The 41,029-nt window shown below is 75.3% G+C and carries 37 protein-coding genes, 1 pseudogene and 1 riboswitch (1 of these 39 cut by a window edge); of the genes and pseudogenes, 9 read left to right on the forward strand and 29 right to left on the reverse strand.

From position 1 onward, the window contains the following. Both LG396_RS34515 and LG396_RS34520 read right to left on the reverse strand, forming a co-directional pair. Positions 1 to 216: the 5' portion of an acyl-CoA dehydrogenase family protein gene (locus tag LG396_RS34515; protein WP_225797756.1), read on the reverse strand. 963 nt of this gene lie to the left of the window's left edge; the window shows 216 of its 1,179 coding nt (coding positions 1-216); its start codon is at positions 214 to 216; its stop codon lies beyond the left edge, outside the window. 227 nt (positions 217 to 443) lie between these two features. Next, a complete protein-coding gene (locus tag LG396_RS34520) occupies positions 444 to 1,097 on the reverse strand; it encodes a TetR/AcrR family transcriptional regulator (RefSeq protein WP_037744643.1) in 654 nt (217 codons plus the stop codon). Positions 1,098 to 1,228: 131 nt separating this feature from the next. Here LG396_RS34520 and LG396_RS34525 point away from each other — a divergent pair, with 131 nt between their 5' ends. Continuing rightward, positions 1,229 to 1,969: an SDR family NAD(P)-dependent oxidoreductase gene (locus tag LG396_RS34525; RefSeq protein WP_225797757.1), complete on the forward strand. Its 741-nt coding sequence runs from the start codon at positions 1,229 to 1,231 to the stop codon at positions 1,967 to 1,969. 76 nt (positions 1,970 to 2,045) lie between these two features. After that, on the forward strand, positions 2,046 to 2,363 hold the full coding sequence (locus LG396_RS34530) for a DMT family transporter (RefSeq protein ID WP_037744639.1): 318 nt from the start codon (positions 2,046 to 2,048) through the stop codon (positions 2,361 to 2,363). Positions 2,364 to 2,530: 167 nt separating this feature from the next. Here the strand turns inward: LG396_RS34530 and LG396_RS34535 are convergent, their stop codons facing one another. After that, positions 2,531 to 3,913, reverse strand: a complete 1,383-nt coding sequence (locus tag LG396_RS34535) for a C39 family peptidase (RefSeq protein ID WP_225797758.1) — start codon at positions 3,911 to 3,913, stop codon at positions 2,531 to 2,533. Between the two features lie 176 nt (positions 3,914 to 4,089). Here LG396_RS34535 and LG396_RS34540 point away from each other — a divergent pair, with 176 nt between their 5' ends. Together LG396_RS34540 and LG396_RS34545 are read left to right on the forward strand one after the other, a co-directional pair. Further along, positions 4,090 to 4,698, forward strand: a complete 609-nt coding sequence (locus LG396_RS34540; RefSeq protein ID WP_225797759.1) for a uridine kinase family protein — start codon at positions 4,090 to 4,092, stop codon at positions 4,696 to 4,698. Between the two features lie 424 nt (positions 4,699 to 5,122). Next, complete coding sequence (locus LG396_RS34545) at positions 5,123 to 6,988, forward strand: AAA family ATPase (RefSeq protein ID WP_225797760.1); 1,866 nt, start codon at positions 5,123 to 5,125, stop codon at positions 6,986 to 6,988. 16 nt (positions 6,989 to 7,004) lie between these two features. Here the strand turns inward: LG396_RS34545 and LG396_RS34550 are convergent, their stop codons facing one another. From LG396_RS34550 to ribD, 10 genes are all read right to left on the reverse strand, one after another. Then, positions 7,005 to 8,117, reverse strand: coding sequence for a CNNM domain-containing protein (locus LG396_RS34550; RefSeq protein WP_225797761.1), 1,113 nt, complete (start codon positions 8,115 to 8,117; stop codon positions 7,005 to 7,007). Further along, positions 8,114 to 9,508, reverse strand: coding sequence for a hemolysin family protein (locus LG396_RS34555; RefSeq protein WP_225797762.1), 1,395 nt, complete (start codon positions 9,506 to 9,508; stop codon positions 8,114 to 8,116). The genes LG396_RS34550 and LG396_RS34555 overlap by 4 nt, the downstream gene beginning before the upstream one ends. A 169-nt stretch (positions 9,509 to 9,677) precedes the next feature. After that, positions 9,678 to 10,118: a PH domain-containing protein gene (locus LG396_RS34560; protein ID WP_100302057.1), complete on the reverse strand. Its 441-nt coding sequence runs from the start codon at positions 10,116 to 10,118 to the stop codon at positions 9,678 to 9,680. Next, entirely contained in the window at positions 10,115 to 10,963 is an 849-nt protein-coding gene (gene hisG, locus LG396_RS34565) for an ATP phosphoribosyltransferase (protein WP_018835467.1), read from the reverse strand. The genes LG396_RS34560 and hisG overlap by 4 nt, the downstream gene beginning before the upstream one ends. 55 nt (positions 10,964 to 11,018) lie before the next feature. After that, positions 11,019 to 11,291, reverse strand: coding sequence for a phosphoribosyl-ATP diphosphatase (locus LG396_RS34570; RefSeq protein ID WP_018835466.1), 273 nt, complete (start codon positions 11,289 to 11,291; stop codon positions 11,019 to 11,021). A 34-nt stretch (positions 11,292 to 11,325) separates the two neighbouring features. Then, positions 11,326 to 11,811: a 6,7-dimethyl-8-ribityllumazine synthase gene (ribH, locus tag LG396_RS34575; RefSeq protein ID WP_018835465.1), complete on the reverse strand. Its 486-nt coding sequence runs from the start codon at positions 11,809 to 11,811 to the stop codon at positions 11,326 to 11,328. A 70-nt stretch (positions 11,812 to 11,881) separates the two neighbouring features. Then, positions 11,882 to 13,279, reverse strand: a complete 1,398-nt coding sequence (gene ribA, locus LG396_RS34580; RefSeq protein ID WP_225797763.1) for a GTP cyclohydrolase II — start codon at positions 13,277 to 13,279, stop codon at positions 11,882 to 11,884. Next, positions 13,276 to 13,938, reverse strand: coding sequence for a nicotinamide mononucleotide transporter family protein (locus LG396_RS34585; RefSeq protein WP_100302055.1), 663 nt, complete (start codon positions 13,936 to 13,938; stop codon positions 13,276 to 13,278). Before LG396_RS34585 ends, ribA begins: the two co-directional genes overlap by 4 nt. Continuing rightward, positions 13,935 to 14,552 (reverse strand): riboflavin synthase, encoded by a 618-nt coding sequence (locus tag LG396_RS34590; protein WP_037744617.1) that lies wholly within the window; start codon positions 14,550 to 14,552, stop codon positions 13,935 to 13,937. The genes LG396_RS34585 and LG396_RS34590 overlap by 4 nt, the downstream gene beginning before the upstream one ends. 2 nt (positions 14,553 to 14,554) lie before the next feature. After that, a complete protein-coding gene (gene ribD / locus LG396_RS34595; protein WP_263979963.1) occupies positions 14,555 to 15,697 on the reverse strand; it encodes a bifunctional diaminohydroxyphosphoribosylaminopyrimidine deaminase/5-amino-6-(5-phosphoribosylamino)uracil reductase RibD in 1,143 nt (380 codons plus the stop codon). 175 nt (positions 15,698 to 15,872) lie between these two features. Continuing rightward, positions 15,873 to 16,003: riboswitch (FMN riboswitch) on the reverse strand. Positions 16,004 to 16,195: 192 nt separating this feature from the next. On the opposite strand from ribD, the gene LG396_RS34600 reads away from it, so the two are divergent. Beyond that, a complete protein-coding gene (locus tag LG396_RS34600) occupies positions 16,196 to 16,900 on the forward strand; it encodes a DUF5995 family protein (protein ID WP_225797765.1) in 705 nt (234 codons plus the stop codon). Positions 16,901 to 16,910: 10 nt separating this feature from the next. On the opposite strand, the gene LG396_RS34605 is transcribed toward LG396_RS34600, so the two are convergent. The 4 genes and pseudogenes from LG396_RS34605 to LG396_RS34620 all read right to left on the reverse strand — a co-directional run. Then, positions 16,911 to 18,614, reverse strand: a complete 1,704-nt coding sequence (locus LG396_RS34605; RefSeq protein ID WP_037744612.1) for a flavin monoamine oxidase family protein — start codon at positions 18,612 to 18,614, stop codon at positions 16,911 to 16,913. Positions 18,615 to 18,736: 122 nt separating this feature from the next. After that, a complete protein-coding gene (locus LG396_RS34610) occupies positions 18,737 to 19,525 on the reverse strand; it encodes a carbon-nitrogen hydrolase family protein (protein ID WP_130454953.1) in 789 nt (262 codons plus the stop codon). Positions 19,526 to 19,680: 155 nt separating this feature from the next. Further along, positions 19,681 to 20,136 (reverse strand): Lrp/AsnC family transcriptional regulator, encoded by a 456-nt coding sequence (locus tag LG396_RS34615; RefSeq protein WP_018835457.1) that lies wholly within the window; start codon positions 20,134 to 20,136, stop codon positions 19,681 to 19,683. Between the two features lie 15 nt (positions 20,137 to 20,151). Continuing rightward, a pseudogene (locus LG396_RS34620) lies at positions 20,152 to 21,570 on the reverse strand (GuaB1 family IMP dehydrogenase-related protein); the annotation flags it as partial. Between the two features lie 157 nt (positions 21,571 to 21,727). Between LG396_RS34620 and LG396_RS34625 the strand changes: the two are divergent. Together LG396_RS34625 and LG396_RS34630 are read left to right on the forward strand one after the other, a co-directional pair. After that, positions 21,728 to 22,105 (forward strand): DUF6479 family protein, encoded by a 378-nt coding sequence (locus LG396_RS34625; RefSeq protein WP_018835455.1) that lies wholly within the window; start codon positions 21,728 to 21,730, stop codon positions 22,103 to 22,105. A 361-nt stretch (positions 22,106 to 22,466) separates the two neighbouring features. Beyond that, complete coding sequence (locus LG396_RS34630; RefSeq protein ID WP_037744601.1) at positions 22,467 to 22,862, forward strand: four-helix bundle copper-binding protein; 396 nt, start codon at positions 22,467 to 22,469, stop codon at positions 22,860 to 22,862. Positions 22,863 to 22,884: 22 nt separating this feature from the next. On the opposite strand, the gene LG396_RS34635 is transcribed toward LG396_RS34630, so the two are convergent. Next, on the reverse strand, positions 22,885 to 23,589 hold the full coding sequence (locus LG396_RS34635) for an LmeA family phospholipid-binding protein (RefSeq protein ID WP_037744598.1): 705 nt from the start codon (positions 23,587 to 23,589) through the stop codon (positions 22,885 to 22,887). Between the two features lie 191 nt (positions 23,590 to 23,780). Between LG396_RS34635 and LG396_RS34640 the strand changes: the two genes are divergently transcribed. Beyond that, positions 23,781 to 26,006 carry an NADP-dependent isocitrate dehydrogenase gene (locus LG396_RS34640; RefSeq protein WP_145901608.1) on the forward strand — a complete coding sequence of 742 codons (2,226 nt, stop codon included), beginning with the start codon at positions 23,781 to 23,783 and terminating at the stop codon, positions 26,004 to 26,006. An 82-nt stretch (positions 26,007 to 26,088) separates the two neighbouring features. Here LG396_RS34640 and LG396_RS34645 read toward each other — a convergent pair whose 3' ends face one another. The 11 genes from LG396_RS34645 to LG396_RS34695 all read right to left on the reverse strand — a co-directional run bounded on the left by LG396_RS34645 (position 26,089) and on the right by LG396_RS34695 (position 38,991). Continuing rightward, the gene (locus LG396_RS34645) at positions 26,089 to 27,195 is read right to left on the reverse strand and encodes an HpcH/HpaI aldolase/citrate lyase family protein (protein ID WP_225797766.1); all 1,107 of its coding nucleotides are present in this window, start codon (positions 27,193 to 27,195) and stop codon (positions 26,089 to 26,091) included. Next, complete coding sequence (locus LG396_RS34650) at positions 27,192 to 28,436, reverse strand: CaiB/BaiF CoA transferase family protein (RefSeq protein ID WP_145901606.1); 1,245 nt, start codon at positions 28,434 to 28,436, stop codon at positions 27,192 to 27,194. The genes LG396_RS34645 and LG396_RS34650 overlap by 4 nt, the downstream gene beginning before the upstream one ends. Positions 28,437 to 28,521: 85 nt before the next feature. Next, positions 28,522 to 29,436, reverse strand: a complete 915-nt coding sequence (locus LG396_RS34655) for a ribokinase (RefSeq protein WP_225797767.1) — start codon at positions 29,434 to 29,436, stop codon at positions 28,522 to 28,524. After that, on the reverse strand, positions 29,433 to 30,938 hold the full coding sequence (locus tag LG396_RS34660) for an ADP-ribosylglycohydrolase family protein (protein ID WP_225797768.1): 1,506 nt from the start codon (positions 30,936 to 30,938) through the stop codon (positions 29,433 to 29,435). Before LG396_RS34660 ends, LG396_RS34655 begins: the two co-directional genes overlap by 4 nt. After that, positions 30,935 to 32,131, reverse strand: coding sequence for an ADP-ribosylglycohydrolase family protein (locus LG396_RS34665; RefSeq protein ID WP_225797769.1), 1,197 nt, complete (start codon positions 32,129 to 32,131; stop codon positions 30,935 to 30,937). Before LG396_RS34665 ends, LG396_RS34660 begins: the two co-directional genes overlap by 4 nt. Further along, positions 32,128 to 33,531 (reverse strand): ADP-ribosylglycohydrolase family protein, encoded by a 1,404-nt coding sequence (locus tag LG396_RS34670; RefSeq protein WP_225797770.1) that lies wholly within the window; start codon positions 33,529 to 33,531, stop codon positions 32,128 to 32,130. The genes LG396_RS34665 and LG396_RS34670 overlap by 4 nt, the downstream gene beginning before the upstream one ends. Continuing rightward, the gene (locus LG396_RS34675) at positions 33,528 to 34,673 is read right to left on the reverse strand and encodes an ADP-ribosylglycohydrolase family protein (protein ID WP_225797771.1); all 1,146 of its coding nucleotides are present in this window, start codon (positions 34,671 to 34,673) and stop codon (positions 33,528 to 33,530) included. Before LG396_RS34675 ends, LG396_RS34670 begins: the two co-directional genes overlap by 4 nt. A gap of 97 nt (positions 34,674 to 34,770) precedes the next feature. Continuing rightward, on the reverse strand, positions 34,771 to 36,123 hold the full coding sequence (locus tag LG396_RS34680) for an ABC transporter substrate-binding protein (RefSeq protein WP_225797772.1): 1,353 nt from the start codon (positions 36,121 to 36,123) through the stop codon (positions 34,771 to 34,773). Next, positions 36,120 to 36,974 (reverse strand): carbohydrate ABC transporter permease, encoded by an 855-nt coding sequence (locus LG396_RS34685; protein WP_037744577.1) that lies wholly within the window; start codon positions 36,972 to 36,974, stop codon positions 36,120 to 36,122. Before LG396_RS34685 ends, LG396_RS34680 begins: the two co-directional genes overlap by 4 nt. Further along, positions 36,974 to 37,930, reverse strand: coding sequence for a carbohydrate ABC transporter permease (locus LG396_RS34690; RefSeq protein WP_018835442.1), 957 nt, complete (start codon positions 37,928 to 37,930; stop codon positions 36,974 to 36,976). The genes LG396_RS34685 and LG396_RS34690 overlap by 1 nt, the downstream gene beginning before the upstream one ends. Further along, complete coding sequence (locus LG396_RS34695) at positions 37,927 to 38,991, reverse strand: LacI family DNA-binding transcriptional regulator (protein ID WP_018842542.1); 1,065 nt, start codon at positions 38,989 to 38,991, stop codon at positions 37,927 to 37,929. The genes LG396_RS34690 and LG396_RS34695 overlap by 4 nt, the downstream gene beginning before the upstream one ends. 377 nt (positions 38,992 to 39,368) lie before the next feature. Here LG396_RS34695 and LG396_RS34700 point away from each other — a divergent pair, with 377 nt between their 5' ends. Next, a complete protein-coding gene (locus tag LG396_RS34700) occupies positions 39,369 to 40,934 on the forward strand; it encodes an aminotransferase class V-fold PLP-dependent enzyme (RefSeq protein ID WP_027767442.1) in 1,566 nt (521 codons plus the stop codon). The last annotated feature ends 95 nt before the right edge of the window (positions 40,935 to 41,029 follow it).

The following is a 41,029-nucleotide window of genomic DNA, read 5'->3' on the forward strand; positions in this document are numbered from 1 at the left end:
TTCCCCGCCGCCGTACTCGGCCGCGTAGGGCAGGGCGAGCAGTCCCGACTCCGACAGGGTGGTGAACAACTCGCGGGGGAAGCGGCCCGCTTCCTCTTCTTCGGCCGCGCGGGGAGCGATCTCCCGCCGGACCAGCTCGCGGACGAGGGCCAGCAGATCGCGGGACTCCTCGGTGGGCAGCTCGCGTTCCACGGGCAGCGGACCACGTACGGCCATGCGGTGCACTCCTCTTCGCCGGGCGCGCGTACGGCGCTGTCGACGGCGGCTCCGGCCGGGATATGGCGGCTCCGCCCGTTGTGTTGCTGCAGCCCGATGCTGCCCCGCCGGATTGCGGCGAGCCGGCATGTACGGCTGCGGTGAAGGGGAGTATGCCCGATCGGCGGTACGGCGAGACAGACGGGGTGCGTAGCGAACCGGCCAGTTCGAGGGGCGGGTTCCGGGCATCAGGGAGCGGCGGAACCGCCGCCGGGCGCCAGCCCCGCGAGCAGGTCGTCGTAGCCGGCCTTCACGCGGTCCACGCTCATCCCGCCGGCGCGGCGCTGGTAGCCGTAGAGGTTGGCGGCCAGCGGGGCGAGCAGGGCGTCGGCGAGCCAGCGCACGTCGGCCGCGGGCCGGATCCGGCCGAGGAGCAGCGCGAGGTGCTGCCGGTACAGCTCGTACGAGCCCTCGGTGAACCGGGCGTCGGCGGAGTCCATCTCGGCGACCAGCAGCAGGCCCAGCTGGTCCTCGGTGCGGTCGACGAGGGCGTGCAGGAAGGCGCGGACGCGCTCGGCCGCGCCGGCGCCGGGCCCGAGCGGCGGCGGGCCACTCAGGAACGCGGCCTGGAACTGCACCTCGCGGTCGTCGATGACGGCGTAAGCCAGCCCCGCGCGGTCGCCGAAGCGGCGGTAGACGGTGCCGACGCCGACGCCCGCGGCCTTGGCCACCTCGTCCATGGAGAGCGCGTCGGGGCCGCGCTCGGCGACCATCGCGGCGGCGGCGGCGAGGATCCTGCGGCGGTTCTGCGCGGCGTCCGCGCGCTCCGCCGGCGGGCCGCCGACCACGGGCAGCTCGGCGCCGGGCGGGCGCCGCCGACCGGTCGTGTCGTCCTGTGTCACCTGCGCTCCTTCCTGTCCGGAGGATAGCGAAGAGGAGACTTCTCCGGTTCCGGCTCGACATCCGGAGAACTCTCCGGTTACGCTTCCAGGGTGCCAACCGGAGAACTCTCCGGATAGCGAAGGGAACGAACATGACGCAGCTTGCGGGCCGGACGGCCCTGGTCACGGGCGGCAGCCGGGGCATCGGTGCCGCGATCGCGCGGCGGCTGGCCGAGGAGGGCGCCGACGTGGCGCTGACGTACCACCGCTCGGCGGAACGGGCCGCGGAGGTCGTACGCGACGTGGAGAGGTCCGGGCGGCGGGGCCTGGCCATCCAGGCCGACGCCGCCGACCCCGACGCCGTCGTCGCCGCCGTGGACCGCACCGCAGCCGAGCTGGGCCGGCTGGACATCCTGGTGAACAACGCCGGCATCGCGCCCTACGGGCCGGTGACCGAGGTCAGCCGGCAGGACGTGGACACGGTGCTCGCCATCCACGTGCGCGCGGTCTTCCTCGCCTCCCAGGCCGCGATCCGGCACCTGGGGCCCGGCGGCCGGATCATCAGCATCGGCAGCAGCTTCGTCGAGCGGGTGCCGATACCGGGCTGGACGCTCTACGCCGCCAGCAAGTCCGCGCTGACGGGCTTCACCCGCGGCCTGGCCCGCGACCTGGGCCCGCAGGGCATCTCCGTCACCGTCGTCCACCCCGGCGACACCGACACCGACATGAACCCCGCCGACTCCCCCGACGCCGACGCCGCCCGCGCCATCAGCGCGCTGGGCCGCTACGGGCGCCCCGAGGACGTCGCCGCCACCGTGGCGCACCTCGCCGGCCCCGGCGGCGCGCAGATCACCGGTGCGGCGATCGCCGTGGACGGCGGCTTCGCCGCCTAGGCCCGTCCGGGGCGGGGCCGCCCGCGGTTCCGCGCGCCACCCACCTACCACCGCAACGACAGAACCCGGAGGCACCGTGCCCTGGATATTCCTGCTCATCGCCGCCGGCCTCGAACTCGTCTGGGCCACGGCCCTGAAGCACTCCGACGGCCTCACCCGCCTCTGGCCCTCGTCGCTCGGGCTGGTGATGGCCATGGTGAGCGTCATCGTGCTGACGATGGCCCTGCGCAGCCTGCCCGTCGGCACGGCCTACGCCGTCTGGGTCGGGCTCGGCTCGCTGGGGGTGGCCGCGGTGGGCATCCTCGCGATGGGCGAGAGCGCGTCGCCGGCCCGGCTGGCGTGCCTGGGGCTGATCCTCGCGGGCGTCATCGGGCTGAAGTTCGTCGAGGGCTGAGCGCGGAACCCCGCGGGCGCACCGCGAGTCGTCGCGGTGCGGGTGACGACGCGCCGGCGGCGGTTCCGGCAGGAGACCTGCCGACTCCCCGTGCACCCCTGCACGTGCGCCGCGGACCCACCCCCTGTGCGGCGGGCGGATCCCCGGCGTATGTGGGCGCGGTGGTGTCAGCGGATGCCTACGGCGGCCAGTGCGGCCTTCTGGGCATCGGTGATCTCGCTGCCCCACAGCACGTAGCAGATGCCGCCGGTGCCGGAGCGGACCGCCCCGCTGGCGTCGTAGCGCTTCGTGCGCAGCCAGATATTCTCCCACTGGCGGCGCTTGTAGACGTGCCGCACCGCCGGGTTGTCGGGAGACGCCGGGTCGTTGGCGACGACGTCGCCGTCCTTGGTGAAGCCGACGACGGTCATCAGGTGGCCCGCGGTGCCGTAGCCCGCGCCGTCCAGCTCCTCCTCGATGAAGGACTGGGAAGTTATCAGCGGGATGCCGGCGGCGACGAGCAGCTCGGCGTCGGCCAGCGAGCCGAGGCGGGTGACGACGCCGTTCATGTCGCGGTACGAGCTCGCGTACGCCGTGTTGAACGGCCAGTTGCCGCAGCCCTCGTACTGGTAGTCGAAGGTGAAGCGGGCGGCGTGGCAGACCTGCGGGTCGTCGAAGTCGGGGTTGACCCACTCCAGGTCCGCGGCAGTGGGCTTGCGGCCCCAGTACTCGATGATCATCTGCGACGAGGTGGGGCTGCACCAGGCCTCGCCGCCGTTGTCGTACTCCGGGTAGCGGCCGGCGTGGATGTTCTGCGAGTAGCGCGGGACGACAAGCTCGCGGGAGAGCCGCGGCGTGCTCGCTGGCACCTCGAAGCGGTCCGGTACGTCGGAGCCCATCGCGCCGACCCGCCAGACCCGCGGCGTCGCGTCGGTGCCGGGCTTGCGGTAGAGGGTCACCCGCAGCTGGTAGTCGACCAGCCGCAGCCCGCTCGCGGCGTCGTCGATCGCGAACGTGTCCGTCCAGATGCTGCTCTTGCCGTCCGACTGGTCGTCGACCGTGGTGCGGCGGATGTCCGCGTCGCCCGCGGCCCAGCGGCCCATCACGTACCAGGGCGTGCGGCCGCCGTCGCTGTACGTGCCGCGCAGCTCGACCATCAGCCAGGTGCCGGCGGGGGTGGCGGCGTTCCAGGAGGCGACCACCTCAGTGGCGGGCGGGGCCAGCCGGTGGACCGGGGAGGTCCAGGTGGCGTACTCCCAGGAGGCGGTGGTCCCGGTGTGCGGGTCGGCGTAGTCGGTGCGGCCCGCGGGCCGGCCGATCTCGATGCCGGGGCGGCGGCCGGGGACGACCCTCGTCCCGCGGGCGCTGCCGCGGCGCCATGCCGGCGCGGAGGCCCAGCCGTGGTAGTCGGCGAGGGAGTTGCCGAGCGGCGGCCGGCCGGCCGTACCGGCCGGGGTGCCCGGCGCGACAGGAGCGGCGAGCGCGGAGGCGGACGCGGCCGGGGCGGCACCGGCCGCAGCGGCTGCCAGGGCGGCAGCCAGCACGGTACGCCGTGACGCACTTCGGGGCATGGCGGACTCTCCAGACGATTGCGGCGCATGCTGGGGGGCAGGCCACAACTATTCACCCTCGTTCTGCCGTTAGGAAGTCAATCCGTGCTATGAGATGGGTGAACATTGGTTCATACCACTGGTGTGACCTGGGGTGGAGAAGGGCCTCGCGGGACGGCCGCCGTAGCCTTGCGGCGATGAGCGCCACCCACGCCCCGGCCTCCGACCCCGTACTGGCCGCGCTGGCCCGCGAACTGCGCGGTCTCGCGCCGTCCTGCGGGCCCGTGCGGCTGGTGGCCGTCGACGGGCACGCCGGGTCCGGCAAGACGACGTTCGCCGGCCGGCTCGCCGCGGCGCTGGGCGGTGCGCCCGTACTCCGGCTGGACGACCTGGCGACGCACCGGGAGTTCTTCGGCTGGACCGGGCGGCTGCGGCGCCAGGTGCTCGACCCGCTGGCCGCCGGCCGTCCGGCGGTCCACGACGCGTACGACTGGGACGCCCGGGCCTTCACCGCGCGGCGCACGCTGCCGCCGGCGCCCGTGGTGCTCGTGGAGGGCGTCGGCGCGGGCCGCCGGGAGCTGCGCCCGCACCTCGCCCGGCTGCTGTGGATGGAGGTGCCGGCCGCGGTCGCGTGGGCGCGCGGCCGGCGGCGCGACGGGCCGGGGCTCGCGGGGTTCTGGGACGCGTGGGAGGCGGCGGAGCGGGCGCACTTCTCGGCCGACCCGTCCCGCCCGTACGCCGGCCTTCTGGTGGTGCGCCACCACGACGCGTACGGGCTGGTCCCGGGGCCTGCGCACGCCCTGTGACCACGCGGGGCGCACACCGCGCGGGGCCGGTCCCGGCACCGGCCGGAATAGGCCCCTCCACGCCCCAACTCCGCTTGACCCAGGGGCAGTACAGGACTTACGTTCTCAGTGAGCGGGCCCCACCGGCACCGCCTCACGCGCGAAGCCCCCGATTGTTCCCCCGTGATCGGGGGCTTCGTTCTGTCCAAAGAGGGAACAATGGGATGACTTACGGACCGGGCGCCCCTCACCCACGGTCACCGCGTCGGGCGGTCGGAACCCCCGCGCGCGCGTCCGATACGTGCCGTCGGCCCGCATCGCCGCCGCGGGTACCATGCGAGCAGGCCGTCTTCACCGCAACTCCCCTGTTCTGCAGGGGAGTTCGCGAGGGACGGCCGACCAGCGACCCGAGGATATCCGCGGGGGAACGGTTGGTGGCTACGTGATGGACAACGGCGCGCGCGGGCCCGAGGCCCCCGCGGAGCTCGCCTGGCTGCGGGGCGTCGACGCCTACACCATGGGCGCGTACACCAGGGCCGAGGAGGAGTTCAGGTCCGCCGTGCGGCTGGACCCGCAGATGGCCGACGCCTGGCTGGGACTGCACGCGCTGCGGGCGGACACCGCCACGGCGCTGCTGGAGATGTACCGGCACCGCGACCGCTTCGGCGAGCAGCGCGCCCGGCACCGCCGCCCCCTCAACTCCTGGTACTGGCTGGGCTGGTGGGTGCAGCCCGTGCTCGACTCCGGCCGCGACCTGCTGCTCGCGCACGCCTCGCACTGGCTGGACGGCCGGCACGTCGCCGAGCTGGAGCAGGCGCTCGCCGCCTGCCCCCCGCCCGAGGCCGACCCGCAGGTGCGCTTCCTGCACGCCTGCCGCGCGTATCTGGTCAAGGACTGGGAGCAGCTCGTCCGGCTGACCGTGCCGCTGACGGACGACCCGCTGCTGGGCATCGAGGCGGGGCTGTTCGCCGGCATGGCGCGGGTGCGGCTGGAGATGTACGGGCAGGCCGTGCCGATGCTCTCCGCCGCCTTGATGCGCTGCCGCAGCGAGCAGCCGCAGCGCAAGGAGCTGCGCTACTGGCTGGCCCGCGCGCAGGAGGGCTCCGGCCGCAGCGCCGCCGCGCTGCCGCTGTACCGGGCGGTGCACCGGATCGACCCCTCCTTCATGGACACCGCGGCCCGGATCGCCGCCATCGACGGCCTCGACGACTTCGACGGCCTGGACCCGGTGCCCGGCCTGGCGTCGGTGTCCCTGGGCGGCGCCGAGCAGGAGACCGCGCCCGGCGACCCCGCTCCCCCGTCGCCCGACGGCCGGGAGCTGGTCCCGGCCGACGAGGTGCTGCGCCCGCCGCCGCCCGCCGGCGGCTCGGGCGCGCTGCGCGAGCGCGCCTCGCTGCACGCGGGCTCCGCGCCACCGCCGGCCGCCGCCGACCCCGCGATGCTCGCCGAGGCGCTGGCCGACCTCGACCGGATGGTCGGCCTCGACCCCGTCAAGCGGCAGGTGCGGGCGCTGTCCGCGCAGCTGAACATGGCGCGCCTGCGGGCCGGCGAGGGCCTGCCGGTGCAGCCGCCGAAGCGGCACTTCGTCTTCTCCGGCCCCTCCGGTACGGGCAAGACCACCGTGGCGCGCATCCTGGGCCGGGTCTTCTACGCGCTCGGGCTGCTCGCCAGCGACCGGCTGGTGGAGGCCGGACGGGCCGATCTGGTCGGCGAGTTCCTCGGCCAGACCGCGGTCAAGGCCAACGACCTCATCGACTCCGCGCTCGGCGGCGTGCTCTTCATCGACGAGGCGTACAGCCTGGCGGGCGTCGGCTACTCGCGCGGCGACGCCTACGGGGACGAGGCCCTCCAGGTGCTCCTCAAGCGCGCCGAGGACAACCGGGACCGGCTCGTCGTCATCCTCGCCGGCTACCCCAAGGGCATGGACCGCCTGCTCTCCAGCAACCCGGGCCTGACGTCCCGCTTCACGACGCGCGTCGACTTCCCCAGCTACCGCCCGCTGGAGCTGACCGCCATCGGCGAGGTGCTGGCCGCGCAGAACGGCGACAAGTGGGACGAGGAGTCGGTCGAGGAGCTGCGCAGCATCTGCGGGCACGTCGTCGACCAGGGCTGGATCGACGAGCTGGGCAACGGCCGCTTCCTGCGCACCCTGTACGAGAAGAGCTGCGCCTACCGCGACCTGCGGCTGTCGGCCTACCCCGGGCCGCCGGGCCGCGAGGACCTGGCGACGCTGCGGCTGCCGGATCTGATGCAGGCGTACGGCGAGATACTCTCCGGCCGCGAGCCGAAGCAGGAGCCGGACGCCGGCTGACCCGCCCGCGCACCGGTCAGCCGACCGAGGTCCGCACGGACTCCGCGGCGGCCCCGCCCGCCGTGCGCTGGCGCACCGCCAGCCGGTGGGCCGGGTCCCGCACTTCGCCGACCAGCAGCTCCAGCACGTCCTCCAGCGCCACCAGGCCCAGGACCCGCCCCGGCGCGGCCGGGTCCGCGACCGCCGCCAGATGCGAGGCTCCGTGCCGCATCGCGGCCAGCGCGTCGTCCAGCGGCAGTTCGGGGCGCAGCACGGCCATCGGCCGGAACAGGTGGGCGGGCACGGCCCGTTCACGCTCGTCCAGGTCGAGGACGTCCTTCACGTGCAGATAGCCGAGATACGTGGGGCCGGCGCCGGTGCCGCCGGCGCCGCGCACCGGGAAGCGCGAATAGCCGGTGCGTACCGTCAGCTCCTCGACCTGCCGCGGGGTGGCCGAGGCGTCGACGGCGACCATCGACGCGGGGTCGAGCAGCACCTCGGTCACCGGCCGCGAACCCAGGCCCAGCGCGTCGTTGAGGCGGCGCTGCTCGCCGTCGCCGAGCAGCCCCGCCTCCCGGGAGTCGGCGACCAGGTCGGTCAGCTGCTCGGTGGTGTAGACGGCGGTGAGCGCGGAGCGCGGCTCCACCCGCACCAGCCGCAGGAGCTGCCGGGCCAGGGCGCCGAGCAGCGCGGTCGCGGGGCGGCTCAGCCGGGCGAAGGCGACGAGCGCGGGCGCGAGCCACAGCGCCGCCGCGGCGGGGGCGGCCAGCGCCAGGTTCTTGGGCACCATCTCGCCGACGACGAGGTGGAGGCAGACGACGACGGCCAGCGAGACGGCGTAGCCCAGCGGGTGGATGAGTCCGTGGGGCACATGGGCGGCGTGGAAGGCGGGCTCCAGCAGCGAGGCGACGGCGGGTTCGGCGAGGGCGCCGAGGGTCAGCGAGCAGACCGTGATGCCGAACTGCGCGGCCGCCATCATCTGCGGCAGGTGCTCCAGCCCGTGGAGCACCCGGCGGGCGCGCGCGGAGCCCGCGGCGGCGAGCGGCTCGATCTGGCTGCGCCGTACGGAGACGAGCGCGAACTCGGCGCCGACGAAGAACCCGTTGGCCAGCACCAGCAGTGCGGCGAAGGCCAGTTGGAGCGCGCTCACGCGGCCCTCGCCTCCGCCCCGCCGGTACCTGCGCCGCCGGTGCCCGCGGCGGCGGGCGCGGGGGCCGCGGGCGGCGCGGCGTCCGCGGTACGCACCAGCCGTACCAGCGCGGCCCGGTGGTGGTCGACGTGCCGGACGGCCAGCCGCCACCCCGGCAGCGCCGCCGTGTCCCCGGCCGCCGGGATCCGGCCCAGCAGCGCGGCGACGAGCCCCGCCACCGTCTCGTACGGGCCGTCCGGCGCCGCCAGCCCGATGCGGCGCAGCGCGTCCAGGCGGCAGCCGCCGTCGGCGTCCCACGCCGGGCGGCCGTCGGCGGCGGGCGCGGACCGCAGGTCGGGGACGCCGTCGACCTCCCGGTCGTGCTCGTCGCGGACCTCGCCGACCAGCTCCTCGACGATGTCCTCCAGCGTCACGACGCCCGCGGTGCCGCCGTACTCGTCGACGACCACGGCTATCGGCTGCCCGCCGCGGAGCTTCTCCAGCAGCGGCTGCGCCGGCAGCGTTCCCGGGACGAGCAGCGGCGGGACCGCGATCCGCGCGACGGGCGTGCGCGCGCGGGCCCCGGCGGGGACGGCGAGGGCGTCCTTGAGGTGGACCATGCCGGTGACCTCGTCCAGCCGGCCGGCGTAGACGGGGAAGCGGGACAGGCCGGTGGCGCGGGTGAGGTTGAGGACGTCCGCGGCGGTGGCGGAGGACTGCAGCGCGACCACCCGTACCCGCGGGGTCATCACGTGCTGCGCGGTCAGTTCGCCGAGGGAGAGCGTGCGGACGAACAGGTCGGCGGCGTCCGGCTCGATCATCCCGGCCTGCGCCGAGCTGCGCGCCAGCGACCCCAGCTCGGTCGGAGTCCGGGCCGACGCCAGTTCCTCGGCCGGCTCCACGCCCAGCAGCCGCACCAGCCGGTTGGCGGCGGTGTTGAGCAGCGCGATGAGCGGGCGGAAGAAGCGCGAGAACGCGGTCTGCGGCCCGGCGACGAACCGGGCGACGGCCAGCGGCCGGGACACCGCCCAGTTCTTCGGCACCAGCTCGCCCAGGACCATCTGCGCCGCGGAGGCGAGCAGCACCCCGGCGGCCAGCGCCGTGCCGGGCACCGCGCCGGCGGGCAGCCCCGCGGCGATCAGCGGGCCGCGCAGCAGCCGGCCGAGCGCGGGCTCGGCGAGCATGCCGACGACCAGCGAGGTCAGCGTGATGCCGAGCTGGGTGCCGGAGAGCTGGAACGACAGCTGCCGCAGCGCCGCCACGACGCGGGCGGCGCGCCGGTCGCCGGCCGCGGCGGCGCGCTCCGCCTGCGGGCGCTCCACGGCGACGAGCCCGAACTCGGCCGCCACGAAGAAGCCGTTGGCGAGGATCAGCAGGAACGCAAGGCCCAGCAGGGCCAGTGAGGTGGTCATCGCGCCGCCATCGCACGGGAGGCGGCGCGGGTACTGCAGGAGGATCCGTCCATCGCCCTGGGGGGCTCACTCCTCGGGTCGCCGGGTGGCCCGGCGCGCACGGCTCCGGGCAGGCCCCTCGGGGGCCTTGGGCACCAGAGTAAACACGACCCCGGCGCGCGGGGCAGCCTCAGGCGCCGGACGCGCCCGTGCCGCGCTCGGCCGCCATCCCCGCGAGTGCCCGCGCGTCCTGCTCGGCCTGCTGCCGCGCGATGCCCGGCTGGATGCCCATCGCCGGCAGGCTCGTGCCGTCGGCGAGGTCGAGGGAGACCCAGGGGTCGCCGGGACCCAGGTTGACGCGGAGGATCTCGGCCCAGGCCAGATGGCGGCGGTGGGTGAGGTTGGTGACCGTGACGCCGTCGTCGGCGGCGACCACCTTGGGCCGGCCGAGCAGCAGCAGCCCGCCGAGGAAGAGCAGCCCGGTGACCACGAAGCTCACCCGTTCGCCCAGGTTCAGGCTCAGCGTCATGCCGATCGCCGTGAGCGTGGCGAAGATGACGGCGCCGGCGGTGGCGAGCACCACCCGGGTGCGCTGCGGCCGGAAGGTGACCGGCAGGTCGGCGGCGCTCACAGGCGGCAGGCGTGGATCGTGGTGGTGAGGATGGCGCGGGCCCCCAGTTCGTACAGCTCGTCCATGATCCGCTGGGCGTCGGCGGTGGGCACCATCGAGCGGACGGCGACCCACCCCTCGTGGTGCAGCGGCGAGACGGTCGGCGACTCCAGGCCGGGGGTCAGCGCGACGGCCTGTTCCAGGTGCTCGGCGCGGATGTCGTAGTCCATCATCACGTACCGGCGGGCGACGAGGACGCCCTGCATCCGGCGCAGGAACTGCCGCACCTTCGGCTCCTCCCGCGGGGAGCCGGTGCCGCGGATGACGATGGCCTCGGAGGTGAGGATCGGCTCGCCGATGATCTCCAGGCCGGCCTGCCGCAGCGTGGTGCCGGTCTCGACGACGTCGGCGATGATCTCGGCGACGCCGAGCTTGATCGCGGTCTCCACGGCGCCGTCGAGGTGCACGACCTCGGCGTCGACGCCGTTGTCCGCCAGGTGCTTGGCGACCAGCCCGGAGAAGGACGTGGCCACGGTCTTGCCGCCGAAGTCGGCGACGCCCGCGGCGGTGCCGGGGCGGGTGGCGAAGCGGAACGTGGAGGCGCCGAAGCCGAGCTGCATGATCTCCTCGGCGCCGGCGCCGGAGTCGAGCAGCAGGTCGCGGCCGGTGATGCCGATGTCCAGGCGCCCCGAGCCGACGTAGACGGCGATGTCGCGCGGGCGCAGGAAGAAGAACTCGACGTCGTTGCCGGCGTCGGTGAGCACCAGTTCGTGGCGGTCCGTGCGCTGCCGGTAGCCGGCCTCATGGAGCATCGCCGACGCAGGCTCGGCGAGGGAACCCTTGTTGGGGACGGCGATGCGCAGCATGGTCGTGGCTCTTCCTGTTCTGCCGGTCGGCTGAGGGGCGGGGGGTGTACGGGCGTCAGAGATGGGCGTAGACGTCGTCCAGGGAGATGCCCCGGGCGACCATCATCACCTGCAGGTGGTAGAGGAGTTGGGAGATCTCCTCCGCGGTGCGCTCCTCGCCCTCGTGCTCGGCGGCCATCCAGACCTCCGCGGCCTCCTCGACGACCTTCTTGCCGATGGCGTGCACGCCCTGCTCGACGAGCTGGGCGGTACGGGAGGTGGCGGGGTCGCCGGAGGCGGCCTTCTGGTGGAGCTCGGTGAAGAGCTCCTCGAATGTCTTGCTGGCCATGGTGGGCCCAAGTCTACGGGGTCCGCGGGGGCGCTCAGCGCCAGGGCTCGGCCACGGTGCGCAGCGCCGCGGCGGTGGCCACGGCGGCGGTGACCGCCTCGTGGCCCTTGTCCTCCACGGAGTCCGCGAGACCGGCGCGGGCGAGCGCCTGCTCCTCGGTGTCGCAGGTGAGGACGCCGAAGCCGACGGGCACCCCGGTCTCCACGCCGACCCGGGTCAGGCCCTGGGTGACGCCCTGGCACACGTAGTCGAAGTGCGGGGTGCCGCCGCGGATGACGACGCCGAGGGCGACGACGGCGTCGTAGCCGCGGTCGGCCATCGCCTTGGCGACCACCGGCAGCTCGAAGCTGCCGGGCACGCGCAGCAGCGTGGGCTCGGCGATGCCCAGCTCGCCGAGGGCGCGCAGGGCGCCGCCGACGAGCCCGTCCATCACCTGCTCGTGCCATTGCGCGGCGACGACGGCCACCCGCAGGTCCGCGCAGTTCTTGACGGTCAGTTCCGGTGCGCCCTTGCCGCTCACGCTCTCTGCTCTCCTCGTCTGCTGTGCTGTACGGATACGCGGGGTCGTTCGGGAATGGTGCCGCTACGGGTCACTGGTTGCTGCACACCGCGACGGGCGCGCCGTCCAGCCACGGCAGCTCGTGGCCCATGCGGTCGCGCTTGGTGCGCAGGTAGCGCAGGTTGTGCTCGCCGGCCTCGACGGGGGTGGGCTCGCGGCCGGTGACGGCCAGGCCGTGGCGGAGCAGGGCCTCGACCTTCTCGGGGTTGTTGGTCATCAGGCGCACCGCCGAGACGCCGAGGTCGGCGAGCATCCGGGCGCCGGCGGCGTAGTCGCGGGCGTCGGCGGGCAGGCCCAGCTCCAGGTTGGCGTCGAGGGTGTCGCGGCCGCGCTCCTGCAGCTCGTAGGCGCGCAGCTTGGACAGCAGGCCGATGCCGCGGCCCTCGTGCCCGCGCAGGTAGATCACGACGCCGCGGCCCTCGGCGGCCACGCGGCGCAGCGAGGCGTGCAGCTGAGGGCCGCAGTCGCAGCGCTGGGAGCCGAAGACGTCGCCGGTCAGGCACTCGGAGTGCAGGCGTACGAGCACCCCCTCGCCGGGGTCGTCCACGGCGACGTCGCCCATGACCAGGGCGATGTGCTCGACGCCGTCGGCGGCGGAGCGGTAGCCGTACGCGGTGAAGTCGCCGTACGCGGTGGGCAGCCGGGTCTCGGCCTCGCGGTGCACCTCGGGTCCGGCGGACGGGCCGGCGGGGGCGGCGGGTGCCGCGGGCGCCCCGGGGGCGGCCCGGCCCGCGGGCGGCTCGGGGGCGCGCGGCGCGGCCGGGACCGTCTCGGTGCGGCGGCGGTGGGCGATGAGGTCGGCGATGGAGATGATCGCGAAGCCGTGGCTGCGGGCGAACGGCACGAGCTGCGGCAGCCGCAGCATCTCGCCGTCCTCGCCGGCGATCTCCACGATCGCCGCGGCCGGCCGCAGCCCGGCGAGCCGGGCCAGGTCCACGCCGGCCTCGGTGTGCCCGTCGCGGACGAGCACGCCGCCCTCCCGGGCGCGCAGCGGGAAGATGTGGCCGGGGCTGACGAAGTCGCCGGCGACGGCGTCCGGGTCGGCCAGCAGCCGGACCGTGGTCGCCCGGTCGGAGGCGGAGATGCCGGTGGTGACGCCGTGGGCCGGGGCGGCGTCCACGGTGACGGTGAAGGCGGTGCGCATGGACTCGGTGTTGCGCTGGACCATCTGCGGGATGCCGAGCCGGTCCAGCGCCCGGCCCTCCATCGGCATGCAGATCATGCCGCTGCACTCGCGCATCATGAACGCCACGGTGGCGGGCGTGATCAGCTCGGCGGCCACGACGAGGTCGCCCTCGTTCTCGCGGTCCTCGTCGTCCACGACGACGACGGGCCGGCCGGCGGCGATCTCCTCTATCGCGCGCTCGACGGTGTCGAGGCGGAGGTCCTCCACGTCCCCGGCGGCCTGCCAGGTCGTAAGGGCGGTCATGCGGCGGCTCCTTCCAGTGCCTCCGGCCGCCCGGCGGCGGGCGGGGCGGTGCGGCTCGCGGTCCACCAGGCGCGCAGGCCGAGGAGGACGACGACGCCGTAGACGACGTACACGAGGGCGGAGAACTTCAGGTCGCCGGAGTACGCGAGGGGGACGCCGACGGCGTCGACGGCCAGCCAGGCGAACCAGAACTCGACCCAGCCGCGGGCCATGGCGACCATGGCGGCGACGGAGCCGGTGAAGAGGTAGGCGTCCGGCCAGGGGTTCCAGGACAGCGACGGGACGGCGAGGAAGAGCAGGGCGACGGCGGTGGTGCCGGCGGCGGTGGCGGCGACGAGCCAGGCGCGCTCGGTCCAGGTCGCGAAGCGCACCCGTATCGCCCCGCTCTCGCGGCGGCCGCGCGACCACTGCGTCCAGCCCCACACCGAGACGCCGACGACCAGCAGCTGCTTGCCGACGCCGCCGGTGAGGCCGGCGGAGGCGTACGCGACGACGAGCACCGCGCCGGAGAGCAGCTGGGCCGGCCAGACCGCCACGGAGCGCCGCCAGCCCAGCGCGAGGGCGGCCAGGCCCAGCACGTTGCCGGTCATGTCGGCCCACTTGATGTCCTCGCCGAACACCGAGAAGGCCACGCCGTTCAGCGAGTCGAGGGTGCTCATTCCCGCGCTCCCCCGGCGCGCGCGGCGTGCGGGGCGAGCAGCCGCTCGACGTACTTGGCGACGACGTCGACCTCCAGGTTGACCTTGTCGCCGGGCTCCTTGAAGCCGAGGGTGGTCAGCGCGAGGGTGGTGGGGATGAGGCTGATCGTGAAGAAGTCCGCGCCGGCGGTCACGACGGTGAGGCTGACGCCGTCGACCGTGATGGAGCCCTTCTCCACGACGTAGCGGCCGAGGTCCTCGGGCAGGGAGACGGTGACGACCTCCCAGTTGTCGGACGGCTTGCGCGCCAGGATCTCGCCCGTGCCGTCGACGTGTCCCTGCACCAGGTGCCCGCCCAGGCGCCCGCCCACGGCGGTGGGGCGCTCCAGGTTGACCCGGTCCCCGGGGCCGAGGCCGCCGAGGCTGGAGCGGTCCAGGGTCTCGGCCATCACGTCGGCGGTGAACTCCTGGCCCTCGTGGTCGACGACGGTCAGGCACACGCCGTTGACGGCGATGGAGTCGCCGTGCCGGGCGCCCTCGGTGACGGCGGGGCCGCGCAGCCGGAAGCGGGCGGCGTCGGGCAGTTCTTCGACGGCGACGACCTCGCCGAGTTCCTCAACGATTCCGGTGAACAACGTCAGCTCTCCTTGATGGCGGGCGGCTCGGGCGCGGGACCCGGTACGGCGGTCAGCCGCAGGTCGGGGCCGAGGTGGTCGACGGCGGTCACATCGAGGCGCAACGCCTCGCCGATCGTCCCGATTCCGGCGTCGGCGAGGGCGGCGGGCCCGGCGCCCAGCAGGACGGGGGCGAGGTAGCAGACGACCCGGTCGACGAGGCCGGCGGCGAGGAACGCCCCGGCCAGGGTCGGGCCGCCCTCCAGCAGTACGGAGCGCACGTCCCGCCCGTACAGCGCGGCGAGCAGCGCGGCGACGTCGAGGCCGCGGCCGCCGGCGGCGCGCGGCAGGCGCACCACGTCGGCGCGGTGGCCGCTGCGGGCCGCGGCGGCGTCGAGGACGGCGGTGAGCCGGTCGACGGCGGCGTCCGCGGCGTCGTCGGCCACGGCGACGAGGGTGGGGGCGGCGCCGTCGAGGATCCGGGCGCCGGGGGTGAGCACGCCGGCCTCGGTGTCGGTGACGACGCGCAGCGGCTGGGTGGCGCCGGCCTCGGCGCGGGCTCCGCGGACGGCGAGTTGGGGGTCGTCGGCGCGCAGGGTGCCGGAGCCGACGACGACGGCGTCGGCCTCGGCGCGCAGCCGGTGGACGTCGGCGCGGGCGGCCGGCGAGGTGATCCAGCGGCTGGTGCCGTCGGCGGCGGCGCTGCGGCCGTCGAGTGTGGCGGCGTACTTCCACAGCACGTAGGGGCGGCCGCGGAGCACGGAGGTCAGCCACGGCTCGTTCCCGGCGGCGGCCTCGTCGGCGAGCAGGCCGCCCTCGGCCTCTATCCCGGCGGCCGCGAGCGCGGCGGCACCGCCGCCGGCCGCGGGGGTGGGGTCGGCGACGGCGTAGACGACGCGGGCGACGCCGGCGGCGGCCAGGGCGCGGACGCAGGGGGCGGTGCGGCCGGTGTGGCTGCAGGGTTCGAGGGTGACGACGGCGGTGCCGCCGCGGGCCCGCTCCCCCGCGTCGGCCAGTGCGGCGACCTCGGCGTGCGGGCCGCCGGCACGGGCGTGGTGGCCCTCGCCGACCGGGTGCCCGGCGGCGTCGAGGATCACGCAGCCGACGACGGGGTTGGGGCTGGTGTCGCCGAGCGCGCGGGAGGCGAGCGCGATGGCGCGGCGCATGGCCTGCGCTTCGGCTGGGGTGGCCACCCGGGTCCTCCTGCCTCTTCGGGCACGGACTCCGGGGCCTGTCTGGACGACAGTCACGGAACGCGGTCACCGGGGCGCCGGCCGGGGGACGGTTGGGACCGCCCGGGAAGGGGCGGGCCGCCGCCGGCGGCGCACCTGTGGCATTCCGCCGCGCACTGCCTCCCATCCGGACTTTCACCGTCGGTCCAGGAATTTCACCTGGTCAACCGGCCGCTGGCAGCGGCCGGGTCGCGGACTGTAACCGCCGGTTCGGATTTTCACCGACCCCGGAGTGCGCGTACGTCACTGGTACGACTCCAGTCTGCCACGCTCCGGCGCGGGTCAATCCGCCGGATCCTGTGGGCTGGATCACCTCCCCGCCGCCCCGGGGCGTCCCGGAGAAGTGGCGGGCACCACCCGTACGAGGGGTGCGCGGGGCCTCGCCCGGGCGGGTGATGGCCGCGCGGCCGCCCGGCTGCCAGGGTGGCGGCCATGACGTCTGTGCAGGACACGGCGGCCTCCGGCGCCCTGGACGCCGCCGCACAACGGATGCGCGCGCTCGCGTGCGGGCCGCCCGGGCGGGACGGGGTGGCGGTCTTCGCCTCGGTGTACCTGGCGGTGACCGACGAGGTCCGGCTGCACCTGGCGGCCGGCGGCTTCGCCGACCGGACCGCGGCCGCCGGGCTCGCCGCGGACTTCGCCGGCCGGTTCCTGGCCGCCGCCGACGACGCCGCGGCGGGCCGCCGGCCGCCCGCGTGCTGGCGCCCGCTGTTCCAGGCGCGCCGCCACCGCGGCGTCCACGCACTGCAGTTCGCGCTCGCCGGCATCAACGCCCACATCGGCTACGACCTCCCGCTCGCCGTCGTCGCCACCTGCCGCGCGCTGGGGCGCGACCCCGAGGACGTCGAGGGCGACTACGAGCGCGTGGGCGGGCTGCTCGTACGGCTGGAGGAGCGGATCCGCGAGCAGCTCATGCCGGGGCCCGACCTGCTGGACGTGGCGGATCCGCTCACGCACCTGGCCGGGGCGTGGAGCCTGGAGCGGGCCCGGGACGCGGCGTGGGCGGCGGCCCGGGTGCTGTGGCGGCTGCGCGGACTGCCCGAGGTGGGCGAGGAGTTCACCGAGCGGCTGGACCAGTCGGTGGGACTGGTCTCGCGCTGCCTGCTGGTGCCGCTGCGCGGCCGGTGCGGCGACTGAGCCGGGCGCGTCAGTCCTCCGGCAGCTCCACCGGGGCGATGGCGTCGAAGACGTCGCCGGGCCCGGGGTTGGCCGGGTCGGTGGCGCCGCCGAAGTGCCGCATCACGCCCCACACGGCGTTCAGCGCCGTCTGCACCGCGCCCTCGGCCCAGCCCGCGGTCCAGGAGATGTCGTCGCCGGCCAGGAACAGCCCGCGCTTGCCCGCGGGCAGCGCCTCCTGCATGAAGTGGGTGAACAGCCGCCGCTGGTAGCGGTAGTGGCCGGGCAGGTTGGCCTTGAACGCGCCCATGAAGTACGGCTCGTCCTCCCAGGAGACCGTCACCGGCGGGCCGATGACGTGCTTCCGGATGTCGACGCCCGGGTAGATCTCGCCGAGCGACTTGAGCATGACCTCCATCCGCTCCTCGGCCGGCAGCGGCAGCCACTTCAGGCTGTCGTCGCACCAGGTGTACGACAGGCAGATCGCCGCCGGCCGGTCCGGGCCGTCGTCGAGGAGGTAGGTGCCGCGGGTCATGCGGTCGGTGAGCGTCATGGACATCGCGTCGCGGCCGGTCCGCTCGTCCCGGTCGAGCCAGAACGGCCGGTCCACGGGCACGAAGAGCTTGGACGAGGCCATGTAGTGGGTGCGTTCGACGGCGGTCCAGTGGTCGATGGGCAGCAGTTCGTCGGCGCAGTCGATCTTCGAGAGCAGCATCCACGACTGCGCGGTGAAGACCGCGGCGCGGTAGGTGCGCACGTCGCCGGAGGCGTCGGTGACGGTGATCCGCTCGCCGTCGGCGCGCGCGAGGCGGGTGACGGCCGGGCGGGGGGCGCCGCCGTCGTGCAGCGCGGCCAGCGACGTGCCGTGCGCCCAGTGCAGGATCTTGCCGGGGGCGCGGTCCCAGAGCCGCAGCGGGAGCTGCCGGCTGCCGCCGACGATGCCGTGGTGGTCGTCGTCGGCCTCGGTGTAGACGACGCGCAGGATCTCCAGGATGGAGTTGGGGAAGTCGGTGTCCCAGCCGCCGGTGCCGAAGCCGACCTGGCCGAAGATCTCCCGGTGCCGGAAGGAGCGGAAGGCCGCCGAGTCGCAGAGGAAGCCGTAGAAGGTCTGGTTGTCGAGCCGCTCGACCAGCCCGGCCCACAGCTCGCGGATGCGCGGCACGTCGCGCTCACGGATGGCGCGGTTCATGGCGCCGAAGTCGGCGCCCTCCTCCAGGCAGTCGGCCCAGGCGGCGGCGACGTCGCGGTAGACCTGCGGCAGGTCGTCGATGGTGCGGGCGTAGTGCGACTCGCCCTTGAGGTCGACGACGGTGGAGGGGGTGCCGGGCGCCAGCGGGTTGGGGAACGGGCGGGTGGCGAGGCCGGTGAGGTCGATGTAGTGCCGCAGCGCCGTGGACGACGGCGGGAAGCGCATCGCGCCCATCTCTGCGGTGAGCGCGGGGTCGCAGCCGGGGAACGTCTCGGTACGCAGCCGGCCGCCGATCCGGTCCGCCTCGTAGACCACGGGCTTCAGGCCCATCTTCATCAGCTCGTACGCGGTGACGAGGCCGGAGAGCCCGCCGCCGACGACGGCGACCTCGGTGCCGTGCTCGGTCGCCGGTATCTGGCCGAGCCCGGCGGCGTGGGCGAGGTAGTCGTCGTACGCGAAGGGGAAGTCGGGGCCGAACATCGTGATCGGCCGCCGGTCGGTCTCCTCCCCCGCGGGGTGGACGGCGGTGGGCACGGTGGACGTCATCGGGCGGGGCTCCTCGGGCGTGCGGGCAGGGCGGCTCGGGGCCACCGCGTGGGCGTGCGGGTGTACGGGTGTGGAGGCGTGCGGGGCCGCGGGAGGGCCGGCGGGGGCGCGGGCGGGGGGCGTCAGGCGTACAACTCGGGCCTCAGGTCCGCCAGATAGGTGTTGTCCCGGCGGGCGGCGGCGATCCGGGCCGGGTCGACGTCGACGAGGACGAGGTCCTCGCCGTCGTGCCCGGCACGGGCGCGGACCGTGCCGTCGGGCGCGGCCAGGCCGCTCAGCCCGGCGAAGTGGTACTCGCCCTCGGCGCCGACGCGGTTGACGTAGGCGACGTAGAGCTGGCTCTCGTAGGCCCGCGCGGGGACGAGCGTGCGGGCCACGAACTCGTACGGGCGCATCAGCGCGGTGGGCACCAGCAGCAGTTCGGTGCCGGCCAGGGCGTGCGCCCGCACCGGCTCGGGGAACTCCACGTCGTAGCAGACCAGGATGCCGACGCGGACGCCGTCGACGTCGGCCTGGACCACGGGGGTGTCGCCGGGGGTGAAGAACTTCCGCTCGAAGTCGCCGAAGAGGTGCGTCTTGCGGTAGTTGGCCAGCGGATAGCCGTACGGGGCGATGAGCTGGACGGAGTTGTACACGTCGTCCCCGTCCCGCTCCGGGTACCCGTAGGCGATGGACAGGCCGTGGTCGGCGGCGATGCCGGCGACGGCGTGGGCGCCGGGGCCGTCGGCGGCCTCCGCGCGGCCCGCGGGGTCGGTGGCGTACCCGCTGAGGAACAGCTCGGAGGCGACCAGCAGCCGCGCGCCCCCGGCGGCGGCGCTCCGGGCGGCGGACTCCAGCGCGGCGAGGCCCTCCTGTCTGCTCGGGGGCACCCCGGCCGGCCCCTGGAGCAGGGCGATGCGCAGCGGCGCCATGTGCAACCTCGCAGGCGGGTGGTGGGGTCCGTTTCCCTCGACCGTACGTCCTGCGCGAGGCCCGGAACAAGGCCCGTCGATTGCGTCCGACCAGGCGATTCGTTGCGTCTTCCCGGGCCACGGCGGCGATCCGTTGCGCGGCCCGGGGGCGCGGCTCACAGGGGCGGGTCGGGGGCGTAGCGGCGCACGAGCGGGGAGAGGACGAGGACCGATCTGGTGCGCTCGACGAAGGGCTCGCCGGCGATCCGTTCCAGTACTTCCTCGAAGTGGCGCATGTCGGTGGCGAAGATCTGCACGATGGCGTCGGCGTCCCCGGTGACCGTGGAGGCGGCGGCCACCTCGGCGTAGCGGGACAGGGCGCCGCGGATGTCGCCGGGGCCGGTGTTGGAGCGGCAGTACAGCTCGACGTAGCCCTCGGTGGCCCAGCCGAGGGCGGCGGGGTCGACCCGCACGGTGAAGCCGGTGATGGCGCCCGCGGCGCGCAGCCTGTCCACGCGCCGCTTGACCGCGGGCGCGGACAGGCCGACCCCGGCGCCGATGTCGGCGTAGGTGCGGCGGGCGTCCTCGGCGAGGGCGCGCACGATCCGCTCGTCCAGCTCGTCGAGTCGCATGTCCGCAGTACACCACGGCGGGCCCTCGGCGTACCCGGCGGCGCTCTGCACACCGACCACGGCCCGCTCGTGGAACTCCTCCAGCGTGGCCGCACCGGCGTAGGTGCACGCGCTGCGCACGCCCGCGACGACGGCGTCGATGACGTCCTCGACGCCCGGCCGCGCGGGGTCCAGGAACATCCGCGAGGTGGAGATGCCCTCCTCGAAGAGGCCCTTACGGGCGCGGTCGTACGCGGACTCCTCCGAGGTGCGGCCGCGTACCGCGCGCGCCGAGGCCATGCCGAAGCTCTCCTTGTACAGCCGCCCGTCCGCGGTCTGCTGCAGGTCGCCCGGGGACTCGTAGGTGCCGGCGAACCAGGAGCCGATCATGACGTTGGAGGCGCCGGCGGCCAGCGCCATGGCGACGTCGCGGGGGTGGCGTACGCCGCCGTCGGCCCACACGTGCTTGCCGAGCCGGCGCGCCTCGGCGGCGCACTCCAGCACGGCGGAGAACTGCGGGCGGCCGACGCCGGTCATCATGCGGGTGGTGCACATCGCGCCGGGCCCGACGCCGACCTTGACGATGTCGGCGCCCGCCTCGACGAGGTCGCGTACGCCCTCGGCGGCGACGATGTTGCCCGCCACCACCGGCACCTCCGGGTCGAGGGCGCGCACGGCGCGCAGCGCGTGGATCATCTGCTCCTGGTGGCCGTGCGCGGTGTCCACGACGAGGGTGTCGATGCCGGCGTCGAGGAGCTGCTTGGCGCGGCCGGCGACGTCGCCGTTGATGCCCACCGCGGCGGCGACGCGCAGCCTGCCGCGGTCGTCGGTGGCGGGGGTGTAGAGCGTGGCCCGCAGGGCGCCCTTGCGGGTGAGCAGCCCCACCAGCCGCCCGTCGGGGCCGACGGCGGGGGCGAGCCTGCGGTGGGCGGCGTCCAGCCGGTTGAACGCCTCGCGCGGGTCGATGTCCGCGTCGAGCGTCAGCAGCTCGCGGGACATGACCTCGGAGAGCTGGGTGAAGCGGTCCACTCCGTTCAGGTCCGCCTCGGTGACGATGCCCACGGGGCGGCCGTCCTCGACGACGACGGCGGCGCCGTGTGCCCGCTTGGGCAGCAGCACCAGCGCGTCGGCGACGGTGGAGTGGGGGCCGAGGACGATGGGGGTGTCGAGCACCAGGTCGCGCTCCTTGACCCAGGAGACGACCTCGGTGACGACGTCGATGGGGATGTCCTGCGGGATGACGACGAGCCCGCCCCGGCGGGCGACGGTCTCGGCCATCCGGCGGCCGGCGATGGCCGTCATGTTGGCGACGACGAGCGGGACGGTGGTGCCGGTGCCGTCGGCGGAGGACAGGTCCACGGCCTGGCGGGAGCCGACGCCGGAGCGGCGGGGGACCATGAACACGTCGTCGTACGTCAGGTCGTACGGGGCGGGGGAATCATTCAGGAAACGCACGTACTTCAGTGTCCCATGCGGCGGCGGTATCGCCCCCGGGGCGGATCCTCCGTTCCGCCGGCGGCGGCGATGGTGCGATCGTACGAACCCGCGGCGGACGGCAGCCGGAGGTGCAACCGGATGTGCAGGCGGGCGGTCCGGGGGTACCCCGGGCTGCATGCGTACCGACCCGCACACCACACGTGCCGCCGGCCGCGCCGCGGACGCCGCGGTCACCGCCGGCCTGCTCCCCTTCCTCCTCGGCCTCGTCGTGGTCGCCGTGCTGATCGGCGCGGTGTGGCTCGGCATCCGGGTACGGTCCCGGGAGCCCGCCCCGCCGCGGCCGGAGGACCAGCCGCGGCCGCCGGCGTCCGGCCCGGTGCGGCGGGTCACCGAGGAGCGCGAACCCGCGGAGGTGCCCCGGGACGGCGGCCGGCTGACCCCGCACCGGCTCCGGGGCCACGGCAACTCCGGCACGCGGCCCGCGGGCGCCCGCCGCCACCGCGCCGCCCGCGGGCGGCGGCAATCGGGCGGATCTTCCGGCGCGGGGGCGTGAAGCGGGCCGCGGCCGGGCAGCCGCCCCCTTGACCGCAACGGAAACACGCGCACGACCCGTCACGGGAGGACGACATGTCGACGCAGCCGACCCGGTCGCCGGCAGCGGACGCCGGGACCCGCCCGGTCCCGGCGGCGGACCGGGAGCCCGACCCCGTACCGCCGATGCCGCCGCCGACGCCCCCCGCACCGCCCGGGCCCGGCCCGGGCCCCGATCCGCGCCCGGGGCCCGGGCCCGGTCCCGGGCCCGTACCGGAGCCGCCCACGCCCGATCCGATCCCGCGGCCTCCCGGCCCCGACCCGGTGCCCGAGCCGAGTCCGCAGCCGGGCCCCGTGGGCTGACCCGAAGGCGGCGGTTGACGGTGAAGGAGGCGATCGAGGTGGCCGTGTCGGCCGACGAGCTCGACCGTGAGTCCCTCGTCCGCTACATCGAGGACGGCTTCGTGTGCGCCCAGGCGTGCGCGGAGTGCGCGACCGCGTGCCTGCAGCCCGCCGGGGCGGCGGAGCCCGGCGCGGTGCAGCGGCTGGACCTGCGGTGCGCGGACGTCTGCGAGCAGACGTCCCGGATGCTCTCGCAGCACGGCCGGTACGACGCGCCGGGGCTGCGGGCCCAGGTGGAGCTGTGCGCCGCGACGTGCGCGGACTGCGCCGAGGACTACGAGCGGCTGGCCGCCGACGTGCCGGGGGCGGCGGAGCGGGCGCAGGCGTGCCGCCGCTGCGAGCAGGCGTGCCGGGACTTCCTGGTGAACCTCGCCTGACCCGGCGGGCGCCGCCCGCGGGTCAGCCCGCGACGCGGATCCCCTCGCCCTCGACGTCGACCACGATGCCGTCGGCGGTCGCCGTGACCAGGTCGAGCCGCACCCCGTCCGGCAGCCCGCCGACCTTCCGGTCGATGTCGACGGCGCCGCGCACCGCCTCCTCGGTCCCGGGCACGCCGGTGCCGGGGACCTCCTCCGCGTGCAGCCGGATGGTGTCGCCGCCCTCGGAGGCGACCGTGGAGAGCACCTCGGCCGGCTCCGGTGCGCCGAGCGCCTCGGCGCTCGCGGTGACCTGCACCTTGCCGTCGCCGCCGTAGGCGAAGGTGACGCCCTGCTGCCCGGCCACGGCCGTCAGCGCCTCGTACGCGATGACGGCGGAGCCCTCGGCGCTCTCCGCGGTCGCGCCGCCGTAGTCGCCGTCCAGCTCGACGCCGCTCAGCTCCACCTTGAACTCGGAGATCATCAGCCGCTCCCCGGTGCCGGCGGCGGCCGGGTCGGCGCGGATGCCGGTCATCCTGACGTCGACGTCGTCGAGGTGCTTGTCGTAGATCTGGGTGAGGAACGGGAAGCCGTGGATGGACACCTCGGTACTGCCCTCCAGGCCCTGCCGGGCCTGGATCCTGTCCGCGGCCTTCCCCTCCGCTATGAACACGGCCACCCGGTCGGCGGCGACGAAGAGCACGCCGAGCACGAGGCACACCACGAACACGATCTTCAGTCCGCGCATGAGAACAGGTCCCCCCCGGGAGCGTAGGTTCCGGAGCCTATCCGGTCGCCCGCGCGCCTTTTGCGCCCCCGGCCGGGTGTGACGCATCTCTACCCGCGCCGCGGCCGAGGGCCCTGTCCGGCGCGCGGGCCGCACGGGATATCTTGATATCAAGCAATCCGGCAGAGCAGCGACGCGGACTGGAGCACCCGGTGACTGAATCAGCATCGACGATCATCTACACCCACACCGACGAGGCCCCGGCCCTGGCCACATACTCGTTCCTGCCGGTGGTCCAGGCGTACGCCGCGACCGCCGGGGTCGAGGTGGAGACCCGCGACATCTCCCTGTCCGGACGGATCCTCGCCCACTTCCCCGAGCGGCTGCCAGCCGACCGCCGGGTCGCCGACGCGCTCGCCGAGCTGGGCGAGCTGGCGCAGACCCCGCGGGCGAACATCATCAAGCTGCCGAACATCTCGGCGTCCATCCCGCAGCTCAAGGCCGCCATCGCCGAGCTGCGCGCACACGGCTACGACCTGCCGGACTACCCGGACGAGCCCAAGACCGACGAGGAGCGCGACATCCGCGCCCGCTACGACAAGGTCAAGGGCAGCGCGGTCAACCCCGTGCTGCGCGAGGGCAACTCCGACCGCCGCGCCCCCGCCTCGGTGAAGAACTACGCCCGCACCCACCCGCACCGCATGGGCGCGTGGACCCCGGAGTCGAAGACGAACGTCGCGCACATGATCGCCGACGACTTCCGCTCCACCGAGAAGTCCGCGGTCGTCGAGCACGACGGCAGCCTGCGCATCGAGCTGGCCCGGGCGGACGGCACGACCGAGGTGCTCCGCGAGTCGGTGCCGGTGCTCGCCGGCGAGGTGGTCGACGCCGCCGTGATGCACGTCGAGGCGCTGCGCGCGTTCCTCGGCGAGCAGGTCGCCCGGGCGAAGAACGCCGACGTGCTGTTCTCGCTGCACCTGAAGGCCACGATGATGAAGGTCTCCGACCCGATCGTCTTCGGCCACGCGGTACGGGCCTTCTTCCCCCGGACCTTCGCGCAGTACGGCGCGACGCTGGCCGCCGCGGGCCTGACCCCGAACGACGGTCTCGGCGGCATCCTCGCCGGCCTCGACGCGCTGCCCGAGGGCGCCGAGATCAAGGCGTCGTTCGACGAGGAGCTGGCCGAGGGCCCGGAGCTGGCGATGGTCGACTCCGACCGCGGTATCACCAACCTGCACGTGCCCAGCGACGTCATCGTGGACGCCTCGATGCCCGCGATGATCCGTACCTCCGGCCACATGTGGGGCCCGGACGGCGCCGAGGCCGACACCCTCGCCGTCATCCCGGACAGCAGTTACGCGGGCATCTACCAGGTCGTCATCGACGACTGCCGCGCCCACGGCGCCTTCGACCCGGCGACGATGGGCTCGGTGCCCAACGTCGGCCTGATGGCGCAGAAGGCGGAGGAGTACGGCAGCCACGACAAGACCTTCGAGGTCGGCGCGGCCGGCACCGTGCGCGTCGTCGACGGGTCCGGCACCGCGCTGCTGGAGCAGCCCGTCGCCGAGGGCGACATCTTCCGGATGTGCCAGACCAAGGACGCGCCGATCCGCGACTGGGTGAAGCTCGCCGTCACCCGCGCCCGCGCCACCGGCGACCCGGCGGTCTTCTGGCTGGACGAGGACCGGGCGCACGACGCGCGCCTGATCGCCAAGGTGCGGGAGTACCTGGCGGAGCACGACACCGGGGGCCTGGACATCCGGATCCTCGCCCCGGCGGACGCGATGGCGCTGTCGCTGGAGCGGATCCGCCGCGGCGAGAACACCATCTCGGTCACCGGCAACGTGCTGCGCGACTACCTCACCGACCTCTTCCCCATCCTGGAGCTGGGCACCAGCGCCAAGATGCTCTCCGTCGTCCCGCTGATGAACGGCGGCGGCCTGTTCGAGACGGGCGCCGGCGGCTCCGCGCCCAAGCACGTGCAGCAGCTGGTCAAGGAGGACTACCTGCGCTGGGACAGCCTCGGCGAATTCCTGGCGCTGGCCGTCTCCTTCGAGCACCTCGCGCAGACGACGGACAACGCCCGCGCCCAGGTCCTGGCCGACACCCTCGACCGGGCGACGGCGACGTTCCTGGGCGAGAACAAGTCGCCCACCCGCCGCGTCGGCGGCATCGACAACCGGGGCAGCCACTTCTACCTCGCGCTGTACTGGGCGCAGGAGCTGGCGGCCCAGACGGCCGACGCGAAGCTCGCGGAGGCGTTCGCGCCGCTGGCGGCGACGCTCGCCGAGCGGGAGGGTCAGATCGTCGAGGAGCTGCTGGCGGTGCAGGGCAAGCCGGCCGACATCGGCGGCTACTACCAGCCGGACCCGGAGAAGGCCGCGGCGGTCATGCGCCCGTCGCGCACGCTCAACGAGGCGCTGTCGACGCTGGGCTGAGCGCTCGCGCCCCCGCGCCGGGGGCCCGCGCCCGTACCGACGCCACCGCCCCGGCCGGGACCCCGGCCGGGGCGGTGGCGTGTCAGGCGGTGCCGCGGCGGGCCAGGCGCAGGGTGCGGTGGGCCTCGGCCACCACCGCTGCGTCCACGAAGCGGCCGTCCGGCAGGGCCAGCGCGCCGCCGTCCGCCGCCGCGGCGGCGACGACCTCCTCGGCCCGTTCCGCCTCCTGCCGGGTGGGCAGGAACGCGCGCTCGATCACCGGCAGTTGCCGGGGGTGGATCGCCGTACGGCCCAGGAAGCCCAGGGCGCGGCCGGCGGCGCAGGAGCGGGCCAGGCCGTCGAGGTCGGCGACGTCCGGGTACACCGACTGCGCGGGCGGCGCGAGGCCCGCGGCGCGGGCGGCGACGACGGCGCGGCTGCGCGGCCACGCCAGCCCCGCATCGTCGGCGACGCCCAACTCGGCCCGCAGGTCCGCCTCGCCGAGCGCGATGCCGCGGACGGCGGGGTGCGCGGCGGCGATCTCGTAGGCGCGCTCGATGCCGAGGGCGGACTCCAGGAGCGGGTAGAGCGGCGGTACGCCGCCGGTGGCGGAGTGGCCCAGCGGCGGGGCGGGTCCGTCGTCCGCGGCGGCGGGAGCACGGGCGTCGGCGGAGCCGGGACACGGGCCCGCCGAGCCGGGTGCGCCGTCCGGTCCCGCGGCGCCGGGGCCGGGTGCGCCGTGGCGCGTACGGTCCCCGGGCGCCGGTACGGGCGCGGGGGCGCCGGCCCGGGCCGCCAGGGCGGCCGTCGCCACCCGCAGCACCTCCTCCCGGCCGCCGGTCTTCGGCAGCCGGAGCCCGGCCAGGCCCGGCAGCGGTGCCAGCGTGCGCAGTTCACCGGCCGCCAGCGGCCCTGCGAGCGCGTTGACGCGCACGTGCACCGGCACCGGGCCGGGGCGCGGCTCGGCCAGCAGCTCCGCGGTGGCGGCCAGCGCGTACGCCTTGCGCTCCGGCGCCACCGCGTCCTCCAGGTCGACCAGCACCACGTCGGCGCCGCTGCGCAGCGCCTTGGCCACCACCGCCGGCCGGTCCCCGGGCACGTACAGCCAGGTGAGATACGTGTCCTGCCCGGCCGCGGCACCGGCGCCCGCCGCGGCCCCGGAGCCGCCCGCCGCCTCCGCCGCGACCGGGGACGGCTGCGGGGCGTTCACACCGCCCCCGCGTCGCGCAGCCCGGCTATCTCCGCCCCGGTCAACCCCAGTCCGGCCAGCACCGCGTCGGTGTCCGCGCCGTGCGGCCGGCCCGCCCAGCGGATCGCGCCCGGGGTCTCCGAGAGCCGGAAGAGCACGTTCTGCATCTTCACCGTGCCCAGTTCCTCGTCCTCGACCTCGGTGATCGTGCCGAGCGCCCGGTACTGCTCGTCGGCCATCACGTCCCGGACGTCGTACACCGGCGCCACCGCCGCCTGCGCCTCGTCGAACGCCGCCACGACGGTCGCCGCGTCGTGCCGCGCGATCCACCCGCCGACCGCCTCGTCCAGCTCGTCGGCGTGGCGTGCCCGGCCCGCGCCGGTGCCGAACCACGGCTCGTCGACCAGCTCGGGCCGCCCCACGAGCCGCATCACGCGCTCGGCGACGGACTGCGCGGAGGTCGAGACGGCGAGCCAGCGGCCGTCCGCGGTGCGGTAGGTGTTGCGCGGCGCGTTGTTGGTGGAGCGGTTGCCGGTACGCGGCTGGACGTAGCCGAGCTGGTCGTACCAGAGGAGCTGCGGGCCGAGCACGGCCAGCATCGGCTCGATGATCGCCATGTCGACCACCTGGCCGCGCCCGGTGCGCTCCCGGCCGGCGAGCGCGGTCATCACGGCGTACGCGGTCGAGAGCGCGGCGACGGAGTCGGCGAGGCCGAACGGCGGCAGCGTCGGCGGCCCGTCCGGCTCGCCGGTGACCGCGGCGAAGCCGCTCATCGCCTCGGCGAGGGTGCCGAACCCGGGGCGGCGGGCGTAGGGGCCGAACTGGCCGAAGCCGGTGACCCGGGCGAGCACCAGCCGGGGATTGACCGCGGACAGCTCCGCCCAGCCGAGGCCCCACTTCTCCAGCGTGCCGGGGCGGAAGTTCTCGACCACCACGTCGGATCGGGCGGCCAGCCGCAGCAGCACGTCGCGCCCGCCGGGGGTGGACAGGTCGAGGGTGAGGTTCTTCTTGTTGCGGCCGAGCAGCTTCCACCACAGGCCGACGCCGTCCTTCGCGGGGCCGTGGCCGCGGGAGGGGTCGGGCTTGGCGGGGTGCTCGACCTTGACGACCTCGGCGCCGAAGTCGCCGAGCATGGTCGCGGCCAGCGGGCCGGCGAAGAGCGTCGCGAGGTCCAGGACGCGCAGTCCGGCGAGCGGGGCCTCGGGGGGTACGGAGGCGTCGGAAGCGGCGGCGCCGGGTGCGGAGGCGGGGGTGTCGGTCATGGTGTCGCGCCTTCCTCGGTGGTGCGTTGCGGTGCCGTGCGCGGGCCGTACGCCCGTGGCCCCGCGGGGTCTTGCGGCGGTGCGGTCACGGGCCCTCGGCCGCCAGCCGGTCGATCTCCGCGCGCGCCGGCATGGACGACGACGCGCCGGGCCGCTGGACGGCGAGCGCGGCGGCGGCCGCCGCCCACGCCATCGCCGCCGGCATCGGCCGGCCCTCGGCGTACGCCACGCACAGCGCGCCGACGTAGGTGTCGCCCGCGGCGGTGGTGTCGACGGCCCGGACCCCGAGGGCCGGCACGGCGACCGGCTCGCGGTCGCGGGCCGCGTACAGGCTGCCCGCGCCGCCGAGGGTGACGACGACCTCCGGCACCCGCTCCAGCAGGGCCGCCGCGGCCTCGTGCGGGTCGGCTCGGCCGGTGAGGGCGGCGGCCTCGTGCTCGTTGGGGACGAGCAGGTCGGTGGCGGCGAGCAGCCGGTCGGGCAGCGGGCGGGCGGGCGCCGGGGTGAGCACGGTGCGTACGCCCCCGCGGCGGGCCGACTCGGCGGCGGCCACGACGCCGTCCATCGGCAGCTCCAGTTGGAGCAGGAGCGTGCCGGCGGCGGCGATGCGGTCCGCGTCGCCGCCGGCCAGCGAGGTGACGGTGCCGTTGGCGCCGGGGACGACGACGATGGAGTTGGCGCCGTCGTCGTCGACGACGATGTGCGCGGTGCCGCTGGCGCCCGCGGCGGTGCGCAGCCCGGCGGTGTCCACGCCGGCGCCGTCGAGCGCGGCGCGCAGTTCGCCGCCGAAGGCGTCGGCGCCGACCGCGCCGATCATCGCCACCGCCCCGCCGGCGCGGGCGGCGGCGACGGCCTGGTTGGCGCCCTTGCCGCCGGGCACGGTGCGGAACTCCCGGCCGGAGACGGTCTCGCCGCGGCCGGGGGCGGTGGCGGCGTACGCCACGAGGTCCATGTTGACGCTGCCGAAGACGGCGATCGGCGGGTGGGGGGTGGTCGTCATGCGGGGGGCCTCCGGGGCTCGTGCGGTGGTGCGGCGCCGGCGTGGGCCCTGGCGTAGGCGGCGGTTCCGCGGGCGGGGGCCGGCAGCGCGTGTGCGGCGGTGCGGGCGGCGAGTTCGTCGAAGCCGATGCCGTCCATGCCGCCCACGGTGGTCGCCAGCCGGTTGCGCAGCGGCGCGGTCCACCGCCGGGGCAGCGCCTCCGGCGAGCCGGCGAGCAGCCCGGCGACGGACCCGGCGGTGGCGCCGTTGGAGTCGGTGTCCCAGCCGCCGGACACGACGCGGCAGATCGCGCCGGTGAAGTCGCCGCCGGAGTGGGTGAGCGCGGCGGCGAGCAGCGCGGCGTTGGGGACGACGTGCACCCAGTGCCGCCCCTCGTGCGCCGCGTGCAGTTCGTCGACGACGGTCGCGAAGCCCTCCCGGGTGCCGGTGGGTTCGCTGCGGGCCAGTTCCATGCCGTGCCGCAGGGCGCGCGCCAGCCGGGAGCGGGGCGGCACCACGGCCAGGCCGGCGCGCAGCGCCTCGTGCACCCCGGCGCCGCCGCCGGCCGCGGCGGCGAGGACGGCGGCGGTGAACATGGCGCCGTAGACGCCGTTGGCGGTGTGGGTCAGGACCGCGTCGCGGTGCGCCGCGGCGGCGGCCCCGGCCGGGTCGCCGGGGTGCGTCCAGCCGTGGACGTCGGCGCGGATCTGGGCGCCGATCCACTCGCGGAACGGGTTGCGGTACGCGCCGGTGTGCGGAGGCTCCACGCCGTCGAGCAGGTTGCGGTACGCGACCCGCTCGGCGGTGAACGTACGGCCCGCGGGCAGTTCGTCGAGCCAGAGCTGCCCGACGTCGGCGGTGGTGAAGGCGTGGCCGTGGCGGTCGAGGAGGAGCAGGGCGAGGAGCGGGTAGTTGAGGTCGTCGTCCTCGGGCGCGCCGTCGATGTTCTCGGCCAGGGAGGTGGCGGCGCTGCGGCGGTTCCAGGGGTGCGCGGCGGCGACCGCTGGGGCGAGCCCGGCGGCGGTGAACCAGGTGTGCAGCGGCCAGTTGCCGGTGGAGCGCGCGATGGCCCGGATGCCCTCCAGGGTCACCTTCTCCACGGGCTTGCCCAGGACGCAGCCGGCGGCGCGCCCGAGCCACGCCGCGTGCAGGCGGCGGCGCAGCCGGTCCGCGTCCCCGGCCTCAGGGGCCGGGGCCCGTACGGGCTCGGGCCAGCGCGGGCAGGCCGCCCGGATCTCGGCCAGGTCGGTCGGCTCGATCGCGGCCAGCGGGCTCTCCAGCGCGGCGAGTTCGTCGAGCAGTTCAACGGCGAGGGCCCGCAGCCGCGGCTTCGGCGGGCCGGGTGACGCGCCCGCGCGGTCCGGCGCCGCGTGGCCGCCCGCGGCGAACCAGCGGCGGTGCAGCGGCCCCGCGGCGCGGCCGTCCTCGGCCGCCTGCCGCAGCTCGTGGCCGACGAGGTCTTCCGGCTGCACCCAGGTCAGCCGCAGCGGCGTACCGTGCGCACCGGCCGGCGCCGCCGTCACGACGCCTCCGCCAGCGCGCCGAACGCGGCCTCGTGGGCGCGGCGCCGCGCCACGTCCCGCCGGAACACCTCGCGCGCGACCTCGGTCAGCGTGGCGGCGGGGGCGAGCAGGTCCAGCCGGCTGGCGCTCGCGACCTCCCCGGCCCACTCCCCCGGCACCGCCGCGGCGCCGCCCAGGGCGCCGACGATGGCGCCGCTCATGGTGGCGATCGAGTCGCAGTCGCGGCCGTAGTTGACCGCGCCGAGGACCGTGTGGCGGTAGTCGCCGCGGCCGACGAGCAGCATGCCCAGGGCCACCGGCAGCTCTTCTATGGCGTGCAACCGCGAGGGCCGGCGGGCGCCGAGCGAGGGGTTGCGGTAGTCGGGGCCGACGGTGTCGTACGGCTCGACCGCCGCGCGCAGCGGCGCCAGCGCCTCCTCGAAGTCCGTGCAGCCGGCGGCCGCTTCGCAGACGGCCTCGACGGCCGCGCGGGTGCCGTCCTTCGCCACCGCGAGCGCCGCCTCGACCACCGACTCCGGTGTGGCGCCGGGGGCGAAGGCCGCCGCGACGCAGGCGGCGAAGACGCCGGCGGCCTCGCGCCCGTACGACGACTGGTGCGCGCCGGCGACGTCCAGCGCCTCGGCGTAGGCCGCCTCGGGGTTGCCGGCGTTGACGGCGCCGACGGGCGCCATGTACATCGCGGCGCCGCAGTTGACGATGTTGCCGACGCCCGCCTCGCGCGGGTCGACGTGGCCGTAGTGCAGCCGGGCGACGATCCACTTCTCGGCGAGGAAGATCCGCTGCAGCGGCAGCGCCTCGGCCTCCAGCTCGGGGATCCAGCGCGGCGTGCCCATCAGGTCGGGCACCAGGTGGGCGGCGACGGCGTAGGAGTCGAGGTGGTCGCGGACCCGGTCGTAGACGCGGATGAGGGCGTGGGTCATGAGGGTGTCGTCGGTGACGTGCCCGTCGCCCTTGTGGTACGGGGCGATGGGCCGGGCGGTGCGCCACTCGCCGCGGTGGAACGGCTCGACGATGCCGCGCACCCGGCCGCCGTAGCGCTCGGCGATGGCCTCGGGCGTCCAGCCCTCGACGGGCCCGCCCAGCGCGTCGCCGACGGCGGCGCCGACGAGGCATCCTGCGGTGCGGTCGGCGAGCCCGGGGCCGGCCGGTGCGGTGGCGTCGCCGGGGGCGGCGGAAGCGGTCGTGGGGGTCATGAGGCGAGGGGTCCTTCCGCGGGGGTGCTGAACTGCTTGTCGGCCAGTTGCCGGGCGACGTCGACGAGGTCGGCGCCGGCGAGCTGGGGAAGGGCGCAGCCGGAGAGGATCCGGCAGGCGTCCCGCCAGGTGGCGGGGAGCCCGGCGGCGCCGCCCAGCGCCCCGGTCAGCGCGCCGGCCAGGGCGGGTGCGGAGTCGGCGACGCGCGACAGGCACGCCGCGGCGGGCACGGCCTCGGAGATCGCGCCGGCCGCGGCGGTGGCGACGGCGAGTGCGACGGGCACGGTCTCGGCGGCGGCGATGCCGTAGCTGTAGACGTGGTCGACGATCTCGTGCTCCAGCACGGGCACGAGCGCGAAGGCGTTGCCCGGCAGCCCCGGGCGGGTGGCCACCGCGGTGCGGCCGAGCTGCACGGCGCGCTCGGCGTTGCGCAGGATCTCGGTGCCCTGCGGGAGCTGGGCGAGGGCGGCGTCGACGCAGGCGTCGACGGGCCGGCCGCCGAGCGCCGCGGCGATCGCGGCGGCGGTGGCGCGGGCGCCGTGCACGCCGTCGCCGTCCTGGGTGTAGCGGGCGTCGAACTCGGCGAGGTCGGCTGCCCGTTCCGGGTCGCCCGGGTGGACGGCGGCTAGCACCGCGGCCCGCACGCACGCGGCGTCGTCGAAGTAGTGCGGGTTGTCGTGGCCGGTGGCGGGCGGACGCAGGCCGGCGGCGAGGTTGCCGAGCCCGGCCCGTACGGAGATGCGGGCGCGCAGCGGGATGTCGGCCGACTCGATCTCGTCCGCGCGCTCGGCGGCGACGGCGACCTCGTCGGCGAGCGCGCTCCAGGCGAGGGTGAGCGCGGAGCGGACGCGCCGGTCGGAGGTGAGGTCGGTGTGCAGTCCGCTGCCGGCGGAGAGCACGGCGTACGCGGTGAACGCGGCCCACTCCGCGTCGTCGGACGGGCCCAGGCGCAGCGGCTCCGGCGGCTGGTTGAGCGCGATGGGCACCGGCAGGGTGGTGGTGGCGTTCTGCTCGGCGAAGGTGTCCAGCTCGCGGGTGAGCCGGCGGGTCCACTCCGGCATCCGGGCGGCGCGGTGCCGGCCGGCGGGCCAGCCGGCGGCGTCGCCCGCGGCGATGCCGAGGAGCAGCCCCTCCACGCGCCGCAGGTCGCCGCCCGCCTCGGTGAAGCCGGCGGTGCCGGCGGGGCGGCCGGCGGCGGACGGCGCGCTCTGCGGTACGGGCCGCTCCTCGCGCGGGGCGGCGGTGACGGTGCGCTCCGCGCCGTCGGCGGGGCTCGCGGGGGCACCCGCGGACGGGCTCGTACGGGCCGCGCCCCCGGCGGCGCCTTCCGGCGCGCCCGGCGCCCCGCGCGCCGGGCCTGGCTCGGGGGCGCGGCGGGACCTGGGCAGCGGTGCGCTCATGAGGCGACCTCCTCGTCTGCGGGGGCGAGCCGGTCCGCGATGTCGAGCACGTGGTGGCCCGCCATCGACGGCAGGCACGTGCCCCGTACGGGCTGGATGGCCGCGGCCCAGCCGGCGGGGATGGCGGACTCGCCGCGCAGCGCACCGGCCAGGGCGCCGGCGACGGCGGCGGTGGTGTCGGCGTCGCGGCCCATGTTGACGGCGGTGAGGACGGAGTCCGCGAAGTCGCCGCGCGCGGCGGCGAAGGCGCCGAGCGCGAGCCCGACGGCCTCGGGCGCCAGGTCGGACCACGGGTAGCCGCCGATGACGACCGAGGAGCGGACGGCGCGCTCGACGCTCAGCGGCGTGGCGCCGGGGGCGCGGCGCGCGCGGCGCCCGGCGGAGACCGCGCGCTGCAGGGAGCGCGAGGTCCAGGAGTCCTCGGGGATGACGGACAGCGCGGCCTGCACGACGACGTCCGGGGAGTCGCCGGCCATCGCGGCGGCCACCCCGGCGGCGACGGCCTGGCCGCCGTAGATGCCCTCGCCCTCGTGGCTGACGGTGCCGTCGACGGCGACGAGCCGGGCGGCCTCGGCCGGGCGGCCGGCGGCGAAGACCCCGAACGGCGCGGCGCGCATGGCGAGTCCGTCGCTCCAGGCGTGCCGGTGCTGCGCGGTGATCGGGGCGGCCAGGCCCCGGCGCAGGTTCTCCAGGGTGCCGCGCTCGCTGAACCCGGCGCCGCGGAAGGGGCCTTCGTCGAGGTCGGCGATCCGCTCGTGCCAGGCGGACTCCACGTGCGCGAGGCTCAGGCGCGCGCCGTGCTCGGCGAGCAGCAGCCCGGAGAAGATGGCGTACTCGGTGTCGTCGGTGCCCGCGGGGGCGGCGGCCACGAAGTCCTCGATGCGGCCCCAGCGCTCGCGGATCTGCGAGGGCTTCATGTTCTCCACGGGCGCGCCGAGGGCGTCGCCGACCGCGAGGCCGAGCATGGCGCCGCGGGCCCGGTCGCGGGCGGTCGGGGCGGCCTGCCCGGCCCCGCGGCCCACGGGGCGCAGGCGGACGGGGGCGGTGCGGGCGGGCTCCGTGCGGACGGGGTCGGCGGGGGCGGGTTCCGTGGGGGCGGGGGCCGGCCGGACGGGCGGTCCGGCGCCGGCGGCTGCGCTCATCGTGCGGTGCTCATCGTGCGGTTCGTGCTCTTTCCTCGTGCGCCTGCTCGTGTCCTTCGCATGCCTGCTCGTCGTCTGCTCCCGCCGGCCGCGGCCGTCATCTCTGGTACCGGTCGAGTACGAGATTCCCGTCCTCGACCAGCGACTCGCGCAACTCGTCCAGATCGGTGTCCCCGTTGAAGTACCGCTGGAACGCCGGAGTGGCGATCTTGTCCGACCACTCGCGGTACCCCCGTACCCCGAGCACCGGCGCGGGCCGCAGCGAGCGGGCCACCTCCACGCCCGTACGCCACCCGTACTTCTCGGTGTTCAGCGCCGGATCCTTGAGCGCCTGCGCGCCGGTGGGCAGCATCCAGTCGCCCGCGGCCAGCTCGGCCATGTGCTCCGGCCGGGTCATGAAGGCGATGAAGTCCGCGGCCGCCTGCCGGTGGTCGCTGTCCTCGGCCACCGACAGCGTCTGGGGGCTCACCCCCTGCGCGAGCCCGCCGGCCGGCCCGTCGCCCGCGGGCATCGGCAGCACCGACCACCCGAAGTCGTCGGGCGCCTGCTGGGTGACGAGCTGGCGGTAGGAGAAGTTCAGCGGCACCATCGCGTACCGGCCGGCGAAGAACCCGGGCAGCGTGTCGGAGCCGGACATGCCCAGGCTGCTGCGCGGCGCGGTGCGGTCCTCGTTGACCTGGCGGTCGATGGTCTCGGCGACGGCGGAGTCCTCGGGGCCGTAGCCGACGCGGTTCTTCGGGCCGTCGTCGGTCTGCTCCCGGGAGAACAGCCCGCCGCCGGTGGACAGGGAGAGGTTCACCGACTGGCTGACGGGCTCCTTCATGCCCCAGGCGACGCCGTACTGGTCGGTGCTGCCGTCGCCGTCGGTGTCGGCGGTCAGCTCCTTCGCCGCGTCCTCGAACTCCTGCCAGCTCCACGGGTCGGCAGCGGTCGGCACCCGCACCCCCGACTCCTCCAGCAGCGCGGTGTTGGCGAACATCATCCGCGGCTCCTGGAGGAAGGGGACGCCGTAGATGCCGCCGTTCATGGTGGTGGTCCGCCACGACTGCGCCGGGATGTCCGCGCGCAGCGAGTCGGGCAGCAGGTCGGTGAGGTCGGCGAGGTAGCCGCCGTAGGCGAAGTCGGTGAGGTCGTCGGCGGCGTCGTGGATGATGTCGGGCGCCTCGCCGCCCTCGAAGGAGGTCAGCAGCTGGTCGTGCACGGTGTCCCAGATGCCCTGCACGTAGCGGACCTGAACCTCGGGGTGCTCCTCGTTCCACTCCTCGACGAGCCGCTTGTTGGCCGCGACCGACTCCTCCTGCCAGGCGAGGCTGAGGTAGTCGAGGGTCACGGTGCCGTCGTCGGAGCCGCCGTCGCCGCTGCAGCCGGCCAGCCCGGCCAGCAACGCCAGGCTCAGGGCGGCGGCGCCGGCCCGAGCGGCGGCGCGGCGGATGTGCCGTGCGGGCCTCATCCCTTCACCGCCCCGGCGAGCATCCCGCTGACCAGGCGGCGCTGGAGCAGCGCGAAGAACAGCAGGCTGGGGATGGTGGCGAGGGTCGCGGCCGCGGCGAGCGGGCCGAGGTCCACGACGCCCTCGGCCCCGAGGAACTGGGTGAGGATGACCGACATCGTCTGATTCTCCGGGGACTTGAGCAGCACGAGGGCGAAGAAGAACTCGTTCCAGGCGGTGACGAAGGAGAACATCAGCGTCGCCACCAGTCCGGGGGCGAGCAGCGGGAGCACCACGCTGACGATGGTGCGCAGCCGGCTCGCGCCGTCCACGGCGGCGGCCTCCTCCAGGGAGACGGGCACCGCCTTGACGTAGCCCTGGAGCATCCAGAGCGAGAAGGGCAGGTTCCACACGACGTAGACGAGGATCAGCCCGGGCAGCGAGTCGATCATCCGCGCTTCCTTGAGCAGCATGAAGAGCGGGATGATGATGAGCACGAACGGGAACATCTGGCTGACCAGGATCCAGCCGGTGGCCGCCGTGGTGACCTTCGAGCGGTAGCGGACCATCGCGTACGCGGCGGGCACGGCGATGGCGACGGCGATGAGGGCGGCGCTGCCGGCGACGAGGAGGCTGTTGGCGGCGGACCGCAGCAGCGGCTGGGCGTCGAAGGCGGCGCGGAAGTTCTCCAGGGTGGGGTCCTGGGGGATCCAGGTGGGGTCGATCTTCCCCAGTTCCTGCGGCGACTTGAAGGCCGTGGAGATCAGCCACACCAGCGGGAAGGCGAGGAAGACCAGGTAGGCCAGCAGGGCGAGGTACTGCCCGGTGCGGCCGGCGGCGCGCTTGGTGCGCAGAGCCGTGGGAGCGCTCATCAGCTGGCCTCCTCCTTCAGTCGCTTGCGCAGGAACAGGGTGAGGAAGACGGCGATGACCGCAATCATCGCGAGCCCCATGGCGGCGGCGTAGCCGTACTGGCCGTAGGCGAAGGCCTCTTCGTACGCGAAGAGCATCGGCAGCCGGGTCTCGCCGCCCGGCCCGCCCTGGGTGAGCACGAAGACGAGACTGAACGAGTTGAAGTTCCAGATGAAGTTGAGCGCGGTGATGGCGATGACCACGGGCCTGATCGCGGGCCAGGTGACGCTCGTGAAGCGGCGCCAGACGCCGGCGCCGTCGAGGGCCGCGGCCTCCTTCAGCTCGTACGGGACGTTCTGCAGCCCGGCGAGCAGCACGACCGTGGTCTGCGGCATGCCGGCCCAGACGCCCACCGCGATCACCGCGGGCAGGGCCAGGGAGAGGCTGGTGAGCCAGTCGACGTTCTCGTCGATGAGGTGGAGCCGGCTCAGCGTCTCGTTGAGGATGCCGGCGTCCTGGTGGTAGACGAGCCGCCACATGATGCCGACGACGACCTCGGGCATCGCCCAGGGGACGAGCGCGAGGGTGCGCGCGAACCAGCGGAAGCGAAGGTTCTGGTTGAGCAGCAGGGCCAGGCCCAGCGCGAGCACGAACTGCAGGGCGGTGACGCAGAGGGCCCAGATGAGCCCGATGCGGAACGAGTCCCAGAAGAGGGTGTCGTGCCGCAGGTCGGCGAGGTTCTGCACGCCGATGAACTCGGTGGGTTCCGTGCGGCCGGCCTGCGCGTCGGTGAACGCCAGTGACGCGCCGTACAGCAGTGGGCCGACGCTGAGCACCAGGATGGGTATGAGCGCGGGCAGCAGCAGGAACCACGCGCCGCCGTCGAGGCCGAGTGCGGCCTTGCGGGCGCGTGGTGTGCGTGGTGGCGGGGTGCCGCGGCCGGCGGCCTTCGGTGGGGGTGGTGCGGCAACGCTCATGCGGACTTCGCGCCTTCCTGCTCGTCGGAGCCCGCGGGCGCGGCGCCCGGGGAGGTGGAGCCGCGCACGACGAGCCGCGGCGCGGCGGTCGTGCGGCGGGCGGGGAGGGGCTCGCCGGATCCCGGGGCGAGCCGTTCGAGGAGCATCCGGGCGGCGCGCCGGCCGCGTTCGCCGGCGCCGAGGTCCACGCTGGTCAGCGGCGGCCAGGCGGCGACGGCCAGGTCGCTGTCGTCCATGCCGGCGACGGCGGTGTCCCGGGGTATGCGCCGGCCCGCGGCGTGCAGCGCCTGGACGGCGCCGATGGCGAGCTGGTCGTTGGCGCAGAACACGGCGTCCAGGTCGGGGCGGGCCGCCAGCAGCCGGGCGGTGGCGCGAGCCCCGGCGCCGACGCCGAAGTCGGTGGCGGTGACCAGCTCCGGGTCGTAGGGGATGCCGCAGGCGGCGAGCGCGGCGCGGTAGCCGCGGCCGCGGTTGCCGCCGGGGACGGTGTCGACGGGGCCGTTGACGAAGGCGATACGGCGGCGGCCGCTCTCGACGAGGTGGCGTACGGCCAGTTCGGCACCGGTGACGGAGTCGGCCTGGACGCCGTCGACGGGCACGCCGTCGGGCAGCGAGCCGATGACGACGACGGGGCCGGGGGCGGCGGTCAGCGCCTCGACGTGCGCGGGCGTGATGCGGATGGGCACGAGGACGAGGCCGTCGCTGGTGCGGTCGGCGAGGCTGCGTACGACGCCGAGTTCGTCGGCGACGTCGGCGTCGGTGGAGTGCAGCAGCAAGCGGTAGCCGGCGGCCTTCGCGACGGCCTGGATCTCGCGGACCATGGCGACGTAGACGGGGTTGCCGATGTCCGGTACGGCGAAGGTCAACTGGCGGGTGTGGCCGTCCTTCAGGGAGCGGGCCACGGCGTTGGGCACGTAGCCCAGCTCGCTGGCGGCGCGGCGGACCCGGTCCTCGGTCTCGGGGCGGGCGCCGAGGCCGTTGAGGACGCGGGAGACGGAGGCGATGGACACCCCGGCGCGTTCGGCGATCGACACGATCGTGGGTGGCCCCCCGGAGGACATCGCACTCGCCCCTTCGCGTCGCTGCGTCGTTGCACCACGTGCGCGGCCGGGCCTCAACTGGGCACTCCTGTAAAGGTTTACAGCCGCTGGAAACGTTTACGTATGGTGCTCTCGCGCCACCCGGCCGTCAATGGCCGCACACATGTGATCTGCGTCTCGCCGGACGGGTGCGCGGCAGGCGGTGTGCGGGGCGCCCGCGGGCAGCGGTACCCGAGAAGCCCAAGTCGCGGGCTGACTGGGCAGGATCCGGGTTCCGAATAGCCGCATCGGAAAGAGGGCCTTAACGCCGACTCACGATCTTTCTAACGTCTACGGCACCACAACTTACGAGGTGACAGGGGGCCGGAATGCCTGCTGAGGCACTTTCTCGTCGCACCATGCTCGGAAGAGGCGCGGCGGCCGGGGGAGCACTCGCGCTGGGTCCGCTGCTTGCGGGTGAAGCGTTCGCGGCCACGTCCGGGGCGCCGTCCGCGGCGAACCCGGGCCAGGGCCGTCCCAAGGACATCTACGGCCGCATCGGGGTCCGTCCGCTGATCAACGCGCGGGGAACCTACACCGTGCTCAGCGGCTCGCTGATGCTGCCCGAGGTACGCGACGCGATCGATGCGGCGGCGCGGCAGTACGTACAGCTCGACGAGTTGGCCGACGCCGTCGGCCGCCGCATCGGCGAGCTCACCAAGACGGAGTTCGGGCTGGTCAGCGCCGGGTGTTCGGCGGGTCTGACGCACGCGGCCGCGGCGTGTACCGCCGGCGGCAACCCGGACCTGCACGTCAACATCCCGGACCTGACCGGGTTCCAGAAGACCGAGGCGATCATCCCGCGGCACTCGCGGAACGTCTACGAGGCCGCGATCAGCGCGGTGGGCCTCAAGGTCGTCCAGGTCGAGACGAAGGAGGAACTGGAGGCCGCCATCGGCCCGCAGACCGCGCTGGTCTACATCATGGCCGGGCCGCGCGTGGACGACAGCGAGCTGGACACCGAGACGATCGCGTCGGTGACCAAGCCCGCCGGGGTCCCGCTGCTGGTCGACGCCGCCGCGGAGATCCTCACCATCCCCAACGTGCACATCGAGCGCGGCGCCGACCTCGTCGGCTACAGCGGCGGCAAGTGCATGCGGGGCCCGCAGTCGGCCGGTCTGATCCTGGGCCGCGAGGACCTCGTACGGGCCGCGTGGGTGCACAGCGCCCCGCACCACGGCTACGCGCGCGGCTTCAAGGTCGGCAAGGAAGAGGCCATGGGCATGCTCGCGGCCGTCGAGATGTGGGTCCAGCGCGACCACGACGCCGAGTACGCCGAGTGGACGAACTGGCTCAAGCAGATCTCCCGCCGCGTCTCGTCGGTGAGCGGGGTGACCACCGAGATCACCCAGCCCGTGGGCCTGTCGAACCGGACGCCTTCGCTGCGCATCCTGTGGAGCGCCAAGCGCAAGGAGGTCACCGGCACCACCATCATGAACGCGATGTGGGACGGCGAGCCGCGCATCGCGCTCAACGCCGCCGGCGGCTCCGACCCGGACCAGACCGGCGTCTCCATCACGCCGTACATGATGGAGCCCAAGGACTGGCGGACCATCTCCGACGAGCTCGTCCGGCTGCTGCGCGACCCGCCGCCCGCGCCGGAGTCGCCGAAGCCGCCGGCCGTGGACGTGGCCGGCACCTGGTCCGTGGAGATCAAGTACGCCGCGGGCACGTCGAGCGCGCACAAGCTCGAACTGACCCAGGACGGCGCGAAGGTCGCCGGCACGCACGCCGGCGAGTTCGTCAGCCGGAAGGCGTCCGGCACCGTCAGCGGCACGCAGGTCTCGGTGCGCAGCAGCTACGGCGAGGAGCACGGCGACTCGCTGAGCTACACCTTCACCGGCACCGTCGACGGCGACAGGATCAGCGGCGAACTCGACATGGGCGAGTACCTGAAGGGCTCCTGGACCGCGACCCGGTCCTGACGGCCGGCGCGGGCCGGGCGGCCCCCCCCCCCCCGCCCCCCGCGGCCGCCCCCCCCCCCCGCCGCGGGGGGGCGGGCGCCCCCCCCGGGGGGCGG

The sequence above is a fragment of the Streptomyces aculeolatus genome, assembly GCF_020400605.1.
Classification (GTDB): Bacteria; Actinomycetota; Actinomycetes; order Streptomycetales; family Streptomycetaceae; genus Streptomyces; species Streptomyces aculeolatus.

Coding starts and splice junctions, on each gene's coding strand:
- LG396_RS34700 (WP_027767442.1), top strand. CDS start 39,369: ATGCTCGGAAGAGGCGCGGCGGCCGGGGGAGCACTCGCGCTGGGTCCG.
- LG396_RS34670 (WP_225797770.1), bottom strand. CDS start 33,531: ATGAGCGCACCGCTGCCCAGGTCCCGCCGCGCCCCCGAGCCAGGCCCG.
- LG396_RS34525 (WP_225797757.1), top strand. CDS start 1,229: ATGACGCAGCTTGCGGGCCGGACGGCCCTGGTCACGGGCGGCAGCCGG.
- LG396_RS34540 (WP_225797759.1), top strand. CDS start 4,090: ATGAGCGCCACCCACGCCCCGGCCTCCGACCCCGTACTGGCCGCGCTG.
- hisG (WP_018835467.1), bottom strand. CDS start 10,963: ATGCTGCGCATCGCCGTCCCCAACAAGGGTTCCCTCGCCGAGCCTGCG.
- LG396_RS34545 (WP_225797760.1), top strand. CDS start 5,123: ATGGACAACGGCGCGCGCGGGCCCGAGGCCCCCGCGGAGCTCGCCTGG.
- LG396_RS34675 (WP_225797771.1), bottom strand. CDS start 34,673: ATGAGCGCAGCCGCCGGCGCCGGACCGCCCGTCCGGCCGGCCCCCGCC.
- LG396_RS34695 (WP_018842542.1), bottom strand. CDS start 38,991: ATGTCCTCCGGGGGGCCACCCACGATCGTGTCGATCGCCGAACGCGCC.
- ribD (WP_263979963.1), bottom strand. CDS start 15,697: ATGCGCCGCGCCATCGCGCTCGCCTCCCGCGCGCTCGGCGACACCAGC.
- ribA (WP_225797763.1), bottom strand. CDS start 13,279: ATGACCGCCCTTACGACCTGGCAGGCCGCCGGGGACGTGGAGGACCTC.
- LG396_RS34535 (WP_225797758.1), bottom strand. CDS start 3,913: ATGCCCCGAAGTGCGTCACGGCGTACCGTGCTGGCTGCCGCCCTGGCA.
- LG396_RS34650 (WP_145901606.1), bottom strand. CDS start 28,436: ATGACCGACACCCCCGCCTCCGCACCCGGCGCCGCCGCTTCCGACGCC.
- LG396_RS34690 (WP_018835442.1), bottom strand. CDS start 37,930: ATGAGCGTTGCCGCACCACCCCCACCGAAGGCCGCCGGCCGCGGCACC.
- LG396_RS34610 (WP_130454953.1), bottom strand. CDS start 19,525: ATGGCGCCGCTGCGCATCGCCCTGCTCCAGGGGCCGGCCGGGGTGCCC.
- LG396_RS34555 (WP_225797762.1), bottom strand. CDS start 9,508: ATGACCACCTCACTGGCCCTGCTGGGCCTTGCGTTCCTGCTGATCCTC.
- LG396_RS34570 (WP_018835466.1), bottom strand. CDS start 11,291: ATGGCCAGCAAGACATTCGAGGAGCTCTTCACCGAGCTCCACCAGAAG.
- LG396_RS34625 (WP_018835455.1), top strand. CDS start 21,728: ATGCGTACCGACCCGCACACCACACGTGCCGCCGGCCGCGCCGCGGAC.
- LG396_RS34680 (WP_225797772.1), bottom strand. CDS start 36,123: ATGAGGCCCGCACGGCACATCCGCCGCGCCGCCGCTCGGGCCGGCGCC.
- LG396_RS34600 (WP_225797765.1), top strand. CDS start 16,196: ATGACGTCTGTGCAGGACACGGCGGCCTCCGGCGCCCTGGACGCCGCC.
- LG396_RS34585 (WP_100302055.1), bottom strand. CDS start 13,938: ATGAGCACCCTCGACTCGCTGAACGGCGTGGCCTTCTCGGTGTTCGGC.
- LG396_RS34665 (WP_225797769.1), bottom strand. CDS start 32,131: ATGACCCCCACGACCGCTTCCGCCGCCCCCGGCGACGCCACCGCACCG.
- LG396_RS34635 (WP_037744598.1), bottom strand. CDS start 23,589: ATGCGCGGACTGAAGATCGTGTTCGTGGTGTGCCTCGTGCTCGGCGTG.
- LG396_RS34615 (WP_018835457.1), bottom strand. CDS start 20,136: ATGCGACTCGACGAGCTGGACGAGCGGATCGTGCGCGCCCTCGCCGAG.
- LG396_RS34655 (WP_225797767.1), bottom strand. CDS start 29,436: ATGACGACCACCCCCCACCCGCCGATCGCCGTCTTCGGCAGCGTCAAC.
- LG396_RS34685 (WP_037744577.1), bottom strand. CDS start 36,974: ATGAGCGCTCCCACGGCTCTGCGCACCAAGCGCGCCGCCGGCCGCACC.
- LG396_RS34605 (WP_037744612.1), bottom strand. CDS start 18,614: ATGACGTCCACCGTGCCCACCGCCGTCCACCCCGCGGGGGAGGAGACC.